The organism is Prochlorococcus marinus subsp. marinus str. CCMP1375, assembly GCF_000007925.1.
GTDB classification, from domain to species: Bacteria; Cyanobacteriota; Cyanobacteriia; order PCC-6307; family Cyanobiaceae; genus Prochlorococcus_E; species Prochlorococcus_E marinus.
Window position 1 is genome coordinate 1,306,616 of sequence record NC_005042.1, and the last position, 55,994, is coordinate 1,362,609.

Sequence of the window (55,994 nt, forward strand, 5' to 3'; positions counted from 1 at the left end):
TGGATAGGAATTACAATAAGTAGTTTTGGGCTATTTTTATTAATTCAATCTTTTACTCTTAGACTGAAATTTACTTCAGAAGACCTAATTGTAATGCAATTAGGGAAAGAGATAAGATGCTTCCCTTTTAAGAACTGGCTTGCATGGAGAATTTTCCTTCCTCAATTACCTGGTATTCTTTACTTCAGAGAAACTGCAAGTCCTCACCTCTTGCCAATCCTTTTTGATAGAACAATGCTAGAAACCCAATTAAAATTACGTGTTGGCTCTAAAGAGATAACACAAAAATAAAAATATCAAAACTATTCATCGCTTTCTAACAATAAATTAATGACTGAAGTAGATCCCAAATCTAAAAATGAATCCAAAGCAGATGAAGATTGTAATGAAATCCAAGTCATAAAGGAATCAGATATAGAAGGCGAGAAAAACAACTCTAAAAAGAGAATATATCCTTCAGAAAACTTATCTAAAGTTAAAAATTCAGAAAAGTTAAATAGCACAGAATTCTTCCAACTAGCTTTAAAAGATCTTGAAGAAAAACGTACAGAATTAGAATCAGATATAAAAGATCTTGAAAAAAGAAAAATTAAACTTGAAAAGGAAGTCTCTCAATCTTTCTCAGGCCAATCTGATTCAATTGCTAGACGAGTTAAAGGCTTTCAAGATTACTTGACAGGAGCTCTACAAGATTTAAGTCAATCGGTTGAGCAACTTGAACTTATTGCTCAACCAGTTGTAGTAACTCCTTCCCCTCTTGATAAAACCAATATCGAAACATCAACAGTGTCTGAAAAGGCAGAAGAAATTGCTGCAATTGCAGATACATTTAAACCAGACAAAGATCTCATACTTCAACTTTTAGGGCAATACATTGAAGGTCCAGACTATTACGCAAATCCTTGGAAATTCAGAAGAAGCTTGGATGCACAAGATGCAGAAATATTAGAAGATTGGTTCTTTAATATGGGTGGGAGAGGTGCCCAACCAAGTCTTGGGAATAGATCTAAAAACGTTCAATTGTCAGCAGCTTTGATTGCAATACTGGGAGAATTGTATGGTGATCGATTTCAAGCTCTAGTTTTAGCGAGCCAACCCGAAAGACTTGGTGAATGGCGCCGCGGACTTCAAGATGCCTTAGGCCTTAACAGAGAAGACTTTGGCCCAAATAGTGGCGTTGTACTTTTTGAGCGTGCTGAACCCCTTATTGAAAGAGCAGATCGCTTAGAAGCAGAAAACGAAGTGCCTTTAATTCTTATCGATGCTGCTGAAAGAAATATTGAGATACCTATACTTCAATTTCCTATATGGCTAGCTTTTGCAGCTACCAATGAAGAACTTTACCTTGAAGAAGAGCTGATTTAATGGACTTTTCAATTTCTACTATTGCATTATTTACGTTATTGGTTAGTTATTTACTTGGATCTCTACCAAGTGGTTATCTTGCAGGCAAATGGATATTAGGAATAGATCTTAGAGAAATAGGGTCAGGGTCTACTGGGGCAACTAATGTTTTAAGGCATGTAGGGAAGACACCTGCTTTATTTGTGTTCTTTATAGATGTTACTAAAGGTATAGGTGCTATTTTAATTGCAAAATCATTTCTTTTAGATGAAAGCTTGCAAATTGCGGCAGGGCTTGCATCACTATCAGGTCACATATGGCCAGTTTGGTTAAAAGGTAAAGGTGGAAAAGCAGTTGCCACAGGCTTAGGAGTGTTTCTTGGAATCTCTTGGCAAGTAGGTCTTGGATCTCTGGGAATATTCCTTCTAATATTAAGCATTTGGAGGATAGTTTCCTTAGCAAGCATATCTGCTGCAATAAGCCTACCTGTACTAATGCTTATTAATTCAAAAGAGACCTTTTCCATCCCATATATTGTGATCAGTTTTATTGCAATGATTTTAGTTTTGTGGAGACACAGATCTAACTTAATAAGATTGATAAAAGGGCAAGAGCCTAGAATTGGAAAATCAAATTAATTGAGAACAAATTCTATTAAAAGCATCTGAAGGGTTTTCTGAACTAGTAACTTCTCTACCTATAACTAACTTAGAGGAGCCTGCATCAATTGCCTCTAAAGGAGTCATAATCCTATTCTGATCATTAATATTCTCTCCGCAAGAACGAATGCCCGGAGTAATTAATTGAAAAGGTTCGGGAAAATCTTTTCGCAGTTTCATTACTTCTAAAGGGGAACATATGCAACCTTGAATACCTGCTGAAGAAGCTAAATTCGCTAACAAAGAGACTCTTTGATCCAAAGATTGTTGGATCCCAAGCTCTTGAACAAAATCTTTTGATCCCCAACTTGTTAAAACAGTAACCGCCAAAAGACTAGGGGGAGGCAAACCTACTTCTTTAGCTCCTTTAACTGCGGATTTATTAGCCTCTTCAATACCTTTTTTCCCTGCACATGCATGAACTGTGATCAATTCCGCACCAGTCTTTGCAGCTTGATAACAAGCACGTCCCATAGTAGTAGGAATATCATGAAATTTAAGATCTAAAAAAACCTTCTTTCCTCGATCTCTAAGCTGATTAATGATTTGAGGGCCTAGCAAAGTAAACAATTCCAAACCTACTTTGACCCAAATCAAATTAGGTAATTTTTCTATCAACATAAACACTTCAGCTCCACTCATGCCATCAAGAGCAAGAATTAATTTATCTTCAGGCTTAAAAGAAAGAGTCATTGAAAAAATGAAGTGAGTTATTAATTAGAAATCCGTCTAAAAGTCTTTTTTCCTAATTGCAATATCTTTCCGACAATATCTTTCTGATCAACGAATTCAAAGTTTGGATCGAGGATTTTCTTACCATCAATTCGAAGAGCTCCTCCTTGAATTTGCCTTCTAGCATTACTGCTACTTGAACACAAACCAATTGAGCTAAGCAAATGAAACGCCTTAGTTGGGAAATTGACATTCGATACAGATAAGACAGGTACATCTTCGACTGTTTCTTTTAACCCTGAAACAATCTTAGAAGCATCTTTCTGTGCAATTTTTGCTACAGATAAACCATGAAATTGAGCAGTTACATTCAAAGCCATAAATTTTTGAAGTTCTCTAGCGTTAAGTGTTAAGTCTCTGATCTCACAATCAGTTAGCAAGGTCAAATAGTTGTTCACTTGACTATCAGGAACCTTTTCTAACTTGGAATACATTGAAAGAGCATCCTCAGCAAGCCCTACAGTATTGCCAAGACTTTTACTCATCTTCTGAACTCCATCTAAGCCAACAAGAATTGGCAATAACAACCCAAATTGTGGCTTCTGGGAAAAGTGACGCTGCATATCTCTCCCCATCGCTACATTAAATTTTTGATCGACTCCTCCAAGCTCTACATCTGCTTGAACAGCAACAGAATCATATCCTTGAAATAAAGGATATAAAAATTCATGCAAAGCAATTGAGGTGCCCGATGTATAACGATTAGCAAATTCTTCCTTTGCAAGCATTTGGCCAACAGTTGATTTGCTAAGGAGATCAATAATTTGAACCATGTCAAAACCTTCTAACCATTCACTATTTCTTCTTACTTCTAAACGTCCCTCAGTTTCAAAATCCAACAGAGATGTCTCTTTTGATTGTCCTTTACCCAATTGATTAAGATAATTTTCTGAATTTTTCTCTACTTCTTCAGGAGATAATTGAACACGCGTTTTACTTTTACCAGTTGGATCACCTATTCGTGCAGTGAAATCACCTATTATTAAAATAGCCGTATGACCAGCATCCTGAAAAGCTCTAAGTTTTCTAAAAATAATACTGTGCCCCAAGTGAATTTCTGAACCAGTAGGATCTATACCTAGCTTTACTCTCAACGGAACATTACTCCTTGAAGCCTGTGAAAGTCTTAGAAGAAGGCTCTGGTCTTTTTCAGAGTTATTAGTCGCTAATGGGAATAAATCAGCTACCCCCCTTGCAAGCCAGTCTGGCAGAGAAGTGAGCTGCTCAAGCATAACGATTTTCTTTATGCAAGAAATGGTTTATGGACAGAATCACTATGTAAGACTATGAGTCATCAAGTTGAGATTTCATCCTATCCAAAGTTAAATTCATTTGCTCAAACATTTGATCAGGAGTCATACCAAATTGGCCCAATTGTGTTTTTAATTGTTCGACAGTCATTTTTGCCTGGAAATCCTCAGAAAGTTCAAATCGCTTCATAAAAACCTTATAGCGTTCCATTAAAGACTCCATTTTGCCAATAAACATTTTTTTTCCTTCACGGTCAAACTTTCCATAATCACCTCCCAATTTCATAAGGTTCTGATAATCAGAGAAAAGACTTCTTGCCTCTTCCTGTACTATCTCAGATTCAAAAAATGCCATATACCTGCCCTCCTATAATTAGAAGCTTTCTTGAGCCCTGAGAAAATTGGTGTGTAAACACGAAATTCTCTAATTTTGGAAGAATTTAGCTCAATTATAATTATTTTGATATGAATCAGTATTTTTTGAAAGTAGGGAACACCAAACCATCGCAATAAAATGAACTTATCAAAAAGACAAGGCGAATTATTTACAGATAAAGACTATCTAAGTCAGCGAAGCTTCCATCGTGTTGAATTGCCATTCAAGAGGGATGTAATAGAAGCATGGCAAAAAAGAATCTCCTCCTACCAAGAATCTATTTTCCAAAACATCTCTCAAACACCTTGCCAAGGATCAATGTTTGAATCAATACCAAATGACGAAGTGAGCATTCATCTAAACCCACTAAAACTAACGCCATTACCACTTAATTTCTGGCAATGGCCAAAGTCATCTCATCATGGACCTGCTATATATCTAGTAATGGATAAAATAAAAGCTCTAAATTCTCATATATTGCTTTATATAGGAGAAACTGTTGCAGCGGAAAAAAGATGGAAAGGTGAACATGATTGCAAAAATTACCTACAAGCCTATTGTGAAGCTTGTCAGAAAGCTGGATTGACAACTCAATTGAGCATTAGATTCTGGGCAGATGTTCCAAAAAAGACAAAACCCCGAAGAGATTTGGAGCAGAAACTTATTCAAAAATGGTTACCAGCTTTTAATAAAGAGACAAAAGGTTTTTGGAGCACACCTTTTACTAATGAAATTAAATAGACAAAGCAGTTAGCATTAATCAATTCCTTAACAATCAAATGCAAATCTCTTTATATCAAAAAAATCTAGCTGATTGGACAGGTTCAATAATCGCAGTTGGTCTCCTAGAAGGTCAAATTCAAGAGCAACTATCTCTTTTAGAAGAAATTTGCGACTACGATTCACTTCTCACACATGTAGAAGAAAAAGATTTTTCTGCCAAGGCTGGTGAACTCATAAAATTAGAAATTTTAGGCAAATCTCTTGAAAAGATTATTTTGATTGGCCTAGGAAAACCTGAGGCACTTTCAATTGATGATCTGCGTGAAGGTGCTGCTCTTGCCTCAAGAGCAAGCATTGGCTCCAAAGGGAAAATTGGAATCCTTTTCCCTTGGGAGCCATTTAATCCTATTAGTGCTTCTAAAGCAGTGGCTGAGGCAATGAGATTATCCATATTCAAAGATCTTCGTTTTCAAAGTGAACCAAAACCACAAAACAACCCACAATCAATTGACTTAATCGGGCTTCCTGAAAGTAATCACAACATCATCAAAGAAGTTGATCCAATTTGTTCTGGAGTAGAGCTTGCAAGAGAACTTGTAGCAGCCCCGCCAAACGAATTAACACCTGCTGCATTAGCAGAAAAAGCAGTTGAAATTGCAAAGAAGTTTAAATGGAATTACAAAATCCTGAATAGAAAAGAATGTGAAAAAGAAGGGATGGGAGCTTATCTAGCAGTCTCTCAAGGTTCTGATCTTGAGCCACAATTTATTCATCTCACCTACAAGCCAAATGGGCAGATAAAACGTCGAATAGCAATGGTAGGGAAAGGCTTAACTTTTGATTCAGGAGGATACAACCTCAAAGTTGGTGCCTCTCAAATAGAAATGATGAAATACGATATGGGAGGGAGTGCTGCGGTAATTGGCGCTGCTCGAGCAATAGGGGAATTGGCTCCAGTTGATACAGAAGTTCATTTCATTGTTGCGGCTTGTGAAAATATGGTTAATGGTTCAGCTGTGCATCCTGGAGATATCATCAAAGCCTCTAACGGAACCACTATAGAAATCAATAATACTGATGCAGAAGGAAGACTAACTCTTGCTGATGCACTGATTTACGCATGTAAGCTTGAGCCTGATGCAATAGTAGATTTAGCAACATTAACTGGTGCTTGCGTAATTGCACTTGGCGAAGAAATTGCGGGGTTATGGGTGGAAAGCGATGAACTTGCGAACGAATTAAAAGACGCCTCGAGTGCATGCGGCGAAAAGCTTTGGCGAATGCCTCTCCAAGCGTCCTATAAAGAAGGTCTTAAATCCATGCTTGCTGATATCAAAAACACTGGGCCTAGATCTGGGGGATCAATAACAGCAGCTCTCTTTTTAAAAGAATTTATTAGCAATGGGATCAAATGGGCTCATATTGATATTGCAGGGACATGTTGGACTGATAAAGATAGAGGCATTGATCCTGCAGGAGCAACTGGCTTTGGTGTACGTACGTTAGTCAATTGGGCCTGTAAATCGAACCCAGATATAGAAAAATAAGAAGTGACGATAATTTCAAGGCATCTTTTTAAGCCATTTAATACCTTCGCGTGCATTAACTCCCCAAACCTCATCTAAACGCTGATCTCTTCCACAGCTATAACGATAAAACTTATATTTAACAGAATTTCTTTGGGCAAAGTCCTGATGATAATCTTCTGCCTCCCAAAATTCATCCAATCTCTCAATTTTAACCGCTAAATTATTTGATGAAGCCGATAATTCCTCTGCTGCATTTATAAGACTATTATTTGCTAAGTCATACTGAGAATTATCTTTATAAAAAATAACTGGTCTATAAGAGTCGCCTCTATCACAGAATTGCCCCCCACCATCATAAGGGTCGATATTCCTCCAGTAAGTTTTCAATAATTCCTCAAAACTTACTTCTAAAGGGTCAAATGTAATCTTAATAGCCTCTTGATGGCCTTTATGATTCTTATAAGTAGGTTTAATTGTCTTTCCTCCAGTATAACCACTTTCAACAGACAAAACTCCTTTCAATGATTCAAAATCATGCTCTAAGCACCAAAAGCATCCTCCAGCAAACACTGCGCTATCATTTAAAGCATTTGCTTGAGGAACAAACAGCAATAAACAAATACAAATTATAGTAAGGTATAAAATTCTTAAAATAGGCTTGAAAATAAACATTATATAAATGAATCTAAAATTTCATTGGCCGCTCTATCTGTGACTCCATTTTCACCTAAATTTTCTCTTAGTTTATGATAACCTTTAAGCATTCTAGAGCGTTCAATACTATTCTTTAACAAAGGGATCGCAGCCTTGACAATTGAATTAGCTGTGAATTCTTTTTGAACAAGCTCAGGAACTAATCTTTCATTTAGCAAAAGATTCACTGGAGATATATGATCAACAGAAAAGTTTAAAAATCTTTTCGCTATAAATGCTGTCACTCTACTTACTTTATAACCTACAATTTGTGGTACTAAGTGTAAAGCTAATTCCATATTAATAGTGCCTGACTTAGCCAAAGCAAGATCTGAAACCTGAAAAATATATGACTTTAATCTATCAGTATCTTTTGCAGGAAAAACCTTGCCAATTACTCCAAAATCACTTAAAGCTTGTTCAAGATATGGCTCAAAGCTCTCTTGTCCAGCAGGTAAAAGAACAACAAGGGAAGGATCATTTGCTTGTATTAAAGCAGCCGCTTTAAGAAGTGTTGGCAGTAAATATCTAAGTTCCTGAGATCTAGAAGCAGGTAAAACTAATAAGAACTTACAGCTAGGGTCCAATCCTAATTTTTGGCATGCCTCATCTCGTTGAGGTAATTCTTTTAAATTGTCTAGCATTGGGTGCCCTACCCAACTAACCTTCCCCCCTCTAGAAGAATAAAAATCGGCTTCTTTCTTAAAAATTGCCAGTATTTTAGTGCTAAAGCCAATCAAATCGGTTGATCCACTATCACCCAATCTCCATGCCCATTCTTGAGGAGCAATATAATAAATAATTGGGAGAGAAGGAAGAAGTTTGCGCGCTTTATTCCCTAGTCTGATATTTGGACCCATGTAATCAATCAAAACAAGAGCATCTGGTGGTTGTTCGACTAATAGGCGATCAACTCTAAATTGTGCTTTTAGAGTAGGAATTAAATAAGGCAAAACTTCCCAAAACCCAATTGCTCCTATGGAAGAGGTATTTGTAATAAGCTCTGCCCCCGCATCTTGCATTCGGGAACCCCCAAGCGCAATAATCTTCAATGGTATTGATCGTCTCTTTGATTCCTTTATTAAAGCCTTGACCAAGAAACTTCCCTGCAGATCACCAGAGACTTCTCCAGTACTTATTAACAAGCGCATAATTACAATTTTTCTGCACTTAAAAAAGGCATAGGTCCTCTACGACCTTTTTCAATGGAAGCTTCAAGAAAAGAGCAGAGATCATTCGCAGCATGAAGGAGATCTCTCTCCCTAGCGATCTCTAAACCATTCTTATATACGTGTCCCGATCTGAAAATTAAATTCCAAACCTCTTGCAACTGACTAAATTCATTTGGATTATCACTATGGAGTCCTCTTCGTCTAATCCCTACACGGTTTAATCCACGAATTCTCCCTGGGTGCCCCTCAACTAGACAATAAGGTGGTACATCTCTATCAACCCTTGTCATTCCACCAACCATCGCCAAAGAACCAATATGAACAAATTGATGAATACCTAAAGAGCCTCCTATTACTGCCATATCTTCAATAACCACTTCACCGGCAACCTGAACACTGTTCGAAATAATTACCTGATTACCGACATCACATCCATGTGCAATATGTGTATAAGCCATCAATAAACTTTCATTTCCTATTTTAGTTTGTTCTCCTTCGTTAGTAGCTCGATTTACAGTTACACATTCCCTAAAAGTATTGTTATTACCTATTACGACCTCAGTTGGAGCACCTTTATATTTTAAATCTTGAGGTTCAAGACCTATGCAAGCTCCAGGGAAGATCTTATTAGATGTCCCTATTGTCACTCTTCCATCTAGAACAACATTGGGACCAATTGCAGTATTAGATCCTATTTTTACTTCTGGACCAATAACTGCCCCAGCCCCTACAACAACTCCTTTATCAAGCTCTGCCTTTGGATCGACAAATGCTGAAGGATGAACCTCTACTGAGTTAGGCCGCTGGTCTTTTAGAGAATTAATACTATCAATCATTGAATTAATCCACTAAAGAAAACATCAATTCACCTGAACAAACTAAATTGCCATCAACTTTGGCCTCTCCCTTAACTTTTCCAAAGCGTTGTCTTTTGATACTTATTAATTCACAATTTATTAGCAATTGATCGCCAGGCACTACTGGACGACGAAATCGAACACTATCTATTCCTGCAAAAACAAAAAGCCCTTTAGGTAAATCAGGTATCTGCTTGACAATTAATCCACCAACTTGAGCCATGGCCTCAACGATTAAAACACCAGGCATCAATGGTCTTCCTGGGAAATGCCCTTGAAAATGAGGCTCATTAATCGTGACATTCTTTATACCAGTAGCACTTTTACCCGGTTCATATTCCACAACACGGTCGACTAATGCAAAAGGATATCTATGAGGCAAAAGTCCCATTATCTCCTCATTTGTTAAAACAACAGGGCTAGAAGGGGAATTAGTCAAAACAAGATTTTGTTAAAGAACACTCTCTGGAAATAGATTTAGCAAGTTCAACATGAAGTGCATGAGAACCTTTGTAAACCAAAACCTGAGCTTTAGGCAACCCAACAAGAGCCAAGTCACCTATCAAGTCAAGTAGCTTATGTCGAACTGGCTCATCTTTGAATCTCAAGGGAGGATTAATCCAAGATTTGCCATCACAAACCAAGGAATTATCTAATCCACCACCTTTAATCATGCCCTTTTCCCTTAAATGATCGATTTGATCCTTAAACCCAAAAGTTCTTGCAGGAGCAATATCTTGAAGAAAAGATTGCGGAGTTAAATCCAAAGAAAACATCTGTTTACCAATAGCAGGATAGGGGAAATCAATTATTCCTATGAGCGTAACCCGATCAGAAGGTGTGGCAGTTATAACACTAGTGCCTTTATGAATTACCAACGCATTCTTAAGAACAGGCCAGAGGCTAGATGAATCCTTCAATGGAATCATTCCTACTTCCGATATAGCTTCGACCCAGCCCATAGCAGATCCATCCAAAAGCGGGACTTCATTTCCTGAAACAACTATATGCACATGAGTAAGTCCACATCCCACTAAAGCTGCTAGAAGATGCTCAACGGTTGCAAGCCTTTCAAAAGCTAAATCCAGAGTGGTACATAATTCGCTATGAACAACTTGATTGGAATTCAGTCTTACAGGTTTTTCTGATCTATTGACCCATGAAAGATGAAATCCAATATCGTCATAAGGAAGAAGAGTGACTTCTGATTCTTGACCACTATGTAAGCAAACGCCTCTACGCCTAACAGCTCCTCCTAAGGTCCATGCACCTTCGTAGTTTTTAGGCAACCATTCCAAACTAGAACTTCCATCCAAATCCAACATTATATCTCCAATCTCCTTCCAAGTCCTTACTTGCAGCCTCTATTCGCAATGGACCTACGGGAGTGTTAAAGGACAATCCACTACCAATCGAGAATCCTGAGCCTTGCTTGCCCAGAAGCTTCCCTGGATTACCAGGAACATTTTTTTGAGTATTTAAATCTGTTCCCCCATCAATAAATACATTCCCTGAAATCATTCTCCATATAGGCACTCTATATTCAGCAGAAGCTTCTCCAAAAGCTCTCGAAACAGCCAAATCGCATGAACTCCAACCTCTAATCGATCTAGATCCACCTAGACAAAAAGCCTCATAAGGCGGTAAATCCCCAACAACTGTTCCTGCTTTAAGCTGAAAAGCAAGAGTTTGAGGGCAGGAGGCTTTTTCTCCAGACTTTGGTCTACAGCCTTTATGTAATTTAAGCCATTTAATTGGTATAAAATATGAATAACTAGCTTTTGCTCGATTAAATGTTGGAGAGTTTTCTCCAATAGAAACGTATTGTTCAGATCCTAAGCTTAAGTAATTTCCAGATGTAGGATTTCTCGGATTATCTAATTTATTGTATGTCATTGCCCCTCTAACACCAAATAAAGTATTTTCCTTAGCACAATTAAATGCTATGCAAATTACATCTTTATTGGATGCAGAATTATTTGTATAATTAGCACTTACAGCACCATAAGGCCTATCTTTAGAGGAATAATCAATTGGCCTAATTTTTTGGAAATCCATTCCCCATAAAACAGCCCAAGGTGATTTCTTAAAGGGGTCACCACCATTTAAAGGTCTTGAAAAAGAAAACTTTGCACCACTTCTTTTTAGAAGAACCGAATCCCCTTCATAATCAAACCAACTTGTATTTGAATCAGAAGATTTTGCAGCTGGAACTGAACTAAATGCAGCTGCATTTATACCACTATGAGCATAATCAATATCATAAACCTTTGATGTTTCACTAGATCCAGGGACTTGATAATAATCACTTACACCAGCAATATTCCCGCCTTCTGAACTCCTAAATTCCTGAGGCACATCCCTGCTAAGAAATAATGAGGTCCGAAAAGATTTCTTATATTTATTTCCTTTAATCCAAGGATCAGCTAAAGAGAAAGTAACTAGTGCGCCATATTCTCCATAAGTAAAGTTTAAATCACTTGACCAAGATCTACCTAGCAAATTCTTCTCTTGGAGGCCAGCTGAGCCAAAAAATCCTTGCGCACCACTATAGCCAAGGCCTCCTGTAAGAGAACCTGTTCTTTGTTCAGTAATACCCAATAGTATTGTTATTTTACCAGGCTCACCAACTATTGGTTTTAGAGTAACTTTTATATCGCTAAATAATGAAAGTCCATATAATCTTTTAATATCACTTTCTAAATCATTTCTATTAAATGTTAACCCTGGCCGACTCAATAATTCTCTATCAATTACCCAACGTTTAGTTTTACCCCTAACTGGCTTACCATTTTCCCTAATTGAATTACCTTCCTCATCAAGAAAAACTACTTCTACATCTGAGATAGTACCTTCTTGAACTTTTAATTGTACTTTACCTTTAGGAGTAATTCGGTTTGGTCCTGAAATTCTTGCCAAAGAAAATCCTCTTTTTGAGTACCAATCCTTCAATTTATTCATTCGCAACTTTAGTACATTCAAATTCAAAGTCTTTCCAAAATCAGTTTTAAAAATATCCCTAATAATTGATTGAGTTAAAAGAGAGTTGCTAGGTATAATTTCTACTTCTGTAAATATAGGATTAGGCTGGACATTAACTGAAAGCTGTACTCCTAATGGTGTATCAATTGGCTGTATCTCTAAACCCGAGAACCAACCTGTAGCATAAATAGAATTTAAATCTCTTTTTAATTGCAATCTACTAACCCTGCTCCCTGGCCTAATGTTCATAGCGTCATAAGCTGCATATCTTAAACGGTCTTCATCGGGATGGTTTTCAAGTCCTTTAATAACAACTTCTGAAATTAAAACTAAAGTAGCTTCATTATCATTTTCTATTGAATCTTTCTTGGTATTTGATTCTGTAATTTCGACTGGATTATCATTTTTTCTTATAGCTTCAGCTTCCTTCTCTACAGAATCGTCTTTATCACTTGACTCAGTAATCTCGACTATATCTTCCTCTGTTTTTTTGTCTTGAGATATCTTCTCTACAGAATCTTCTTTGATATTTGACTCTACAATCTCATCGAGATTTTCCTGTGTTCTTTTGTCTTGAGATATCTTCTCTACAGAATCTTCTTTGATATTTGATTTTGCGATTTCTCTCTGAGTCTTTCCGTTATCCACATTCGACCATACAACCTCACCTAAATTGATTTTAGAATTAGGGACCTTTTCCCAATTAACTTCTGCCTTTGCTGCTCCTCCACCTAAAGGAAAGGCTAAAGCCAAGACATATGCCCCTCTGCGAAATAATCTCATTGAGCTGATGGTAGAAAATCCGTCCATTTATTTCATTAGGATAAACCCAACCAGAAATAATTTAACTGTTATTGATTTCATTCTCCTTATGAATTGAATGCTTTTATCCTGCGAAGGATCTCACTGTAACCCTCCAAGACTCCTCCCAGATCTTTTCTGAAACGATCTTTATCGAGAATTCGATCATCTTGATCGTTGGTCTTAAGGTCCCAAATTCTACATGAATCTGGACTGATTTCATCCGCAATTAATAACTGACCACTCCCGTTAAACCCCATTTCTAATTTAAAGTCAACCAACAATAGATCTAATCCTTTCATAAATTCCTTTAGGCAATCATTGACTCTTAAAGAAAGTCTCTGTATCTCTTTCCTTTGACTAGAAGACAATAAATTCAATAAATCTATTCTTTCTTCTGTTAAAAGAGGGTCCTCTAAAACATCATCTTTAAGATATAAATCCATTAAAGGACGAGAAAGTTCTGTTCCAGGAGCAATAGGTGTCTGCTTACAAAGCGAGCCACTCGCAATATTCCTAATCACAATTTCTATTGGGATTACATCAACTCTCTGCACTAACATCCAGCAATCATCTTCTAAATTTAAGAAATGGGTAGCGATACCATTTCTTTCTAACAACTTAAAAATCTCTGTAGAAATCTCGCAATTCAAGCTGCCCTTACCTTCTAATTGAGCATGCTTTTTAGCATTAAAAGCAGTCGCATCATTCTTAAAATGCACTAAAAACTCATCTGAATTATCAGTGTAATAAACTCTTTTTGCTTTGCCTTCATAAAGAAGAGCGCCATGATTAGGGGCCATTTAATCCCTGCTTGCCTTAACTGAAAGCTACTCATTTAGATGGGCAAAAAACAAGGAAACTCAGGAAACCAAGCAAAACTGTTTTTTAGAAGAGGGAATATCTTTAAATGAGGAAGCAATCGCAAGCTAAAACTCAAAAATACGGCACTCGTCCTTATGAACAACGAAGCCTCACATCCTTCAAATAGTCTGCCCTCACTTCAAAAGGTTCTTATTGTTGGAGGAGGAGGACGTGAAAATGCTCTTGCTTGGGCAATTGCAAAACACAAAAAAGTTGAAGCCGTTTATGTTGCTCCTGGGAATGGAGGTACAAAGAAACAGTCTTCCTGTCATCAATTAGCGATAGAGGAATCAAATGATGAGGAATTATTAAAGACTTGTATATCTTTAAAAATTGATTTAGTTGTAATAGGAGGAGAAAAACCTCTTGCTTCAGGCTTAGCTGACAAGTTCAGAGACGCAGGCTTGGTAGTTTTTGGACCAGGCAAAAATGGTGCTCAATTAGAAGCAAGTAAGAAATGGGCAAAAGATTTAATGGCCGAAGCAGGAATACCTACAGCAAGATATTGGGCAGCAAATAACAAACCAGAAGCTTTAGATGTGTTAGCAAAAATAAATCAACCATTGGTTGTTAAAGCTGATGGACTCGCTTCTGGTAAAGGAGTGCGAGTCTGTCAATCTATACAGGAAACTCGCGAAGCTATAGAAGAAGCCTTTGCAGGAAAATTTGGAGAAGCCGGGACCACACTTGTTCTTGAGGAATGTCTTGAAGGACCAGAAGTATCGGTTTTTGCAATCAGCGATGGAGAAAATCTTACGATCTTGCCTACAGCACAAGATCACAAAAGATTATTAGAAGGTGACAAGGGGCCAAATACCGGGGGAATGGGTGCTTATGCACCTGCCAAGGTTCTTAATTCAGAAGGAATGGATCATATCAAGGAAACAATTCTTAAGCCCACATTAGAAGCATTAAACAAAAGAAATATCAATTACCGAGGAGTTATATATGCAGGATTAATGCTTACCAACGACGGTCCAAAAGTCATTGAATATAACTGTCGTTTTGGTGATCCTGAATGCCAAGCTTTAATGCCTTTATTGGGACCTGAGTTAGCCCAATTACTTCAAGCTGCTGCTCTGGGATCTTTAAAAAAAGCCCCTTTCTTAAAAATTAGCCCTCTAATGAGCGCATGTGTCGTTGCTACAACTTCTGGCTATCCTCATAATCCAAAAAAAGGTGATTTAGTTTCAATTCAACTGGATGAAAAAAAAGATTTTCCAATTCAACTCTTTCATTCTGGTACTAAATTAAGTAAAGAAGGTAATCTTATTACTTCAGGAGGGAGAGTTCTTTCAATAGTTGCTCAAGGTGCAAACTACAATGATGCATTCAATCTTGTTTATGAGGCTATAAAAGAAGTAAACTTTGATGGAATCAATTATAGAAAAGATATTGGCCACCAAATCAGAAATATTGACTCAATATATTAATTATTAATGACTACTAACAATATCAACCAAATAGAGCCTACTCAAGAGGAGGAAAGATCTGACGATAAAACAAGTCATCCAGGTCTAAAACCCTTAATTAATAAATGGTGGGACGAATTTAGCCTTAGAGCAAAACTATTAGCTATTGCAACTTTGATTGTAAGTCTTTTAATGTCTGGCATTACATTTTTCGCCTTAAGCAGCATTCAAAGGGATGCTGGAATGAATGACACTAGATATGCAAGAGATCTAGGCTTATTGCTTTCTGGCAATGTCACTGAACTAGTGGCAAAAGGTCAAGAGAGAGAACTTTTTAATGTGGCAGAGAAATTTTGGCGGTCAAGTAGGAATATTCGATATATATTCTTCACGGATACTGAAGGAATTGTTCAATTAGGTATCCCTATAAGCGCTACTCCTAGTGATTCAAAAAGTGAGTTTCAGTTAAGGAAAAAACTTCAATTACCACAAGAGTTAAAAAAACGTCCGCAATTTCCTCTCGTAAGACAGCATTTAACTCCTCAAGGCCAGGTTACAGATGTATTTGTTGCTTTACTTTTTAAGGGTAAATATGTAGGGAATCTTGCATTAGGGGTAACTCCCAATAAAAGTGCTCTTGCTAGTGCTGCATTGACAAGAGAAATAACTATTGCCGTATTTATATCTATATGGATACTTGTAATTATTGGTGCTGTATTTAATGCTCAAACTATTACCAAGCCCATACGAGAACTTGTTTCTGGGGTAAGGGAAATTGCCAAAGGTAATTTTAAATCAAGAATTATTTTGCCAATGAGTGGAGAACTAGGAGAACTACTAGATGGTTTTAATAACATGGCTTCTCAACTTGAAGATTATGATGCTGCTAATATTGAAGAGCTAAGAGCTGCACAAGTTAAGCAACAGTCCCTAATTGCAACTATGGCAGATGGTGCCATTTTACTTAATGAAAAAGGTAAAATTGTATTAGTAAATCCAACTGCAAGAAGATTATTTAGGTGGGAAGGACGTAATTTAGAGTCTCAAGATTTACTAGATGAATTACCAGAGTTAATCGCTAATGAATTACACCCTAATATCACTTCAATATTAAATAACTTGTGTGAAAGTGACGAGTTAAGGTGTAGCACAGGCGAACCTGCAAGAACACTAAGAATTGTCTTACAATCAGTAAGAGATTCCAGTGGCTCGACCTTAAAAGGAGTCGCAATAACAATTCAAGATTTAACTAGAGAAGTTGAACTAAATGCTATTCAAAGGAGATTTATCAGTAATGTTTCACATGAACTAAGAACACCCTTATTTAACATAAAAAGTTATGTTGAAACACTTCATGATCTTGATGATAAACTTGATCATAAAGAGAAAATGGAATTCCTAGAAGTAGCGAATTCTGAAACTGATAGACTTACAAGATTAGTAAATGATGTTTTAGATTTATCAAAAATAGAAACCGCAGGCAATGTAAATTTTGAAGCAATTAATCTAGCTCCTGCCATAGATCAAACAGTCAGGACATATAGACTAAATGCTGAAGATAAGAAAGTGGAAATCTCTCAAGAAATAGAAGAAAATATGGAGCTAATACTCGGCAACTGGGATTTACTCTTACAAGTTTTAGATAATTTAATTGGCAACGCTTTAAAATTCAGTTCTGCTGGCGGCAAAATTGTTTTAAGAGCATATACTTGGCCTGATACATGTATTACTTCTTCCCCAAAGATCGACAAAAAAGATGCCCCTTCTTGCGAAATTATATATCCACTCCCAAGATTAAGAATTGAAATTGGAGACACAGGTTGCGGAATATCAGAAGATAGTCAATTAAGAATTTTCGAAAGGTTCTATAGAGTTGAAAATGATGTCCATACTGAAGTTGGGACTGGGCTTGGGCTATCCATCGTAAGAGAAATCATCGAAAAGCTTGGAAGCAATATAAGGATGGTAAGTATTCCTGGAATAGGAACAACTTTCTGGTTTGACTTACCACTAGCCATTAATGATGCGGATGAAATTCTAGTTGAATCTGAAAGAATGCGTTTAAAATGGGACCGCAAATTAGAAGAAGAGCTTACCTAATTAAGCTTATTTCTTCTCTCTTTTATCTAGAGATTTAAATACACCTGATATAGAATCCTCACCACTAATACGATGGGGAGCACCGCTAAAAATTTGCTCAAAATTAGTAAATGAATCCTTGATTTCAGGTCCTTCATTAGTAATTATAAACTCTCTAATTCTCTTGTCATGCCAAGATCCACGCATCTTAAACACATTAATAGCTCGAGCCATTTCTCCTCTTATCTCTACATACTGAAGCAATAAAATAGTATCTGTAATTGTTGATATATGAGAATCAGTAATAGAATGACTACCCATAAACTCTTCAGCTGTATTAGTAAAGAATCCCGCTATTTCTTCCTGCTTTGCATAGCCAGTAACACCTATAACAAATTGCCTGAATGCATTTAGACTTACCCCACGAGCTAGCGCAGAAAGAGAGTCAATAGCCATTCGAGATGGTTTAAATTCTGTTATTTCTGTCTTAATAATTTGAAGATGATCTTCAAGACCTGTTGATTCTGGATATGCGCAAATGATCTTTAATAACCCATCAGCTTCCATCTGTTCAAAATCAATCCCCCAACTGGTCGCGTTCCTAAGAAGCTGAGCCCTTGACTCTTCGTAAGCAAAAATAATGGCTCTTTCTTGATTGCGATATGCATCTTCTATAAATTTAGATACCAACATTGTCTTACCAGTACCTGTAGCCCCAGTAGCAAGGATAATTGAATCCTGAAAATACCCTCCACCACACATATCATCTAAATCAGGCACACCTGAACTGATTCGAATATTTGAAGAACGTTGAGTTAATCGCATTGCTCCCAATGCAAAAACAGTTATCCCCTCAGCTCCCATTGTGAAAGGAAATTCCCCTTTCATATGAGTAGTGCCTCTCAATTTCAAAACCTCTACTGTCCTTCTCCTTTTTTCAGACTCGAGTACATTCCTCAAGATCACAACATTATCTGAGACAAATTCTTCTACTCCATACCTAGCAATAGGTCCATATTCATCAATTCTCTCAGAAGTCATAACTGTAGTTACCCCTATTTCCTTAAGTCTTGCAATTAAGCGGAAAATCTCTCTTCTAACTACGTAAACAGCATCATATTGTTGAAAAACAGCAGTCATTGAATCGATCGCTACTCTCTTTGCTTTGTATTTTTTGATTGCGTAACTAATTCTTTCGATTAATCCAGACAGATCAAAATTACCTGCTACATCCTGCCCATCAGGATCAGGAGATGCATCTAAAACAAACAACTTATCTTGATTAATTAATTCCTGAAGATCCCAACCAAAGCTTCCTGCATTTCTGATTATGTCTAAGGGTGATTCTTCAAAGGTTACAAAGACTCCTGGTTCATCAAAATGGCAAATCCCATGATGCAGATACTGAAGAGAAAAAACTGTCTTTCCCGTACCAGAAGTGCCACTCACCAATGTACTGCGAGCTGTAGGCAGCCCTCCCTGACAAACATCATCAAATCCTTCGATTCCAGTTGGCAGCTTCTGAACTTGCATCTTTGGGATTGGGAAATTGCTAGAGGAAGGAATAAGAGCTGAGCTCAGAATTAAAAGCTAGTAACAAATGACATATCGGGCTTGACTTTTAAAGTGATATTTAAGATTTGCCCTCATCGGAGCTGAATTCGGAGTCAGGAGATCCAGAAAAGAAATCACTTTCAGACAATTCTTCAAAAAGCAAATCCAAACCAATCAATACTCGCTCACGATCAGAAAGGTCTCCAATTATTCTTCTGACGGGAGGGGGCAGGATTTTTGCCAAAGTTGGGGTTGCAAGTATCTTATCTTCCTCTGCTAGCTGTGGGTTTTTAAGCACATCAATTACTTTCAAAGCATATACACCTTTAAAGTCTGTTTGCAAAATTTCTCTCAATGTAGTCAAAGCTCTCATGGAATTAGGAGTATTCCCAGCAACATAAAGTTTGAGTATGTACGTTTTACGAGGACTCATTACTTAATGCTCCTAGAGAAAGACTTTAATTGATATATCTAAATCTTGACGGATTTAACCTCTAAGAGTGAGGATGTTATCTTGTCTTTCGATTGTGTTACAGGCTTAATCGGACATTTTTGAGAAATGCCTTTTTCATTTTTCAAGAATACCGAGCCTGTTCATGTCATTTGATTTCATGACCCCAAATAAAACAAAAAATTCTACTGTTGGTAACTACGCAATAGTTGAAACTTCAGGCACACAATTCTGGCTAGAAGCAGATCGCTACTATGACATTGATAGAATCAATGCAAATGTAGATGAAACGGTTACTTTAGACAAAGTTCTTTTAATCAATGACCAGAAAGGCTTTGCTATTGGCAAGCCTTACATAAAGGGAGCAAGTGTTCAATTAAAAGTTATGGCCCACAAAAGAGGGCCAAAAATAATTGTTTATAAAATGCGTCCTAAGAAAAAAACACGCACAAAGAATGGGCACAGGCAAGAGCTAACAAGAGTAATGGTTACATCCATCTCTAATGGTGAAAAGCCCAAAAAAGCCACTACTTCTGCTAAACCAAATACAAAAAAACCATCTACTGCCGTCAAATCTAGTAAAGTAGAAAAAACACCTGAATAAAACTTCTTAACTTCCTAATTTCAATGGCACATAAGAAAGGCACTGGTTCTACTAGAAATGGTAGAGATTCAAATTCAAAACGTCTTGGAGTCAAAGCCTATGGTGGCGAGAAGGTTACTGCAGGCTCAATCCTTATAAGGCAAAGAGGGACCTCTGTTTTGCCTGGAGCAAATGTAGGGCAAGGTAAAGACGACACCTTGTTTGCTCTAGTTGATGGAATAGTAAACTTTGAAACTATAAAACGAAGTCTTAAAAAACGTAAGCGTATAAGTGTTTCTCTCGCCTAAAGAAAATTTGTTTCTTTTAACTTATAAGAGCGTGCTGTAATTAAAAAAGGATGAAAAATTTCAACAAAATTACTTTGCAGAGTTAAAAAGAAATTTTCAATCATATTCTGATCATCAAAGTGAAATGGATATTCACCATTATTTCCTTTATAAAAGTACCAATTCATTAAAACAACTGATTCCTTCGATAGACATTTAGCAAAGGTTAAAAGCTGTTCTGAAGGATTAGGCAAATGTTCTAAAACATCAAAGCAAATAATAGTGTCAAAACTTACTTCACTGATGCTCGCCATATCTCTATGAACTGAAATAAATTTGCTTATTCCTAATCTTTTAGCTCGCTCGAAAACAAATTCTCTATTTTGTGGATTTAGATCAACAAAAAATACATGTTCAACTTCCTTCAAGTTTGCTGCTGCCAATGAATGCGTCCCTATACCACCGCCAAAATCTAAAACTTTTCCATGAGCAAACTTTTTCTCAAGGCGTAATGTATCAGCTATGTACTCAGAGCTGCCTAAATGCCAAGCGGCAAGATCAAAAAGATGCGCAATCCCTACATCATCTTCATAGAAACTAGTTACATCCTTTTCACTCATTGAGCCAGGGTGTAAAGAAGACATTTTATCTAACCCGCATGAAATATGATTATCAACTGCATCCAGATTCAAATTAAGGTATTCAGCTAAATGCTCTTTGAGATGAAACCCTGATTTAAGGAACTCTTCAATGTTTAAGTTATGCATAGCCCACAACGGTTGATTATCTTTAAAAGATAAACTTATATCTTTTCATCTCAATAAAAATAGCAATAACTACAAACCCTTATTAAAAAATTTCCGTGAATAGTATTGCCTTGGGCTTTTTAGTAATAAACAAACCCGCTGGCCTAACATCTCATGATTGCGTTAATCGACTAAGAAGAATATATGGAATAAAGCGCATTGGCCATGGAGGGACTCTTGACCCAGCTGTAACAGGGGTGCTTCCTATTGCTATTGGGAAGGCAACGCGATTACTTTCATTCCTTCCATCACCAAAAACATATGAAGGCACTATCAAGCTCGGTATTAGCACTAATACTGATGATCTAACAGGAGAAACTATTTCAGAGCATTCTTGGGATCAAGTAAAGGAAAACTCTATACTCAATTGTCTAAATAAATTTCAAGGTGAAATTAAACAATGTCCGCCTATTTTTTCAAGTGTTCATATCAATGGTGAACGAGCATATAAGAAAGCAAGAAGAGGAGAGTTTTTTGAACTTCCTCCCAAGCTAATAAAAATATATAGAATCAAGCTTATAAACTGGAACAAAAAAGATGGCACAATTGATCTAGAAGTTCATTGTTCTCCAGGCACTTATATTAGGTCTCTTGCTCGCGATATAGGAAAAAAGCTTGGCTGCGGAGGGGCCCTGGCAAAGCTAAACCGAACAATGGCATTAGGATTTAATATTGATCAAGCAATAGAACTGCCTGATCTTGATAAAAATAACGACCTAAATAAGCCCATGATTATTGATCCATTGAAAGCACTAAGTCATTTGCCAAGCATAAAGTTAATGACAATTGATGAGCTCTCATCTTGGAGAAAAGGTAAGCACCTAATACTTTCAAAAAGTAGGCTTAAAAATCCATTATATTTAATAGAAGATGATAAAGATATTCCCAAAACGTTCCTTACAGTTATTAATAATGAAAACCATCTTATAGGTTTAGCACGATGGCATCATGAGCCATTTAAAATAGAACCAAAGATTGTCTTTAATGCAGATGGGTAAGAATAAGTTCTTAGAAAGATTATCTAAGTGAAAAACTAATAATCTTAGTACCTTTATAAAAGTGTCGCAGAATTTCTCTATATTTTGCTCCTCTTTCAGCCAAATATTTAGCTCCCCATTGACTCATTCCTACTGCATGTCCAGATCCATTACCGTTAACTAATAGAGAATCACCATAAGTTACGTTTGGCAATTGCAACAAGTTGTTGATTATAGAAGTAGAATTTTTCCTATATATCGCATCATTCTTTATATCATTAAAAAACTCTTTATCATTCTGATTAGGAATAAATGAAGAGGGAATCATTTTAAATTTAACTAGAGTACTTTTCAAATTCAAAAGGCTTCTGATTTCCTTGCCTGAAAGATAAGTTATTCCTTTAGGACCATAAATCTTAACTCTTTTAACTCTTTGAGTACTTGATTGTTCAACAATACGGATTGCATTAAGCCCTCCTAAGTCAAAGAATAAATTCTGAAGCTCTTTTTGAGAAAAATGTTTTTGCCACTTATAATTAGGACTATCTTGATCATAATCACGAACGCTTATTAGATAAGGCCTATGTTTGCCCCAAACTGAATAACTGGATTCCGTCTCCCCTCCAGAACCACTGTGGAAAACAGCCTCTATCAATCTACCCTTATCAACTAATACCAAAGACCTAGTCCTATTAACAGCTTCTTGCGTTCTATTTGTTTCAGCCTCTACACCTAAATAAACTTGATTAGAAATATTTGAATTTAGATCATACTCACCTGTTTTCTTTAACTGACGTAATGCATAAGTTCTTGCTGCTATAGCTTGAGACTTCAGAGCTTCTATAGGCCAATCTTTTGGCATTTCACTCCCTACAACACTTTTGAGGTATTTCTCTATGCCCAAATAATTAACTACTTTTATAGTTGAATCACTATTCAAAATTCTTAGTCTTCCACCATATCTACGTTTACCTAACCAAATTCCCCTTGGGTCCCTTGTCCCAACGGACAACTCTTGACCTTTTTTAAGGCTTATCCATTGAGGAGAATCTCTGTTAAATGAATACCTCAACTTCCCATTATTCACATTTAAATGTAGCGATTTAATAGATTTCCGATTCAATCCAAGTCCTTTAACAATAAGAGGTCGCGATTGATCAGCTCTAAGGTGAATCTTCTTAGCATCCAAAACTAAAACACGAATTATTGGTTCTGACTTAGCAAACCCCCTTTCTTGCAAAACAATTGCAAGAAAAGAAATAGCCAATAAAATTTTTCTTGGCAACTTCCTCAAAACCAAGGCAATCGCGATTTTTCTAATATAAGAATCTAATTTGCCTCCTCGACAGTTTTATGTAAAGTCAAAACAAGTTAAAACATGAAAGTTTTTCTTTATTTAAAACCCTTTTGCTTTGCAGATTACATTTCTAGGAACAAGCTCAGGAGTGCCAACTAGAAGCCGCAATGTTTCTGCATTGGCTTTAAGGCTTCCTCAGCGTTCAGAGTTATGGCTATTTGACTGTGGAGAAGGTACCCAACACCAATTCCTTAGAAGCGATCTAAGAACCTCTCAGCTTAAGAAAATTTTCATCACGCATATGCATGGTGATCACATATATGGCCTCCCTGGCCTCATGGCAAGCTTGGGATTAGCAGGAAATTCCTTAGGCTTAGATCTTTATGGACCTTCAGCCTTAAAGGGTTTTCTTGATGGGATTTTAAAAAGCAGCTCGAGTAGAATTTCATATCCGATGAAAATTCATGGCTTAGAGCTCGAATCAGCAGAAAATAAAATTATTTTTGAAGATAATGATTTTCTTGTTACATGTACTCCTTTAATACATAGAGTGCCGGCATTTGCTTACAGAGTTGATGAGAAAGCAAAGCCTGGTCGTTTTGATGTAGAGAAAGCAAAAGCCTTGAGAATTCCTCCTGGGCCTATTTACTCTCAATTACAAAAAGGTCAAATTGTCAAACTGAAAGATGGTCGCATTTTTAATGGGAATGATTTTTGTGGACCACAAAGAAAAGGTGCAAGTTTTGTTTACTGCACAGACACAATGTTCGCTCAAACAGCCCTAAAACTAGCCAATGGTGCAGATTTACTAATTCATGAAGCAACTTTTTCTCATGAAGATTCAGATTTGGCTTATCAAAGACAACATTCCACTTCCACTATGGCTGCTCAAATTGCTTCTGAAGCCAATGTAGGGCAGCTGGTTCTAACACATCTAAGCCCAAGATATGCCCCAGGTAATCGCATTTCTCCCAATGATCTGTTATCCGAAGCAAAGTCGATTTTTCCTAATACCCTGCTAGCAAAGGATTTTCTTCAAATTGAAATACAAAAGCATGCAACAGTTCGTGATACCTGAGCACACTAAACCCACATCATGAAAGAATATGTTTCATCGGTTGTTTCCGTAAGTCTTTGGTGTCCTCAATGGCCTCTCTTATTTCTTCTCTGAAAAGATCATTCTCAAAATTACTGATTCTATTACCAGTAATTATCGGCCTCACTGTAAGTCCTCTTGCAGTAAATGCTTTATATCCAAGCGACCCATCTTCAGTAGATGCGCTTGATACAAGTCTTCACGGCCAAAACCTACAGAATACTGAATATGTCAAATACGACCTTTCAGGTAGAGATCTAGGTGACGCAGATTTAAGTGGTTCATATTTCAGCGTCTCCAATCTTCAAAAAGCAGATCTTCGTGGAGCAAATATGCAAAATGTAATTGCATATGCAACGCGCTTCGACAATGCTGATCTTTCAAATGCAAACTTTAGTGGTGCAGAACTATTAAAAAGTCGTTTTGATGGAGCAGTAATTGATGGTACAAATTTCACTAATGCAGTTCTAGACTTACCTCAAGTCAAATCACTGTGTGAAAGAGCTACTGGTCAAACTGCTGAGAGTCTCGAATGTGGAGGCCTAAATCAAAGTTACGTTCCTGCCTCTGAAGAACAAAATAAGTTCAATCCTGGTATTAGCTAATACATCTAAGCTAATCACAAAAAAACGGGGTCTTAAATTTAAGACCCCGTTTTTTTGTGATGTATAAATCAAAGAACCTATTGTAAAAAGCTATGGAGCTGTAATGTAATAAAAGGCAGCTGCAGCAGCTCCAACAGCAAACATTGGTACACCTACTAGCAAATGAGCAGTAGCAAAGCCTTGTCCTTTAGATCGCAAAATGTAATATCCAACACCCGCGGCCCCTGCAGCTAAAGGAATAGCAGTATGTAGAAGTGCTGCAACTGCGTGATAGTCGAAGTTCATTCTTAAATTTGAGCTTATTTGATGAGTATCTCAGCAATCGATGATGAGAACTACTCCAAACCTCAATGATGCTTTATTTCTTCATCTTCATTTATTTTCTAGAACCAAGCCTAAAAGTCAAAAAAGCTTACCCAGACTAGTTTCTTTAGAAAAGCATTCAATTTTAGCTGAAAGAAATAAAATTCTAAGCAGAGCTCACAAATCAGGGTATAGGTTTGAAGGTTCTTTAGAACGCGGATGCTTGCTATACCACCACTCCTGCATTGGCGGTTTAAATTTTGCTGAAAAAAAGGTCAATATTGTTGATATTGGTTTCGATCCTGGCTGAAGGATATCAACTGAATACGATGGGCACCGTCTTGCCGCAATGTCAGGTACAAAGCGTCTACCAATCCTCCTCCAGCTTGGCTCTTTACTCCTCCAAGCCAAGCGAGAACAAGGCCAAGGAAGTTCTTCTCTATCAAAAAGCCTGCAACAGGGACCAACAATACGATAGCTGAAATGTCCTCCCTCACTAGGATGCACGCTACCGTGTTCCATAATATTTTCTTGCTTTTTTTGGGGAAATGATTCAGGACTCACAAATAAATAACAGTAAATTTGATCAAAAAAAATCAGCCACCCATTGAGAGTGACTGATTTAAGCTTGATTAGCAAGTATTAAAAAAACTTTCTGAAAGAAACAGACAGTTAGTAAAGCTCTTCTTCGGCGTGAGTTGTAATGGTCACGTCAGAAGTTGGATAAGCGACACAAGTCAAAACAAATCCAGCTTCAAGCTGGTCATCATCCAAAAAGCTTTGATCAGATTGATCTACACTCCCAGAGGTTATTTTTCCTGCGCAAGTAGAACAAGCACCTGCTCTACATGAATAAGGGAGATCAATCCCTTGCTCCTCTGCAGCATCGAGAATGTACTGATCATCAGGGACCTCAATGGTTTGATTCAAACCCTCACTTTCGCTTACGAGGGTGACTTTATAAGAAGCCATGGGGTATACAAGAGGGGGACTTTGTGAATTGGAGGTAAAAAATATTACCTCGAGATGAACCCTTTTTACACTGTATTGGGTCAAATGTGGCTCTCAATTGTCAAAAATAACAATCAAGCCAATCAAAAAGCATTCACCTATAAGATTGACTTATCAATGGTTGCTTTTAAGGGTGATTTCTGCATAGGCGTATTAAAGCCCAGTTATCGCTGGAATAAGAGTCAATTAGCTCCCAACCCAATATAGAGAGAAAATTCGTTATATCCTCAACTTGAGCAACCAATAATCCACTTAAACAAAGCCGACTATATGAATGAGTAAGTTTAAAGAAGTAAGGTGCCAACTCCTTAATGACTGGAGAAAGTGTATTACAAATCAGTAAATCAGCACTTAAAGGATTCAACTGATTCGCCAAATTCTCAATAGATCCAAGAGAAACACTTAATTGCTTTTGACTGAGATTATTCAACACTATATTTTCAGAAGTCGCTCTTACAGCTAGAGAATCTATGTCAATAGCCCTAACTTCTTTAGCACCTAATTTAATTGCAGCTATTCCCAAAACTCCACTTCCACATCCAATATCAACAACTTTCTTGCCTAAAGGCGGGTTACGTTCAAGATCTTCTAAACAGAGACGAGTAGTTGGATGGCTGCCTGTTCCAAATGCACTACCTGGGTCCAGTTTAATAACAATTCTATTGGAATATATGTCAGGCAACTCTAACCAAGAAGGCAAAATTAAAATCTTCGACCCAACTGGATCTGCCTTCCAAAACTTCTTCCAGCTCGAGCTCCAATCTTCATCAATAATTTTTTCCCATTTAGTATTCAAGACATCTTCCCGAAAAGCCTTATTCAAAGCCAACAAAGAATTCTCAAACTCTTCTCTATCTTTTTTCAACCACTCGTGGGAAGGCAACCAAACCATAAGAGTTTGATCTTGCAAATTATCTGGGGATCTTTCAATTGCATAGCTTTTTATTCCAGCCATATTTAAAAACCACAAAAAACTTTCCTCAACATCAGGGGGGAAAACTAATTCGAATTTCCACCAAAAAAACTCAGTTGATTGAATCACTTCCTTAAAAACTGAAGACTAATAATTAAAAGGTAACTGCATGGGCTTGATTAATTCCCTCGACCGCGAGAATAGAGGTCAAAAGTTCTGATGGGATTGGATCATCAATACTCAAAACCATTACAGCCTCTCCTCTAACTATTCTTCTTCCAACCTGCATAGCTGCAATGTTGACATTATGAGTCCCAAGTAATGAACCTAATTTCCCAATAATGCCTGGCATATCTCGATGTCTTGTAAAAAGCATGTACCTGCTAGGAGAAACATTGATTGGAAATTCATCAATGCTAGAAATTCGCAATTCCCCATCAGCTAAAACTGTTCCAGTCACACTATTAGTACCTTTGTCCGCAAAGGTTCTTAGCTGTAGTGAACCTCCTGGGAAATCAGGGCTGGCTTCATCTTTCACTTCCTCAACACTTATTCCTCTACCTTGGGCTTCTAAAGAAGCATTGACGTAATTAATCCTGTTGCCAAGGGCACTAGAAAGCAATCCTTTCAAGGTTGCTATTACCAATGGCTGGGAAGGATGTTGGGAAAATTCACCTTGAAGCTTGACTTCAATTTTCTGAATCTGACCTCCTGAAACTTGACTGGCTAATAAACCAAGTGATTCAGCAAGTTGCAAATGAGGTTTAAGACTATCCATTATTTCTGCTGAAAGGCCTGGTATATTCACAGCACTTCTTGCAGGAAGGCCTAAAAGAACATCTCTAATTTGTTCTGCAACATCTATAGCAACATTCTGTTGGGCTTCTGCAGTAGATGCCCCTAAATGAGGTGTAAGGATCAGATTATTTTTAACATTCAATAATGGAGAGTCATTCTTCAAAGGCTCTTGAGAATATACATCTAAAGCAGCACCACCAATAACATTAGAATTCAATGCCTCTGCAAGTGCAGTTTCATCAATTATTCCGCCTCTAGCACAATTAACCAATCTCGCATTTTGCTTCATAGAGGAAAGCAATTTAGCGTCAACTAGATTTTCTGTTTCTGAAGTCCTAGGCAAATGAAGAGTTATGAAGTCAGCCTCTTTAAAAAGATCATCTATAGAACTAAGTCTTACCTGCATCTGTAAAGCTCGTTCTGCAGAAACAAAAGGATCAAAAGCCATAACATCCATTCCCATGGCATTTGCAACCTTTGCAACATGAGAGCCGATTTTCCCAAGGCCCACCACTCCTAAAATTTTCTTATAAAGTTCGTTACCAACAAATTTCTTTCTATCCCACTTTCCCGAGATAGTACTTAAATGTGCTTGAGGAATATTCCTTGATAGAGACAAGAGTAAAGCAAGAGCATGCTCAGCAGCAGCAATAGTATTGCCTCCAGGAGAATTTACAACGATCACTCCACGCTTCGTAGCGGCAGGAACGTCAACATTATCTACACCAACACCAGCCCTACCTATAATCTTTAAATTGACTCCAGCCTCAATAATTTCAGAATTGACTTGAGTACCTGAACGAATCATTAAAGCTTCATAGTCTCCTATAATTTCTTTTAGCTGATTGGATGAAAGACCTAAACGTTGATCAACCTGAGAGACTTGACTCAGGATGTCTATGCCCGCATGGTCTATTGGGTCTGAAACTAGAACTTTTGTCATTTAAGGCGAAACTATGCCTGAGTAAACTTTAATAAGCAAAAGGTTACTGATCCGTTTTCTATCAAATAGGTCAGAATTTAAACAATTGAGGACAGTTTTTGTGGCCACTTGCATCCTTGTACTAAAAGACCAAGAAACAGCATATGAACTTTTGGAGAAATTAAAATCCAACTCAACCCTAATAACAAATTTTCAAGTCATAGAGCCATCTGCGAAAGACAAAGTCAATCCTAAAGACCCTCCAAAACAATTAAAGGATGGACTACCAAAGACGTTCAAGTTCAAAGATGTGAAATTATTTAATCCAAAGCTTTCTCAAAAAGAACGGCAAAAAAAAATGTCCCTATGGTTAATGCCTTTTGGATTTATAGCTGGTTTAACCTTCGCGGGGATGACAAATCTGAACACCTTCTCTAAGTTTGGCATAAATCCTTTGGGAGAAACATTTACAGGAGGTCTTCTTGGCATGACTTCTGGATGGATAGGAAGTTTTTTTGCCGCTAGGAGTGTAAATACTTCTGAGGATGAACTTAAAAGTCTTCGGAAACGCAATGAGCAAGGACTCTGGCTAGTTGTTCTAGAAACCCCTTTTGAAATTGAAGTGCCATGGCAATTAATTAAAGAAATCGAACCAATAGAAATAGTCAATCTAAATGTAACTTGAAACTTTCTAGAAAAAAGCTTCTAAAAGGTTGTATCTATCCTAAAAAAATAGAACAACTTCTTATCGAAACCGAACATGTTCTAAAGACTTGGACTCCCATTTGGACATCATTTCTTAGTGCTCCAGTTCAGGAAGAAATAAAAAACGTTTTTAAAGAGATTGCAGATATCTCTTATTCCTCAAATGGCGGTTATCCCAATGCTGAACGGAAAAGAATTCTCTTACAAAGACAGCAAAATGAAACCTTCTTGAATGATGAGAATGTACCAATCAAAGCTATTAAAATTGAAGGTAATTTCTTATTTGATAGAACTGAGCCTGAAGATTTCCGCCAGTCTATAGCTGAAACTGGTGTCAAAGCAGAGGAAATTGGTGACCTTTGGATTACAGGGGATAGAGGCGCCCAAGCAATGTGCACTCCAGAAGCATTAAAGCTTCTCCAAAACAATCAAGGCTTTATAAGAGATGTAGAAATCAAATACAAATCAATCGACCTAACAGACCTTAGAATTCCTTTTCAACGTAACCCTAAAAAAATTACATCAGTTGAAGCTTCAAAAAGATTGGATGCTATTGCTTCTGCAGGTTTTGGGATTTCAAGGGCTAAAATCATTTCTCAAATTAGAGAAGGAAGAGTAAGGCTAAACTGGCACACAATAAATAATGCTAGTCGTGCACTGACAATAGGAGATCGGGTTGACCTTGAAGGGAAAGGAAGTATAGAAGTACTTAATCTTGAGATCACTAAAAAAGATAGATGGAGAGTGGAATTAATAAGAAAATAAAAACTCTTAAAGCCTTTACTGCTAGCTTATTTGTATAAGAGCCTTAAATTTGAGCCATAAATTTAATGGCTTTAATTTCGGGCGATTAGCTCAGAGGTAGAGCACTACCTTGACACGGTAGGAGTCACTGGTTCGATTCCAGTATCGCCCATTCCCTGTGAAAGAATTTGAGAATCCACCTCCAATAACCGTAGCCATTGGCTTGGGGCGTTCAGGCGTGGCCGCCGCCAGGTATCTAAACGATCAAGGTGAAAAAGTCCAAATATTTGAATCGTCTAAGAAAGCATCCTTTGGGAAATTATCTGGAAATTTGGAAAAGGAAGGGATAAAAGTAAACCTTGGTGTCCCTCTAAATTTTTCAAGCTTTCAACCAATTCTAGAAAAACTTGCTTTAGTAATCGTTAGTCCTGGAATTCCTTGGGATCATCCAACCCTTAATCAACTAAGAAAAAGAGGAATAATTGTTGAATCTGAAATCAACCTTGCTTGGAGAGCGCTAAAAAATACTCCTTGGGTAGGCATTACAGGAACTAATGGTAAAACTACAGTCACTCACATGCTCAACCATGTTCTTAACAACAGTTTTATTGAATCAACAATTGGTGGAAATGTAGGTAAGGCAGCTACCGAAATTGCTTTAGCTCTAAGAAAATCGACTAAACACAAGCCAAAATGGCTGATCATGGAACTCAGTAGTTATCAAATAGAAACTGCTCCTGAGATATCTCCAGAAATAGGAATATGGACTACTTTGACTCCCGATCACCTAGAAAGACATGGGTCTCTAGAGAATTACTTTGCCATCAAAAGAACACTCATCGCAAACTCATCAATCCGAATATATAATGCTGATGATAAATATTTATCAAAAAACCGATTAAATCTTCCCAAGGGATTATGGGTTAGCGCTCAAAAATATAATTCAAATATAAATCAATTGGATTTTTGGATATCATCAAATGGAATGGTAATAGAACAAGGAAATGAATTATTTCACTCTTCAGCACTTCAATTACCAGGAGATCATAATTTACAAAACCTTCTTTTAGTCTCAGCTGCTGCAAGAAAAATTGGTCTGTCCGGAATGGCAATAGAAAATGCCTTAATTAGTTTCGCAGGGATAACTCATAGACTTGAAAAGGTTGATAAAATAATAGACATAGACATCTTTAATGACAGCAAAGCTACCAATTTCGACTCTGCAGAAATAGGCCTCAAGGCAACTTCAGCTCCTGTAATACTTATAGCGGGTGGACTATCGAAGCAAGGCATTTATCTTGATTGGATTAATCAAATTAAAGAGAAAGTATGTGCTGTTATACTTATTGGGGAAAGCAGAGTTAAATTACAACATTTAATTAAAAGCCATGGTTTTAGAGGGGAAATTGTGTGCTACGAAAAGCTAGACAAAGCTGTAGATAAAGCAATAAAACTTGGTGTAAAATTTAGGGCAAAAAGCATACTATTCTCACCGGGTTGCGCAAGCTTCGATCAATATAGTAATTTCGAGGAAAGAGGTGATCATTTTAAAAAACTAATAAAGGAATCTTCAATCAATTACAAATTATAAAAGATACTTCCTTGGCTAACTTCTACAAGAAATATAATAAAATCTTCAAGCACAATTCATATTGGACGGTGATCACTCCAAATCTGAAGTAGCAAAATCTATTATTTAAAGATATATTTAAACCAGACTAGTTGATGATTGTGAATGAAACCCCTCCAATCCCAGAATCTATAGGCTATAAAAAGCTCAACAAACTTCTATGTAATGCCAAGAAAGATTTACAAGGGTTAAAAGACACTGAAAATGAAAATCAATCATTAGAGCTAGAAAGCAAGCTTGAGAAATCGCTAGAGCATTGGTTGTCAGTGAGTAATGAACTAATTAAAAATATTCGTAGCGATAAAGAATATTTATCAACTTTGAAAGAACCAAATGCATTGCTTGCTCTAGGAGCTATGGAAGCACATATAAACATGGCAATACAAGCATTAAAAGCATCACAATCTGAAGATTAAATTTTTATACCTAATCAAAAAAGAATCTTTCTATATAGACTGATTCAATTTGGAGAACAATTCATTTACTCTTTTTTGGTTAACTCCAAGATCACCCAAACCTATTCTAGAAGCTGATCTGACTTGTATTATGTTTTTTGAAGGAATTCGAAGAATCTCAAGATCATCTGGGAATCTAAAAACAAAGCTCCTCACAATTCCATGCCAATAATCTTTATCACTCTCAATAACCGTGACTCTAGGTAAATCTGAGGAAATCTGTATTAGCTTTTCATAGGCTTGATTAATATTTCGAAAAGACCATTCCACTCTTACACAATTAGTTGAAATCAAACATTCAGAAAGATTATCCGGTTTAGATAAGGCCATTGAATCACTAGTTCCTGTGACTAATAATATAATTAAATAAAGAGGAATAATAATTTGCTTCATTAAAGTCAAGGTCTAAAGAAAGCGATGCTTCTAATAGGAAGAGTTGACAAATTATACTTAATTAAGTATAAGAAAATATGGAAATCTCTAAAAGAAGGCCTTCTAAAAGGTTTATAAGCCAAATCAACTTTGAGGAAATAGATCACAGACTTTCCTGTGGATGGCATGTAGAAGTTGAAGGAAGTGGCCAAAGAAAGAGATATCTAAGAGACATAACTGAATGCCCTCAATTGGAATCAGAAGATAGAATTGCAATCTAGAGTTTTCTCTTTCGAATTTCTCTAATACCCTTTACGAAGACTTGCATAGCCAATACTCTGCATAATTTTCCAAAAATCTATCTTAAAGCGTAATAAAACAAACTTATTGCAAAACCCTTGAGGATTACCTCTAGACTTACAAAACACCCAAGTTCTCTGAACAATTTCTCATGAGGCATTAAAAGTCTTCTAAGACCTTGGCTAATTACTTACTGACATGGACCCCTTCGACCCTGCCATCCACTATGGACCTAATGATGCTGGAGTTTCTGCCATTTCAATAGCTCTTGTTGTTTTAGGGTTATTAGTTGGCTCCTGGGCATTTGGAGCTTTATATGGAATTATTTCTAATTACTTTCAAGGCAAAGGAAAGAAAGATAACTAATCAAATCAACAGGAGGGAAACCATAAAAACGATTATGAGCTTTAAAGATATTTTGCCAAGATGCGTTAATGATTAATATTTAAAACTCAACTAACTGAATCTTGCTAAGGAGTTAATCAATGGTTGACTTCAGATGTACCTCTAAGCATTGGGTTACACACTCCGTACCTTCATCTCCAAGACTACATGCCGTTATGCATTCAAAATAAGAGTCAATTGCGTCTGTTTCATCAACAAAATTAGAGTGATCCTTAGAACTAGACATGTGTTCGCACAAACTTAGGCTATATCTTTAGCATAACTTAGTGATGATGTGACGAATTAGTTACCATAGATAAAGTACCTAAGCATTAATTACTACCATCATATTGACGCTTTAAGTATTCACTGTGACAATCATCCAATACTAAGAAAAAAGATTGAATGCATGAATCAAATGATTTCAAAGTATATTAGTTCATTGAATTTTAATAAGGGATCGAAATGATCGGATCAAAGCTGAAAGAAGCTATTCGAAGTTATTCAGACTTCCCTAAAAAGGGAATACTTTTCCATGACATCTCCCCTATATTTTGTAAGCCTGATCTATATCAAGAGTTAATAGAAGAAATGGCAAAATCTGAAATATTAAACTCCTCAGATGCAATTATATCAATAGATGCTAGAGGATTTTTATTTGGGTCTTGTATATCACTTAAACTTTCGAAACCCCTAATACTAGCAAGAAAGGCTGGGAAACTACCTGGTCCAATCTTATCAAGTACTTACAACTTAGAGTATGGAGAAAATAGTTTATCGATTCAAAAAGAATCGTTAAATGAATTCAAGAATTTTGCCATTATAGACGACGTACTAGCAACTGGTGGAACCATAAACTGTGTTAAAAGTCTATTAACTTCTCACAATAAAAATATTTCCGGAGCTTGTGTAGTAATTGAGCTACTTGCTTTAAAAGCTAGAGAAAAATTAGATTTCCCTATATATTCAACATTAACACTTTAGATTCAAGCTAACTACAAAGTTGAATTCAAGGGATGATAAATAGTCTAAGGTTATTATTCTAAAATAGAGTTCTTAATCTAACGCCTTAAAAAAATTAAGCAAATACTCTATTGGAACTTATTAGAAATAGCACAATATCACGAATAAGACATACATTAACAACCATTAACTCGGAAGAAAATCTCTTGAATGAATTGGAATTTCAAGAAGGTAATTTTTTTTACAGCACAAACCATTGATTATTAATACATTATTTCCCAATTGGTTAAGAGGAAGCTACTAAAAACGTATTGTTATAGAAAAGGAGCAGTCTATGGAAGCTATTAACTCTATGGATTTATTAGGATTAGTAGCAGGCACTTTAACAACAATTGCTTTCGTTCCACAGCTATTAAAAGTATGGAATTCCAAGTCTGCAAAAGATATATCCTATGTAATGTTTATTATGTTTATATTAGGAATAGTCTTATGGGAAATCTATGGTTGGGGAATTCATTCATTACCAGTAATTTTATTTAATGTGATTACTTTTTTTCTTGGTCTTGCAATATTAATCCTAAAATTTATATTTGACAGCCGAGAAAATAGCATTGTTAATAAGGACTAAGATTTTATATTATAATAAGTATACGTGATTTAGTTTTGACTATTAAATTCATCCTTCTCAGATTCTTGGCCGACAAAAAGCCACCTTATCTCTTGAGACTCAACTATTTTCAAGTCATCTAAGGACATAGCCGCCCCACCTAACAGAGAATCATCAAATAATTCTATTGCAGTACTCATATTTAAAAAGAATCAATTAAACCAAAGCAAATAAAACCTACACAAGCAAGCCTCTATTATTAATTCGTTAAGTAATTGAAAGCCATATAAACATTCTATTAGATCTAATGCTTACATCAATCTCATTATCTTTGACAAGGAAAAGGGTTAATAGTAATACTAAATGTTGGATGCTATTACTGAAAAGAAAGGATCTCCTCCTGCTCCTAAAAATCCTAGGAAACCCTCCTTTTTAGGAACCTTTACAATTACCTCTGGCTCAGCCCAACCTTGTTTAACTAAAACATTTTTAATGTAATTAATATGATCTAAATCTGACCCTTGAGTCCATACAAGAGGTGCTTTTGACCAAAACGCCCTATTTGAAAAAGACACTATAAGTTTGCCCTTAGGTTTAATAATACGTTTTAAATCAAATGCAAGTTCTTCAGGATATTGTAAGTACTGCCAAGCCGCTACCATTAGACAAACATCTATAGAGGAATCTTCTAAAGGTAATTTTTGCTTAATATTTAGATTCTGAACCCAATAAGAATCCAATCGATCATTTCGCTCCAGTTCAATTTGATTAAGACCATGGCCAATAACTCTTTTATATTTAACCTCTTTGGGTAAATGACTAATCCAACTAGACATTAAATCCAGTATGATTGAATCCTTAGAGATTCTTTTCCTATATAGATCTGTTAGTTCTTTAAGGAATAAATCATCTAAATGAGTGACAAATCTAGGTTGAGCATAAAAGATAGAGTCATCTGTACTATCTTCCTTGACCCTTTCTATATCAGTTAAAACATTGACACTCATTTATAAAAGATGCCTAAAATAACTACGGACAGTCTAAACTTACGCTATATGGTAACTTGCAAAAGTGCAATTCATTTAAAAATATAAAAGCCATGTAGAGACTAAAATGTATTCCTCATTAAATTATTTATAAAAGAACCAGTTTTCTCATAAATATGTTTTTTTTCTCTCTTAATCACTATCCCATAGGGATTTGTGAAAATGGCAAACAATATTCTCAAAAATCTAAGTAAATCTTTCTTCTTTGAAACCGCTGTCAATTCTAATGAATCTAATTCGTCTAAAATAGATTTATCAAAACAATTTTCATCCTTGAAGGACTGTAGTATCTTTTTTCTTTCACTAAAAGAGATTGTACTAAGCAATATTTTCATTCCACGGACAGAGTCAGAATCACCATTAATGATCTCACGAGAAATACTTTGAAAAAGATTCTCCCACTTATATGGCTCTTTTATAAATAAATCAGAGGCTTTACTTTTAGGATTAGCCTTTAATAGCCTTTCTTTTTCATCTTCATCATTCTGACTTGATCTCCAGTAATCATGTAAAGGAGAAATCTTTTTAATGAAAGAAGAATCCATTCAAAATTTATTCTACAAAATCATACAAACATACAGATTCTTTATCTTATTTTTTTACCAAAATCATCGAAGCCTCTTTAAATAATTCACGAAGTCCTTGCATTACAAACCAACCTAGGGTTAGACCAATTAAAAGAGGTGCAAAATGAGTTGAATAGTTCATAATCTCATACCTTGTAATTGATTGAGGGGGCCCAGATGCGGTTCAAAAGATAGCCCCCGAGCCGGTGGTAGGCACTTTTTCACTTTAATAAGTGAAATAAATAATCCATATAGGCTCTTTTTACTTCTAAGCCAATATGAGTTTTCTGTCTATAAGAGTAATAACTCAGGCATTTATACACAGTTGAGATAAAAAGGGGAAAAGTCAGACAAGCCAAGTTCTTTTACTTTGAAGCTAATAAAAAAGCCTCGTCAAAATGACGAGGCTTAAAAGATTAAATCTTTTAAATACAGCTAAAAAAGTTTTAGAGTTGAAAACGTTTTTCAGGATCTCCCTGATAATTTTTGACGTTCCGTTCCTTCAAACTTTTCTGGATCGTTACAGTCTCTTGCATACCAATGGAATTGAGAGACTTGAATTATGGCAAGAATTCCAAATACTACTGGTAGCAATTGGAACCCACCTGATGGCTTTACTAAGCCTAAATCTGATGGATGAGGCAGCTGAGTTGCGAAATCCAGCAAATGCGAGAAATCAATCATATCGAGGGTAAGTAGTTTTAGTCAGACAAGGTGATCCGTGAATTATCCAAGTTGGCTACTGCGCTTGTAACTTTCCTGAAATCAAAGCCCATTGCACGAATTGCATGCCATAGGTGACCTTGAATAAAGAAGAATCCCAAATAGTAATGTACATTACTTAACCAAGCACGTGAGGTGTGCCCAGTAACCACTCCATCCATGTTCCCTGTATCTATCCAATAAGGAGAGATGCCAAACTTAAGCTGTAAAGTCTCGCCATACCAAGCTTCTGGATAAACAGTTGTATTAGTTGCACACCAGAAGGCTGCAATAATCGCCATCCAACCGATACCAGCTAAAGACCAAGAGAGAACTGCTTCTGCTGAAAGCAATCCAGCACCTTTGAAGTTGGTATAAGTACCAATTTGCTTAGTTGCAATATGGAATGCACCACCTCCAATCTGGAAAAAAGCTAAGAAAGCATGGCCACCCATTACATCCTCAAGGCTGTCTATCTGAATGAAATCAAATTGATGATTCCAAATCTGAGTAAGGTCAAGGTTGTAATTAACCTGACGAATCGCCTCTATAGCAGGGTCGTAGATTCCATGAACTCTGGCCCATTCAACAAACCATATATTGGCAACACCAAAAAAGACAAGGTGATGGCCAAGGATAAATGTTTGGTTGTCTGGATTGTCCCATTCAAGCTTAAACCTAGCTGCTTGACGGTGCTCAGGACGACCATCAGCAAATAAACCTGAAGAATTCTGAGTATCTTCACTAAAGATAACTGAGTGTAAAAGTCCAGCAAGTGCATAAACGAATGAGCAAATCAGATGAAAAATACCAACGAAGGCAACATCTTGACCTGTCCAAGCTCCTGCTTGGTCAAAACCAATACCCAAGGAAGCTAAATGAGGGATACTCACCATCCCTTGATGTCCCATTGGGATATCTGGGTTGAAGCGTGCAAGTTCCCATAGGGTGTTTGCACCAGCTGTAAAAGCAATTAATCCTGTATGCGCAACATGTGAGCCTATAAATCGACTTGACTTGTTGGTTACTACAGAGTTACCAACCCACCACCCGTAAGTGGGGTCTGGATTTCCATAGGTTTGCATAGGTTTTAGAAAAGTATTTTAAAAACTTCCCAGAGATTACAGTCATTTTGCGAATGAAGGGTAAGTAGTTCAACATCCGTAAAAAAGATGAATAACATAAAAATGATTCGACTTAAAGGCTATGACTCTTTTTCTTGGGATAATTGAAGAAAACCTAGCCAAAGAAATCTTGGATTACTTAAATCAAATTGCTCAGCTATGGGCAAGACCTATATCTAAAGTTCTAAAACCTCATACAATTTATCTATGAAATTAATACGATGATTTAAAGTCTGCGCACCAAACTTCTTTTGTTGCTGCTTTAAAATAGTAGAGGCCTTATCGCCAAATGCCTTTTGAATAAACTCTTTATCTTCTGAGATCCATTGAGAAAAAATATGTTCTTCAATCTCAACATGAAACTGAATGCCATACGAGCAAGGCGGAATACAAAAAAACTGTTCTGCACAAATATCGCTACTAGCAATTAATTGGGCCCCCTCAGGCAAAATAATTCTGTCTCCATGCCAATGCAAAACCTTTGGTCTTAAATCACCTGAAAAGTTAAATGGATTATTTGCATTAATGAAATAAATTGAACCCCACCCAACTTCTAACCCTTCTTTTTTGTTCTTTCCTAGAGTTAATCGCTCCACTTTACCTCCTGCAGCATATGCCAAAAGCTGAGCCCCCAAGCAAACGCCGATTACCGGTATTTTTTTCTGCAAAGCAACCTGCAATAAACTGATCTCCTTAAGAAGCCATGGGTAATTATCATTATTCATATCTCGAAGGCCCATAGGACCTCCCAGTATTAATAAAACATCCTCTTCTAATAAGTCAGGGACTGCGTCTCCTAAATCTAATCGGCAAATAATCACATTCATCCCACGTTGAAGAGCCACTTTGGCAAACAATCCAGGTCCTTCTCTTCCCAAATGTTGAAGAACTACTAATCTGAACATCTAAAACAAATAAAACCAACTTAAAAGCTTCATTAGTAATCAATCATTTGTTGAAATTAAAAAAGAAAAAATTATCAAATCAAATGCTTTTTGAATGTTTCATGAACATTAACTAGACCAATTCTGGAAAAGGTCTACTACACTAACAATCAAGCCAAAAGCAATTACGGGAGGAGATACCCAACGAAGCATGAATTTGAGATATCTGCGTACCCTATGATTTGAATTACAACCTGCAAGATCTTCATCAAATCTATTCGGTACAACCCAACCTAAGAAAATAGACAACAAGAAGCCACCTAGAATTAGCAATACTCCTCCGAAAATGCTATCCATCTTTCCTAAAACATCCAAATTCAAAGCAGAAGGTATGCCAAGTACAAATAACAACCCTGTTGAAACAAAAACCGCCTTAGATCGCCCCCATCCTAATCGATCCATTATTGAAGAAACTGGCACTTCCAACAAAGAAATAGAAGAAGTAATAGCAGCAATATAGGCAAGAGCAAAAAACAAAATTGCTACTACTCTGCCAGTCAAACCAAGCGTTCCCAATCCAGTAGGCAATGAAATAAATAATGTTCCAACAGTCGAACCACTAATTACTTCCTTAAGTCCAAAACTCATTACGATTGGGAAAGTAATCATTCCTGCTAATAATCCAACCGCTGTATCAATAGAAGCAACTGAAACAGCTTCTTTTGGCAATTGATTCTTTTTATCCAAATAGGAGGAATAAGCCACCATGATTCCAATACCTAGACTTAAAGAAAAGAATGCTTGTGTAAATGCATTGCGAATAGTTGACGGGTTAAAGAATTGAGAGGCATCTAGCTTTAAAAGAAAAGTTCTATACCCTTCCCAAGTTCCTGACAAAGTAGCTGCCCAAAGAGCAAGTATCAAAAGCAACCCAAAAAGTATTGGCACACCCAATCTACTTAGCCGCTCAATTCCTCCTCGAACCCCAGCTGAGACGACAATAGCTGTAAGCAACAAACTTATAAGTTGACCTAAAAGGACACTACTTCCAGAGCTAATTGAACCAAAGAATGTTTCTGCTTCAGAAAGGTTCGAGGGCAATCCAAAGAAAATTGAATGTATGAGGGTATCTAAAGTCCATCCCATTAAGACTGCGTAATAAGAGCCTATTCCCAAAGGAGCAATAACAAACAGCCAGCCCATTGGACTCCATCGAGGTCCCGCAGCATTTACTGGTGCAAGCAAGGGACTACTTCCTGTGCTTCTTCCAAGAACCATTTCAGAAACAAGTACAGGAAGACAAACAACCAAAACAATCAAAATATAAAGGAGTAAGAATGCCGCACCACCTCCTTCAGAGGCTCTATAAGCAAAGCCCCAAAGATTACCTAATCCAACTGCACTGCCAGCAGCGGCAAGCACAAACCCCCATCTAGACCGCCATTGTTCTCGTAATGCCATGAAACCTTAAAAGGAGTAAATTTCAACTAAATCAATTATGAAAACTTCAAGCAATATCAACCATACATAGTTAGCTCTTGTAGGAATTAGCCTTAAATTCTTTCACTAATAAAAACTTTTGCAGACAATTTAAATATCAGAGTTTAAATGTATGAATTAATCCAGAGCAAAAAGCTTTAACCGAAAATAGAAAGACTCAAATCAGAATTTAATCCATGCAAATCAATATATTCCTGAAAAACATTGGAATCAAAAGCTTTTTGAGCAGCAGATCTTGATTCAAATTCCACAACAACCCCTAATTGACCTCCGTCCCATTCATTTAAATCAGATTTTTGACTAATGTCCTTTGCTATTACGATTCCTCCAACTGAAAGCAACCAAGGAATAACCGTTTGGATGTATTCAATAAATAAATCCGTGCTTTCAATACTTACCTGTTTAATCCAATAACCTTTTGACACGGAATGATTAAGAAAATTGGAAGAAGTATCGCATATCAAGTGCCCAAAGGACGAAATAAAGGATTTCTCAAGTCAAGAAATAAATTAACCCATAATGAATTAACCAATTTCATCTCCTTTATCAAAAGCCCCTAAACCATTGGCAGGAATAGGGAGATCACTAAAGATCGAATAATGGAGTGAAATCAAAAAACCATAACTTCAAATTCCTGATATCATTTCAATAGTTTCAAAAGGGAGGTGATCCATTGTCGTATCAACCATACGGTCAGGAGTCAATAGCGATTAAAAAGTTCCAAGCTAATTTGGCTCCTGCTTTTTTAATGCAATCTGAAAAATAAAAATTAAAGTTTCCGCCTTGCACTCATAAGGTTTTTGAGTTTTACTTTATACAGTTGAGACGTTGCCTTCGGAATAGTTAGCCGAAGGTATTTTTTTGGATAATTATAATGATTCGGATTTTTATTAAATTATAAAAGCGACTTTTATTCTTCAAAGAAGGATAAAAAGTTAATCAGGGCAATTGATTGCAACTATATTTAGTAATATTTTATACAGTTAATCAAAATACAAATAGCCATGAAGACTTAAATTGGTCTTGTTGGAAAAGAACAAGTCCTCTTAAGGCATATTTCCTAAGAGCCCTAATTAGTCACACCTCAAAGGCTTCCCTTCTTCTAAGAGCTTGAGCAACCTTCCCTGCAACAAATGGAATATGAACAGAATATTTCTTTAGTTGAATGCGTTCTTCTAGGCTTACCGTTTGGCCAGTCGCTAAACGATCAATAATCTCCTCAAGTCGAAGACGCGTTTCAGTTGAAAGCATGCGAATTGACATTGGTTGATACAAATTTAGTTAATGATAATTAATTTATGAAGTTTGGGAAGGAGCAAAAGCCAAAAAATCATCCTGAATAGATCACTGGAAAACCTTGCAAAAATCAGGAGCCAAGAACAACTATGCAAAGATTCAAAAAGTTTGCAGAAAATAGCTTTAACATCTAAATAAGTCTTATTAAATCAATGGCCGACAAAAAAGGGAAAGAATTAGCAACCGTTTCCGTTTACCTCAACACAGGTATAGCTGCTGGTCTTTTTGGAATAGGCTTTATTGTAGCTGCTCTTGTATTTGGGGTTACTATACTCATTATCAATTAAGGTCATTATTGAAAATTAATATCTTGAGAATACCCTCAAGGCCAAAATTGTCCTAGAGGCTTTTCTTGCTATCAGACATACTCATTTCTTTTATGCAACGAAGAATTGAGTATTTCTTTCAGGTGGTTTTATTGAAATAAATAGCGAAGCTAAAATATGAACTACTATTTACTAATCCTCGCTATTTCTCAAGCATGGAAACCTTCTGAAGGTTTAATCAAATTTGTTTTTGTTATTGGTGCTTTCCTCATAGCAGGTGTTGCACTTTCAATATTTACCTTCTATGAGGACTGCTATTGGGGAGATGCTCCATACAGAGAATATTTAAAGCACGGAAAAAAGTCATCTTCATAGATTTAAAGATGCTCACTTGATATCTAGCAAAAAGTTTTATAAATTAATTTCAAGTAAAATCTACTTAATCTTATAAGTAAGCATAATTTTCTAATGAAAACAGAAGAAATTTCATGGGAAGCTGAACTGGATTTAGATGCTGTTAATTTCTCAGTAAACCAAGCGCTGAACACTAAAAAGCTTTTTAGATATCAATTTAAAGAATCAAATAGTTTGGTCAACATCCTTGAAAATGAAGTATGTAAATATGTGCAAAGTGATTTTGCACTTGGTGTTTCATCAGCAACTAATGCTATTTTCTTGGCCCTAAAAGCAGTCGGTGTCAAGTCCAATTCAAAAGTTCTAATCCCAGCTTTTACTTTTACTGCAGTTCCCAGTGCTGTTTTGCAGTGTGGCGCAGAGCCTATTCTCGTAGACATTAACGATAATTATGTAATTGATCTAAAGGACTTAGAGTTAAAGATTATCTCTACGGAGGCTAAATACCTCTTGCTATCGCACATGAGGGGACACTTGTGTGATATGGACAAAGTAGTAAGTATCTGCAGAAAGTATTCAATTATTCTTATTGAAGATGCTGCTCATGCTTTAGGAGTTAAATGGAAGGGGAAGCATGCAGGGACATTTGGTGTAGCAGGAGTTTATTCTCTACAATCTTATAAATTGATCAATGCTGGAGAAGGTGGAGTACTAGTTACTAATGATCCTGAGGTTTTCTGGAAATCAGTATTTATGTCTGGATCTTATGAAAAGAATTATCTATTGCATTCCTCAAATCAAACTGATATTGCTGAAAAATATATCAACCAGTTACCAATATTTAATGTAAGAATGAATAACTTGACTGCTGCCATAGCCATTCCACAAATCCATAATATTGAATCCACTATTGATAAAATAAATGAAAACTATATAAGGTTTTCTGAAATACTAGATAGCAATAAAATCATTTGCTTTCCACAAGAGTCAAGCCTAATAAGAGCAGTGAGAGACTCAGCACAAATACGTATAAAATTAAATGAGAGTCTTCGACTGAAATTAAAATCAGAGCTAAATAATTCAAATATCCCAATCAGTTATTTTGGCGGTAAAAATAATACCAATGCACGTTTATATGAAAACTGGAAGTTTCTAGATATAAGTAATGCTGTACTCCCTAATACTAAAAGAAATTTAGAAGAAGTATTCGATCTTCGATTACCTACTCATTTCACAATCACTACAATTGAGAACATCGCAAGAGTCTTCTTAAAAGTATTAAAAAAGGTAGAATCCAATAGCTGAATCTTGGGATCTTAATTCAATAAAATCCCAGGATGGCAAATAATTATATTTATAATGAGAAATATAAAAGAAACAAATGTAATTTAATCAAAGAAAAGAATTTGAAGTAAATTGAATATTAATTAGGTTCACAAGTCTTTTTTTGATCCAGACTTTGTGATCAGGCAGCTCAATCTTGAAATGCTCTTAAGCCAGCACAAAACGCTAAGGAATTTCATTCAAGCTATCTTCACACAGCATTATTTCATTGAGGAACTTTAATTTGAACACATCAAGCCGCTGGTCAAACTTGTTTCACTTCTTCAAAGCTAAGACAAAAAGCATATATCTCAAAGCTTTTGGAGAAGCTAAGCCTAAAAACCCAATAAAGGATTGGGAACAAAAGGTTTTAGAGAGAAGATTGAAAACTAAGGAAGCTAAAGAAGCTTGGGAAGAAAAAAGAAGAGCTGCTTCTCTCCTTATAGACGAAGCTCCTGTGCCTATACAAAATCAAGAAACCCTTGGAATTAAAGACCTAGAATAAGGATAGGGTACGACTCAGTACATTTAGTTATCTATATGCATTAATAAGAGAAGAAAGCTCAACTACAGACCCAATAGCGAAGAGGGTTTAAGTGAAGAATCCAAATATCCAAATAGCTGCAGCAACTAATACACTTATCATATATAGATAAGCAATTAAATTTCCCCAACTTTCTTTGTTCATAATTCCTGCTGATTTTAAGAACAATAATTCAGGATATAGCTCAAGACAATAAAAGCATCTAATAATGCTGTAACACTACAGATAAAAACTATTGGTGAAAAGCTTATAGCAATATTCATCAAGAAGTAAAATCCAACGTAAGATAAAGAAAGTTCTATAAATTATAACTATGTATTGGTTTGCTACTAAGGGTCTTTTTGGCATATCCCCTACAACTGATCAACTCATAGTTGTCAACTTGGCCGCCATACTGATAGCCACAACTTTCAATGCCCCTCAGAAAGTGATCAAGTGGGGAGGTCTAATCGTTGCAGCAACTACTACTACATGTGCAATATGGTGTGGTCACTAATTTAATAACCTTCGCGCTATGAGAATGAAAGCGAATATTAAAAAACTTCCTTCATTCAAGATATTTGCAATCTTATTGAACAGATGACCTGTCTATGGCTGTTTTGAATGTAAATTTCTTATATAAGTGACAAAGATTAAGTTAAATATTCTCTTCCTCTACATCAATCTCTGAAAAGACTGAAAAAGGGAGCAGCTGAATATCCGCGTAAATTCAATAAGACCGAAGTATCTTCGTAATTTCCTTGTCTTTGATCATAGAGGTAGCAGCTTTTGATCTTCTTTTTGCATCAATTAGAGCAAAGAGTTATTGAATTTCTGTATTTTTCTTTATTCCTTGTGCCTTCCGGTTTTGATCAATTCCACTAAAACCGATGGCAAAAAAAATAAAATAAATCCCCAAAGTCAACAAAACTACCGCTAATAAAATTGAAAAGGGATTCATTAATCTTTGCTAACAAAGAAATCTTAATCGATTTTGCTAAGGATCGATGAAAATAAAAAGCCAGCGAACTAAAAAGCTCACTGGCAATAAATTGATTAGAAAAACTCTAAAGCTTTTAACCGTCGCCTTCAGGAACTAAACGAAATCCTTTGCGACCCATTTTGATTTCAAAGTTATCGCCAGGCTTAAGATCTAAAAGAGCTGTGTAGGCTTTGCCGATCAATAGATTTCCATTACCTTGAACAGTTGCTACATAACTAAGCTTCCTTCCACCTTTACCAATACCTCCTGCGCTTTCAGATGCAAGATTTACACCTTTAGCTTCAAGAAGAGCTTCGTAAAATGCTGTGAAGTTAAGACGTTCGCCACCGCCTTTCTTTGTGGATACATATCCACATGCCTTGACTAGATCAGATTTTGATACATCACCTAAGTCCTTGACTTTGGCTAACAAATCCTTACCCGTGAGCATAATAAATAATTAGAGTGTCTTTTCATAATAACTTATATATAAGAAAGAGACAATATTTATATTAGTTTTGCCACTAAAGGAATGTATAAACTGTCATATACCGGTCGCTGCTTTTATCGCAATCTCAGGAAGAAGTTAACTTCAGACAAACGAAAAGAGACCTATCATTCAAGGACTGAGTGATCAGGAAACCAATGATTTCAATCCAAACTTTTTCCTCATTTGCCTATTATTATTAACAGCTTCAATTCTCCACCTCCCTGCTTGCTAAGTCAGTCAACTTAAGAAGAGACTTGCAACAAGTAATTCGAAATTTGATCGCCTATTTGTTTCGAGCAATGCGCTTGTGCGGTCTCAGTATTAGTCAAGTCAGTATCTTCTTACAATTTAGTAATTCTCAAATAAAATTCCAATTTGTTCAAAAGCAATTCGATTTTTAAAGTTCCAATAGCATAAAGCCTATTTGCAAATTAATTGCCACCTGCTCATAGAGCTTACCCAAGAAGGGCAAAAATCAGTTACTGACTGAGCTTTCAATCAATTAGTTAATGAAACTAACTAAGTTCTTTTAGAATTATTCAAGCCAATGATAGTTAAAGGTCTATGAGAATGAAATAAAAAATCTAATTCATTTGACCTTTTATTAAGATTGCTGAATAAAGAAGAGACTCAAGCGTTGGCAAATAAATTGAGATTTAAGGATTCCCTTAATTGATGATTTCCAAGTTTTCCGGTTTTCTGCATAAGATCAAATTATTGGAAGAATGTTCATAAAGTTCTCTTAATCAAAAGCTTTCTCTGCCACCTGAAAACTCAATTGAGACAAAAGAGCAACTTAAGCATTGTAGCGATAGATACAATTTATAAAGAGAATGCGGCCGCCTGGTTATGCACCTAAAAATAAGTATGTCTCAGAGAAGAGTCAATTCACTGTATCGAATAACAGAATCTTGCTCAAAATCTCAAGAGTCTTTTAGTTTTGATAGTAATGAATTAACTTCGACTGCTTGGAAATATATAAAGGATGGCAAGGATGACCTTCTTTAGTAAGACCAATTACGTAAGGTGTTTTTGAATCATAATCTCTTATCTTCTTTAAAACTTGATTATTTCTATTCATGAGTTTCCCATTCACTCCCCAGCCAATCCATAAATCGCATAAATGATTGTTTGACCAATGTCTTAGGTTTTTATTTATTTCAAAATCATTCCTTGGCCCAATAGGATCATGGCAATATTTAAGTATTTTTGGCTTTTTGGATATCTTTGCAAATAAATTAATAACCGTAAGAGATCCATATCCCCATAAATCTGCAAATCCTACAATTCTCCTAATTGTAGGATCATTCTCAGAAGAATTTGCCATTGAGGGATTTAAACCAACGAAAATTAGTTCTTTTTTTGAATTATTTAGAAATCTAGTCAGTCTCCACCTATAAATTCCACAAGAACTAAATGAAGCATCTGATCTCATTCTTAAAATACCCTAATTAATAATCAAGCTTCTCTCTCTGATAAAGAAGAGCTTGCACTCATGTACCTGAAAGACTTAAGCTGCTCCAACTGTACTATTAATGAGAGAGAGACTTCTTATCATCAATTTTAAGCTTATAATAAAAAGGTAAATCAATAAGTAAAAACTACTCTTAGCCAATCATTCGCTAAGTTCGATAGAAAAGACTATTAACATCAAACAATCAAGTGCCCAAAATTAAAGGTGATAACGCTAAGAAAAAGTAATTTGTATTAATTGTTTTTTAGAAAACTTGAGGTTATCTTTTATATATATATTAATCTTGTGTTGAAAGATCCTTGAAAATGCAACAAAATCAAGATCAGAGTTTGACTAAGCAGAAAAGTTCATTTAAACAAAACTTACTCAACTTCTTCAAAAGTAAAAAGGCAGATTTAAATAGCAAAGCAACTTTAGAGCCTATAACTGAAGAAAAAAAAGAAATCCCTGATTGGGATAAGAAAGTACTTGAAAGGACTCTAAAGACTAAACAAGCAAAGAAAGCTTGGGAAGAAAAGAAAATAGTTTCAGCTCTAGAGGCTTCCCAAGAATTACAAGCTGCCCAAGAACTTAAAGCTTCCCAAGAATTACAAGCTGCCCAAGAACTTAAAGCTTCCAAAGAATTACAAGCTGCCCAAGAACTTCAAGCTGCCCAAGAATTACAAGCTGCCCAAGAACTTCAAGCTGCCCAAGAACTTCAAGCTGCCCAAGAACTTAAAGCTGCCCAAGAATTACAAGCTGCCCAAGAACTTAAAGCTGCCCAAGAATTACAAGCTGCCCAAGAATTACAAGCTGCCCAAGAACTTCAAGCTGCCCAAGAATTACAAGCTGCCCAAGAACTTAAAGCTGCCCAAGAACTTAAAGCTGCCCAAGAACTTAAAGCTGCCCAAGAACTTAAAGCTGCCCAAGAACTTAAAGCTGCCCAAGAACTTCAAGCTGCCCAAGAACTTAAAGCTGCCCAAGAACTTCAAGCTGCCCAAGAACTTAAAGCTGCCCAAGAACTTAAAGCACTTTCTAAGCATGCAATGAGTTCATCGCTAGAAACATTGATAACTTCCGGGAGCCAAATAATCAATAAAGTATTTAAAAAGAACAAGTAATCGCCTACTATAAATAAATTATAAATTTCATTCTTTGTTTGAACAGTCAACGTCAATAAGGTATTAGAAGAAAATCAATATTTAACCTCAACAAAAAGGCTTTCCAATTAAAATCAAAAATATTTTCATAATAACGCCAAATTTTAATGACCCTATAAAATTGAATATTATTCTAAGCAAGCAAATTATCGGGCCAACTCCAGGTAAATATATAGAGAATAACTCTGGGACAAAGCATGTATATTTTCTAGAATTAAAAAGCAGGGCCTCCAATTAGTCTTTTATTGACTAGAAAAGGCCTTTTTTAGGCTTGTCTTTATATGGTTGTTCGCCTGATTCAGGAGGCAAGTTTGTGCTTTTTTCCGAAACCATAGCTTCTCCCATTGCTCCCATTGCCTTTTTAATCCATGATTTGATTCGGACAGTTAAAGATTCAGGCATGCTTTAAGACTCCAATACTTACTAAGAATAGTATTTATTTTATTGAGTCATAATAACTAATTTATAATTCATAATAAAAGCAGATTTGCAAAGACTATTGAAAGGTGTTGATAAATATGGTAAAAATTTTCTTCATTTAAATTTTATGATTTGACCTTAATGAATCCTTTAATTTAAGTTAATTATCGCTCTAGAAGGTGATTAAAATATTAATAGCTAAAACTCCTTTACAAATGAGTGGCGGGTGTAAAATCAAATTCATCTTGCTCCCTTTCAGCTCTTCTAAAGTAAGAATTAAAGTGCTATGGCTCGCAAGAAAGATCGCCTAAAAATAAATAAAGCTGGGCCTTTTTTTGTGGATTCTAGCTGTATAGATTGTGGAAGCTGCGTGCATATAGACCCCGAGCACTTTGGACAAACTGGCAATAGTTCTTATGTTCATACACAGCCAAGTAGTCAAAAAGAAATTAATCAAGCGCTTTTAGCTTTAGTCGATTGTCCTGTAGCAGCAATAGGAGCACCCAAAAGATTAACCTCCCAAATTTCTAATGATATTTTCCCAATTATGGTTACCAAACATTCCTCAGGAGAGGTGTATTACTGCGGATGGAGTTCCAAGCTTAGTTTTGGAGCTAGTAGCTGGCTAATTCGCAGCTCTGAAGGTAATGTTCTGATTGACTCGCCACGCTGGAGTGCTCTACTTGCAAGAAAAATCGAAGAGATGGGAGGCATAAGCAAAATGGTTCTAACTCATCGAGATGATGTGGCAGATCATTCGAAATGGGCTAAAGCCTTTAATTGTGAAAGATTCATTCATAAAGAAGATGCAGATGCAGCCCCTGAGGCAGAACATCTATTGACTGGCATGAATGTTATCCCCATATCAAAAAACCTCAAATTAATACCCACTCCAGGTCATACAGCAGGGTCGCTAGTAGCATTACTTGGTAATAAACAACAAATACTTTTTAGTGGAGATCACCTTTGGTGGAATCCTTCCAAAAAAGTAATGATTGCATCAAAAGATTATTGCTGGTGGAATTGGTCAGAGCAATTGAAATCAGTTAAAAAGCTTTTAGATCTTGATATCGAATGGTTGCTACCTGGGCATGGGCATGCTCATCGATTTAAGAAAGGAGAGTGGGAGATAGCTCTTTCTCAAACTCTGATGCATGCAGAAAGCTCAGAGGACTCATTATCTTATTAACCAAATGGACGAAAGACTTTTCTTTCCAGCGACGTCTCGAAATAGAGATTGCATAGCGGAAGCTCTTTCGAAGTTTCTACCCGACAAAGGATCAGTCCTTGAAATAGCGAGCGGAAGTGGAGAGCATGGTGTTGCTTTTCAAAAACTTTTCCCTTTTATAAAATGGCAAACAAGTGATCCTAATCACTCTTATAGAAAAAGTATTCGAGCTTGGATTATTCATCAAGGGTTAGAAGCAAAGATGCCACAACCTATAGATCTTGATGTGGAAAGCAAACCTTGGCCATTAGCGCAAGAATTTCGAAGAACACTTAAAACCATTGTTTGCATAAACATGCTCCACATATCTTCATGGGGATGCACACAATCCCTCTTTGAAGAATCAGCAAATCACCTGAAAAAGAATAATTTATTAATTCTGTATGGACCATTCCAAATAGATGGAAAACATACCAGCAAAAGCAATGAGCTTTTTGATCACTCTTTAAAGACTCAAAACCCCAATTGGGGTGTTAGAGATTTAGCAGAAGTTAATGCAGTGGCTACATCCAATGGACTAAAAAACCATGCTGTTATTGAAATGCAAGCTCATAATCTTCTAGTTGCTTTTAAAAAGAGTTGAAGTAACTATCCGCCGAATAAAAGTTAAAAGCAGTAAATGCGCACAAATTCTCTATGAAGAAGTGCATTACATGCGCTAAAGCAGTTATATGTCCATTTGACTATTTCTTATGCCTGTTGCTACTAAAGCAGTTCTGACTAGAACTAAATTCTCTAGTCAGTCAAAATTTGCAACCAGCAAACTTATTCAGAATTTAGGTTCTAATCCAGAACAGTACAGGTTTGATGGAAGTTTAAGAACAGTTCATGGAAGAGATTAGAGCTTTCCTAACTAAAAGCTTTCTATAAGGGACAACTGCCTTACATAAGCTAATCTCATGAATACTCAATTAAATCAAAGGATATTTTTATTTTTTTAATCCCTAAATATAAAAGAAGCAGAATATTTGTATTTGGTAAAGATTTATCAAGTCATCAATCTATTATTTATTAATAGTAAGCTCCCTATCTTTGCAAAGTTGATCTAAAGATGGGCGTCCAGTAACATTAAAACGCCAATGCGACCAAATCTCGTAAAACTTATCAAACAAAGGTCTTAATAATGGCCATGAGGTTGGCGCATAAAACCAGCCAAGTCCCACCAGACTATATGCCTCACGAAAGGCTTGTACATCTTTAACAATATCTCCCTTATCTGTAATTCCATGTATTCTGCCCATCGCCTCTCTATAGCTAATTCCGCAATAAAGACCTGAGTCATAATCAGGAGCATCAATATCTACAAATGAGATATTGTTTAGTTTATCTCTAGAACTAATAAAACTGATCTCTCTTTGGCAAAGAGGGCATCCTCCATCAAATAACAACGTCAATTTTTTTTTGTCCACTTAGGAGTTAAGATAACAATGTAGTTCTAATAGCATAAGTGACTTTTCAAAAAAGACTAGTTAATGTTAGTAATAAAAAGGCGGAGAGATATAAACCCTTAAGGCTTTATTCAAATAACTTAGATTGGCTTCATTAATTTTATCTATAAAAAGATTTACTCAAAAACTCCTCTAATAAGCTATTAGAATTATTGCCCTTGGTTATTAGTTATCCTTTAAAGCTATGTAATCTCTTAATCATTAAATTATAAATAAAGGCCTCATCCTCATCATTAATATTAGAAGTCAAATCAATATTTTTTCTGATTTGTATAAATCCTCAGATCCTTGTAACAACTTTCCAAGTAGAGAAAATATTACTCTAAAATAGATTTAATAAGTGTAAGCCTAAGCAATTGAAACTTGCTTGATGTTTATAACTATCACAGTCCTACTTTCGCATTGCAATATAATAAAAATATACTTACATATTAAATTTCAATTGCTTCAACCAATACCTTTGAAAGAGAGTGCAAAGGGTCACCACTCCACTCCTGTAGAATCTTTTGCATTGGAAATTTACCAGTTTCCTTAATAGCCATGGCAATTTCATCAGAGGAGAGGACATGTTTCCCCATCAAAATTTGAGTTATCAAATCAAAATCACCTTTATACTTAGAAGTAATGTCTGACAGCTGTGCTAAAGCATGCTGAAAATTAAGCCCTTTTAACGAAGAATGCTTTTGAAATTCATATCTAGCTGCGGCACTATAAGCTCTTGCTCCTTCATCAGTAAAAGACTTGCCTTTTAATCCTGAAATTGGTTCAGACCCAAGAAAAGACAATTCATCTTCGAGGATGGTTCCATCTAGAGATATTGACAAGGCACTCGAAAGAATCTTATTAGCAAGCTCGTTTACATCTATGCCAGAATGCTTTGCACGTTCTTTTAACGCGTTAAGTATGTAAGGGTGTATTTTGATCTTTAGCGGTAATTTCGCCACAACTCAGTACATGTGACATTTGATACAAATTAACGCCTAAAGGGCCATAGAAGTAATTTCTAAATAGTTAAGTGTTCAATTCCAATAAATTCTCAAAGAAATATTGAAAATCCAAATAAGAAAAATCCATCATCAAAGGAGATCTAAATTCCGTGACAAGATTAATCGGCTAGAAGGTTGCTTTCACAGCTCTAAGTGAAAAGGCCTCACAGCAGTTCTGAAAAATCTACTTTTAACATTCCAAGAGGCGATGGTAATTTCTTTGTTTTCCACAGAAATCAATATCATGCAATGAGTGATCTAGGCATATAGCGTTAATTGCAAATCACTTAATCTATCTTGATCAAGATAGTGCGCCTAATCAGTTGAGGAAGCATCTCTCATATAGTTTTGAATGCACATTCTCTACAGAAAAAGGGAAAGAACAATGGAATAATTTATTTCGAGGTTGAAGTTGCTTCAATAGTTTTAGCTTATTAGAGTCGTTAGAGCAGAACCTAGATGATGTCTAGTTGGTTGGCTATAAAATAGTTTCTAAACCAAAGGCAATATGCTTTGACAAGCTTCCAAATATTCAAAATGAGACCAAAAGAGATTCTTATGACCGTGATTAATGATGCTTATCAATCAATTTAACTAGATTTTTCCATATTAAATAATCTCATTTTCCACATTTTTTCCACAAGCAAGGCATTGTTTTTCTTTTAAACAAAGGGCGGTGTGGAGAAACCTTCATCCAAAGTTTTTTTGCTCAATTTATAGGTGCTATTTATACAACATAATATTGCCTCTATTGACATCCCTGCCAACAGGCGAGTCTCGCTAAAAGTTCTGATGAGACAAGCTTGTTGTATTAACTTGACTGCAAGCCAAAAATGTGAGGAAGTAGTAGTCCCTATTAAAAAGGTATGAATGCAAAGCTTGGATAGGACTAAGAGCAAAATTAAAAAATTATCCGCTTCTTCAGTTATTAAAGATGATGATTCTTTAGTTAGTTTTCTAACAGAAGTTCCTGAGCCACTAAAGGAAGCTATGACAACTTTCATTGAAACCCATCCAAACTGGGATCAATACCGATTGATTCAGGCAGCTTTATCTGGTTTCCTTGTACAAAATGGTATTGAATCTAGATCAATCAACCGCCTTTACTTTCAAAACATGTTTTCTAAGAATGCATTCCAAAAGACACTTTGAGATTGACCTTTGAGATTGACCTTTGAAATTCAATCAAACTTAAGAAGGCTGGAATCAAACTTATGACATTCACAAATTAAAATTTACCAGGGACGATTTCTTTTAACTCTCCTGACTCTATTTCCTTAAGCAAGCCTTTGACGACTCCCCACATTGGTATTCCAGTTGTGAAAGATAATGCTAAAGATGCAACTATCGAATTAACTGGCGAGAAGGTATATGTTTCCAATACTCCTGTAAACATGATTGTTAACCCTGCAAGTGATGAAATATAGCTTGTTATTGATAAAAAACCTTCTAACGGTAGTGGGGAAATTTTATCATTATTCCACCTTTGAATTTTTGTTTGAATCACATAAACGAAAACAAACAAGAAAAAAATAACCATTGAACCACCAATCCAGGCTATCGTCTTAGTTTCAATCATATTTTGCAAAGGGATAAGGTTAAGGCAATCAAACTATTAAATAATTGAAAAGCATAGCATTAATGAATACGAGAAAACAAACTATTTTTATCCATTTATAATCATAGTAGTATTTATGCTCTGGTGCTTATAATCAAAAAAGTTAAAATTAAATGAGTTTAACTAACAGAGAAGGAATGGTTGACCCATCAATTCAAATCTATCAAATAGGTATTATTTTATTATCTTTTCTTTCTGGCATTATAATCTATGGCTTAATTAGAAAAGTGAAATTTAGAAATTTCTTCGAAATTTTATCAAAATGAGTTCAAAATATTATAAGAATATTAAATAAAGCCAGATATAGGTATATAAGCTCTTGAGCAAGCATAGTAAAAGTTTAATAATAGGTCCAACTGATAAGGAGAATTATGAGGTTAGTTAAGCCTTTTAGCATCCTTGGAGGCATTTTTAGTGATGCTTGGATGATGCATGATTTTGACTACAAGTTACCTAAAGAGAGTAAAGAAAGTTATTTCGAAAAAGAGTGCTTAGATCATCCAACAATGTCACATTGCAAAGTATATGACGACTAAATATTATAGCTTTAACAATTAAAGTATTACCTTAATAGATTTTATTGTTTTAATTATATTGATATATTAGTAAGTTTCTGATTAATGCTGATTGCTCTCTATTTAGATTACTTAAGTCATTATTTATGATCAATCTAAGGTTTATTTGTCTACTATGTAATCATAATTAATTTAGATAAAGCTACTATCAACTTGCTTATTTCACGTTTTTAGTAGAATAAAGTCAAGCTAGCTGGTATCAACACGTACATCCTAAGCAAACTTTTACCCCTTTTCGTGCTGCCACTTGGCATTACACTTTGCACTCTTTTTTTACACCTTAACAAAAAATACAGTAGTTCAACTCTAAGTATTTTTATATTTTTATGGACTTTTAGTATTGGTTTGGTTTCTCAAATGCTATGGAAATTTGTAGAGCATCCCTGGCAAAGAATAGATGAAAGTCATGCCCCCACAGCAGATGCAATAGTTGTATTAAGCAGCGGAGGGAGAAGTTTAGCTCCTGGAATATCAAATATCATTGAATGGAATGATCCAGATAGATTCCTTGCTGGAGTAAAACTTTTCAAAGAAAAAAAAGCTCCAAAGTTGTTCTTTACTGGCGGAGCCAGCCCTTATAGGAAAGCTCTTAAGACAGAGGGTGATCTATATAAAGAAGAAGCCATAAGCCTTGGTATCCCCAAAAAAGCCATTTCAACTACTGGTCGGGTATTTAATACTGCAGAAGAAGCTTTTCAAATCAGAAGAAACATCAAAGACAAAGGGTCTCCATCAAAAATTCTTCTTGTGACAAGTGCTTTTCATATGCAACGTGCAAAAAGACAATTTGAGCGCCAAGGTTTTATCGTGCAGC

68 protein-coding genes and 1 tRNA gene (2 of these 69 running past the window's edge) are annotated in these 55,994 nt (G+C 36.0%); 33 read left to right on the forward strand and 36 right to left on the reverse strand.

Features of this window, described 5'->3' with window-relative positions:
• The 3 genes in view from PRO_RS06925 to plsY are tightly spaced (at most 39 nt apart) and all read left to right on the forward strand, a layout consistent with a single transcriptional unit that may run on beyond the window.
• A protein-coding gene (locus PRO_RS06925) for a DUF3119 family protein (protein WP_011125557.1) crosses the window boundary here: on the forward strand, nt 1–291 show its 3' portion. It extends 117 nt beyond the left edge of the window; the window shows 291 of its 408 coding nt (coding positions 118–408); its start codon lies off the left edge, out of view; its stop codon occupies nt 289–291.
• Between the two features lie 39 nt (nt 292–330).
• Nucleotides 331–1,365: a DUF3086 domain-containing protein gene (locus PRO_RS06930; RefSeq protein WP_011125558.1), complete on the forward strand. Its 1,035-nt coding sequence runs from the start codon at nt 331–333 to the stop codon at nt 1,363–1,365.
• A 20-nt stretch (nt 1,366–1,385) separates the two neighbouring features.
• On the forward strand, nt 1,386–1,982 hold the full coding sequence (gene plsY / locus PRO_RS06935) for a glycerol-3-phosphate 1-O-acyltransferase PlsY (protein ID WP_036891998.1): 597 nt from the start codon (nt 1,386–1,388) through the stop codon (nt 1,980–1,982).
• Here plsY and pyrF read toward each other — a convergent pair.
• The 3 genes from pyrF to PRO_RS06950 are packed head-to-tail and all read right to left on the reverse strand — an operon-like array spanning nt 1,974 to nt 4,340.
• Complete coding sequence (gene pyrF, locus PRO_RS06940; RefSeq protein ID WP_011125560.1) at nt 1,974–2,696, reverse strand: orotidine-5'-phosphate decarboxylase; 723 nt, start codon at nt 2,694–2,696, stop codon at nt 1,974–1,976. The two genes, plsY and pyrF, sit on opposite strands and share 9 nt — an antisense overlap.
• Before the next feature lie 20 nt (nt 2,697–2,716).
• Entirely contained in the window at nt 2,717–3,967 is a 1,251-nt protein-coding gene (gene tyrS / locus PRO_RS06945) for a tyrosine--tRNA ligase (RefSeq protein WP_011125561.1), read from the reverse strand.
• Between the two features lie 52 nt (nt 3,968–4,019).
• Nucleotides 4,020–4,340: a DUF1825 family protein gene (locus PRO_RS06950; RefSeq protein ID WP_011125562.1), complete on the reverse strand. Its 321-nt coding sequence runs from the start codon at nt 4,338–4,340 to the stop codon at nt 4,020–4,022.
• 159 nt (nt 4,341–4,499) lie between these two features.
• Here PRO_RS06950 and PRO_RS06955 point away from each other — a divergent pair, with 159 nt between their 5' ends.
• Together PRO_RS06955 and PRO_RS06960 are read left to right on the forward strand one after the other, a co-directional pair.
• On the forward strand, nt 4,500–5,102 hold the full coding sequence (locus PRO_RS06955) for a hypothetical protein (RefSeq protein WP_011125563.1): 603 nt from the start codon (nt 4,500–4,502) through the stop codon (nt 5,100–5,102).
• Nucleotides 5,103–5,140: 38 nt separating this feature from the next.
• Nucleotides 5,141–6,631 carry a leucyl aminopeptidase gene (locus PRO_RS06960; RefSeq protein ID WP_011125564.1) on the forward strand — a complete coding sequence of 497 codons (1,491 nt, stop codon included), beginning with the start codon at nt 5,141–5,143 and terminating at the stop codon, nt 6,629–6,631.
• A gap of 15 nt (nt 6,632–6,646) precedes the next feature.
• On the opposite strand, the gene msrA is transcribed toward PRO_RS06960, so the two are convergent.
• The 7 genes from msrA to purC are packed head-to-tail and all read right to left on the reverse strand — an operon-like array spanning nt 6,647 to nt 13,921.
• Nucleotides 6,647–7,285 (reverse strand): peptide-methionine (S)-S-oxide reductase MsrA, encoded by a 639-nt coding sequence (gene msrA / locus PRO_RS06965; RefSeq protein ID WP_011125565.1) that lies wholly within the window; start codon nt 7,283–7,285, stop codon nt 6,647–6,649.
• The gene (gene lpxB, locus PRO_RS06970) at nt 7,285–8,457 is read right to left on the reverse strand and encodes a lipid-A-disaccharide synthase (protein WP_011125566.1); all 1,173 of its coding nucleotides are present in this window, start codon (nt 8,455–8,457) and stop codon (nt 7,285–7,287) included. The genes msrA and lpxB overlap by 1 nt, the downstream gene beginning before the upstream one ends.
• 2 nt (nt 8,458–8,459) lie before the next feature.
• Complete coding sequence (gene lpxA / locus PRO_RS06975; protein WP_011125567.1) at nt 8,460–9,314, reverse strand: acyl-ACP--UDP-N-acetylglucosamine O-acyltransferase; 855 nt, start codon at nt 9,312–9,314, stop codon at nt 8,460–8,462.
• A 4-nt stretch (nt 9,315–9,318) separates the two neighbouring features.
• The gene (gene fabZ, locus PRO_RS06980) at nt 9,319–9,774 is read right to left on the reverse strand and encodes a 3-hydroxyacyl-ACP dehydratase FabZ (protein WP_011125568.1); all 456 of its coding nucleotides are present in this window, start codon (nt 9,772–9,774) and stop codon (nt 9,319–9,321) included.
• Nucleotides 9,767–10,660: a UDP-3-O-acyl-N-acetylglucosamine deacetylase gene (gene lpxC / locus PRO_RS06985; RefSeq protein ID WP_225866382.1), complete on the reverse strand. Its 894-nt coding sequence runs from the start codon at nt 10,658–10,660 to the stop codon at nt 9,767–9,769. Before lpxC ends, fabZ begins: the two co-directional genes overlap by 8 nt.
• On the reverse strand, nt 10,635–13,127 hold the full coding sequence (locus tag PRO_RS06990; RefSeq protein WP_011125570.1) for a BamA/TamA family outer membrane protein: 2,493 nt from the start codon (nt 13,125–13,127) through the stop codon (nt 10,635–10,637). Before PRO_RS06990 ends, lpxC begins: the two co-directional genes overlap by 26 nt.
• A 59-nt stretch (nt 13,128–13,186) precedes the next feature.
• A complete protein-coding gene (gene purC, locus PRO_RS06995; protein WP_011125571.1) occupies nt 13,187–13,921 on the reverse strand; it encodes a phosphoribosylaminoimidazolesuccinocarboxamide synthase in 735 nt (244 codons plus the stop codon).
• A 156-nt stretch (nt 13,922–14,077) separates the two neighbouring features.
• Between purC and purD the strand changes: the two genes are divergently transcribed.
• Together purD and PRO_RS07005 are read left to right on the forward strand one after the other, a co-directional pair.
• Nucleotides 14,078–15,415 carry a phosphoribosylamine--glycine ligase gene (purD, locus tag PRO_RS07000; RefSeq protein ID WP_011125572.1) on the forward strand — a complete coding sequence of 446 codons (1,338 nt, stop codon included), beginning with the start codon at nt 14,078–14,080 and terminating at the stop codon, nt 15,413–15,415.
• A gap of 6 nt (nt 15,416–15,421) precedes the next feature.
• Nucleotides 15,422–17,494, forward strand: coding sequence for a HAMP domain-containing sensor histidine kinase (locus PRO_RS07005; protein WP_011125573.1), 2,073 nt, complete (start codon nt 15,422–15,424; stop codon nt 17,492–17,494).
• 6 nt (nt 17,495–17,500) lie between these two features.
• On the opposite strand, the gene kaiC is transcribed toward PRO_RS07005, so the two are convergent.
• Nucleotides 17,501–19,006 (reverse strand): circadian clock protein KaiC, encoded by a 1,506-nt coding sequence (gene kaiC / locus PRO_RS07010; protein ID WP_011125574.1) that lies wholly within the window; start codon nt 19,004–19,006, stop codon nt 17,501–17,503.
• A gap of 100 nt (nt 19,007–19,106) precedes the next feature.
• Nucleotides 19,107–19,460 carry a circadian clock protein KaiB gene (gene kaiB / locus PRO_RS07015; RefSeq protein WP_011125575.1) on the reverse strand — a complete coding sequence of 118 codons (354 nt, stop codon included), beginning with the start codon at nt 19,458–19,460 and terminating at the stop codon, nt 19,107–19,109.
• Between the two features lie 163 nt (nt 19,461–19,623).
• On the opposite strand from kaiB, the gene rplU reads away from it, so the two are divergent.
• Nucleotides 19,624–20,082 (forward strand): 50S ribosomal protein L21, encoded by a 459-nt coding sequence (rplU, locus tag PRO_RS07020; RefSeq protein WP_011125576.1) that lies wholly within the window; start codon nt 19,624–19,626, stop codon nt 20,080–20,082.
• A gap of 23 nt (nt 20,083–20,105) precedes the next feature.
• Nucleotides 20,106–20,369 (forward strand): 50S ribosomal protein L27, encoded by a 264-nt coding sequence (gene rpmA / locus PRO_RS07025; RefSeq protein WP_011125577.1) that lies wholly within the window; start codon nt 20,106–20,108, stop codon nt 20,367–20,369.
• Here rpmA and PRO_RS07030 read toward each other — a convergent pair.
• Nucleotides 20,366–21,115, reverse strand: coding sequence for a class I SAM-dependent methyltransferase (locus PRO_RS07030; protein WP_036891922.1), 750 nt, complete (start codon nt 21,113–21,115; stop codon nt 20,366–20,368). The genes rpmA and PRO_RS07030 overlap by 4 nt on opposite strands.
• A gap of 95 nt (nt 21,116–21,210) precedes the next feature.
• Between PRO_RS07030 and truB the strand changes: the two genes are divergently transcribed.
• Nucleotides 21,211–22,152, forward strand: coding sequence for a tRNA pseudouridine(55) synthase TruB (gene truB, locus PRO_RS07035; RefSeq protein ID WP_011125579.1), 942 nt, complete (start codon nt 21,211–21,213; stop codon nt 22,150–22,152).
• Nucleotides 22,153–22,171: 19 nt separating this feature from the next.
• Here the strand turns inward: truB and PRO_RS07040 are convergent, their stop codons facing one another.
• Complete coding sequence (locus PRO_RS07040) at nt 22,172–23,416, reverse strand: SpoIID/LytB domain-containing protein (RefSeq protein ID WP_052039699.1); 1,245 nt, start codon at nt 23,414–23,416, stop codon at nt 22,172–22,174.
• A gap of 127 nt (nt 23,417–23,543) precedes the next feature.
• On the opposite strand from PRO_RS07040, the gene rnz reads away from it, so the two are divergent.
• Nucleotides 23,544–24,506 carry a ribonuclease Z gene (gene rnz / locus PRO_RS07045; RefSeq protein WP_011125581.1) on the forward strand — a complete coding sequence of 321 codons (963 nt, stop codon included), beginning with the start codon at nt 23,544–23,546 and terminating at the stop codon, nt 24,504–24,506.
• Between the two features lie 68 nt (nt 24,507–24,574).
• The gene (locus PRO_RS07050; protein WP_011125582.1) at nt 24,575–25,129 is read left to right on the forward strand and encodes a pentapeptide repeat-containing protein; all 555 of its coding nucleotides are present in this window, start codon (nt 24,575–24,577) and stop codon (nt 25,127–25,129) included.
• A 90-nt stretch (nt 25,130–25,219) separates the two neighbouring features.
• Here PRO_RS07050 and PRO_RS07055 read toward each other — a convergent pair whose 3' ends face one another.
• From PRO_RS07055 to serA, 5 genes are all read right to left on the reverse strand, one after another.
• Nucleotides 25,220–25,414, reverse strand: coding sequence for a hypothetical protein (locus PRO_RS07055; RefSeq protein ID WP_011125583.1), 195 nt, complete (start codon nt 25,412–25,414; stop codon nt 25,220–25,222).
• A gap of 195 nt (nt 25,415–25,609) precedes the next feature.
• On the reverse strand, nt 25,610–25,954 hold the full coding sequence (locus tag PRO_RS07060) for a hypothetical protein (RefSeq protein WP_036892005.1): 345 nt from the start codon (nt 25,952–25,954) through the stop codon (nt 25,610–25,612).
• A 150-nt stretch (nt 25,955–26,104) separates the two neighbouring features.
• Nucleotides 26,105–26,404 (reverse strand): ferredoxin, encoded by a 300-nt coding sequence (locus PRO_RS07065; RefSeq protein ID WP_011125585.1) that lies wholly within the window; start codon nt 26,402–26,404, stop codon nt 26,105–26,107.
• A gap of 166 nt (nt 26,405–26,570) precedes the next feature.
• Entirely contained in the window at nt 26,571–27,485 is a 915-nt protein-coding gene (gene prmA / locus PRO_RS07070) for a 50S ribosomal protein L11 methyltransferase (RefSeq protein ID WP_011125586.1), read from the reverse strand.
• A 25-nt stretch (nt 27,486–27,510) separates the two neighbouring features.
• A complete protein-coding gene (gene serA, locus PRO_RS07075; RefSeq protein WP_011125587.1) occupies nt 27,511–29,097 on the reverse strand; it encodes a phosphoglycerate dehydrogenase in 1,587 nt (528 codons plus the stop codon).
• A 100-nt stretch (nt 29,098–29,197) separates the two neighbouring features.
• On the opposite strand from serA, the gene PRO_RS07080 reads away from it, so the two are divergent.
• From PRO_RS07080 to PRO_RS07100, 5 genes are all read left to right on the forward strand, one after another.
• Nucleotides 29,198–29,761: a hypothetical protein gene (locus tag PRO_RS07080; RefSeq protein ID WP_011125588.1), complete on the forward strand. Its 564-nt coding sequence runs from the start codon at nt 29,198–29,200 to the stop codon at nt 29,759–29,761.
• Nucleotides 29,758–30,546, forward strand: coding sequence for a photosystem II S4 domain protein (locus PRO_RS07085; RefSeq protein WP_011125589.1), 789 nt, complete (start codon nt 29,758–29,760; stop codon nt 30,544–30,546). Before PRO_RS07080 ends, PRO_RS07085 begins: the two co-directional genes overlap by 4 nt.
• Nucleotides 30,547–30,625: 79 nt before the next feature.
• A tRNA-Val gene (locus PRO_RS07090) sits at nt 30,626–30,697 on the forward strand.
• Nucleotides 30,698–30,703: 6 nt separating this feature from the next.
• Entirely contained in the window at nt 30,704–32,116 is a 1,413-nt protein-coding gene (gene murD / locus PRO_RS07095) for a UDP-N-acetylmuramoyl-L-alanine--D-glutamate ligase (protein WP_011125590.1), read from the forward strand.
• A gap of 140 nt (nt 32,117–32,256) precedes the next feature.
• Nucleotides 32,257–32,571 (forward strand): hypothetical protein, encoded by a 315-nt coding sequence (locus tag PRO_RS07100; protein WP_011125591.1) that lies wholly within the window; start codon nt 32,257–32,259, stop codon nt 32,569–32,571.
• A gap of 30 nt (nt 32,572–32,601) precedes the next feature.
• Here the strand turns inward: PRO_RS07100 and PRO_RS07105 are convergent, their stop codons facing one another.
• Nucleotides 32,602–33,003, reverse strand: coding sequence for a DUF1499 domain-containing protein (locus PRO_RS07105; RefSeq protein WP_225866383.1), 402 nt, complete (start codon nt 33,001–33,003; stop codon nt 32,602–32,604).
• A gap of 77 nt (nt 33,004–33,080) precedes the next feature.
• Here PRO_RS07105 and PRO_RS07110 point away from each other — a divergent pair, with 77 nt between their 5' ends.
• The gene (locus PRO_RS07110) at nt 33,081–33,263 is read left to right on the forward strand and encodes a hypothetical protein (RefSeq protein WP_011125593.1); all 183 of its coding nucleotides are present in this window, start codon (nt 33,081–33,083) and stop codon (nt 33,261–33,263) included.
• Between the two features lie 217 nt (nt 33,264–33,480).
• Entirely contained in the window at nt 33,481–33,648 is a 168-nt protein-coding gene (locus PRO_RS09410; protein ID WP_011125594.1) for a hypothetical protein, read from the forward strand.
• A 112-nt stretch (nt 33,649–33,760) separates the two neighbouring features.
• Here PRO_RS09410 and PRO_RS09415 read toward each other — a convergent pair whose 3' ends face one another.
• Nucleotides 33,761–33,913, reverse strand: a complete 153-nt coding sequence (locus PRO_RS09415; RefSeq protein ID WP_036891931.1) for a hypothetical protein — start codon at nt 33,911–33,913, stop codon at nt 33,761–33,763.
• A gap of 218 nt (nt 33,914–34,131) precedes the next feature.
• Between PRO_RS09415 and PRO_RS07115 the strand changes: the two genes are divergently transcribed.
• Both PRO_RS07115 and PRO_RS07120 read left to right on the forward strand, forming a co-directional pair.
• Nucleotides 34,132–34,650, forward strand: a complete 519-nt coding sequence (locus PRO_RS07115) for an adenine phosphoribosyltransferase (protein WP_011125596.1) — start codon at nt 34,132–34,134, stop codon at nt 34,648–34,650.
• 313 nt (nt 34,651–34,963) lie between these two features.
• The gene (locus PRO_RS07120; protein WP_011125597.1) at nt 34,964–35,257 is read left to right on the forward strand and encodes a SemiSWEET transporter; all 294 of its coding nucleotides are present in this window, start codon (nt 34,964–34,966) and stop codon (nt 35,255–35,257) included.
• A 29-nt stretch (nt 35,258–35,286) separates the two neighbouring features.
• On the opposite strand, the gene PRO_RS07125 is transcribed toward PRO_RS07120, so the two are convergent.
• The 9 genes from PRO_RS07125 to PRO_RS07165 form a co-directional block, all read right to left on the reverse strand.
• Entirely contained in the window at nt 35,287–35,436 is a 150-nt protein-coding gene (locus PRO_RS07125; protein ID WP_164923239.1) for a hypothetical protein, read from the reverse strand.
• Nucleotides 35,437–35,595: 159 nt separating this feature from the next.
• Nucleotides 35,596–36,243: a methyltransferase domain-containing protein gene (locus tag PRO_RS07130; RefSeq protein WP_011125598.1), complete on the reverse strand. Its 648-nt coding sequence runs from the start codon at nt 36,241–36,243 to the stop codon at nt 35,596–35,598.
• Between the two features lie 101 nt (nt 36,244–36,344).
• On the reverse strand, nt 36,345–36,827 hold the full coding sequence (locus tag PRO_RS07135) for a hypothetical protein (protein WP_011125599.1): 483 nt from the start codon (nt 36,825–36,827) through the stop codon (nt 36,345–36,347).
• Nucleotides 36,828–37,313: 486 nt separating this feature from the next.
• Nucleotides 37,314–37,532: a hypothetical protein gene (locus tag PRO_RS07140; protein WP_011125600.1), complete on the reverse strand. Its 219-nt coding sequence runs from the start codon at nt 37,530–37,532 to the stop codon at nt 37,314–37,316.
• Between the two features lie 17 nt (nt 37,533–37,549).
• Nucleotides 37,550–38,635 (reverse strand): chlorophyll a/b binding light-harvesting protein, encoded by a 1,086-nt coding sequence (locus PRO_RS07145; protein WP_011125601.1) that lies wholly within the window; start codon nt 38,633–38,635, stop codon nt 37,550–37,552.
• 215 nt (nt 38,636–38,850) lie between these two features.
• A complete protein-coding gene (locus tag PRO_RS07150; protein ID WP_011125602.1) occupies nt 38,851–39,579 on the reverse strand; it encodes a type 1 glutamine amidotransferase in 729 nt (242 codons plus the stop codon).
• Nucleotides 39,580–39,687: 108 nt separating this feature from the next.
• Complete coding sequence (locus tag PRO_RS07155) at nt 39,688–41,019, reverse strand: sodium-dependent transporter (RefSeq protein WP_011125603.1); 1,332 nt, start codon at nt 41,017–41,019, stop codon at nt 39,688–39,690.
• A 176-nt stretch (nt 41,020–41,195) separates the two neighbouring features.
• The gene (locus PRO_RS07160; RefSeq protein ID WP_011125604.1) at nt 41,196–41,483 is read right to left on the reverse strand and encodes a DUF1330 domain-containing protein; all 288 of its coding nucleotides are present in this window, start codon (nt 41,481–41,483) and stop codon (nt 41,196–41,198) included.
• Between the two features lie 652 nt (nt 41,484–42,135).
• Nucleotides 42,136–42,321, reverse strand: coding sequence for a hypothetical protein (locus tag PRO_RS07165; protein ID WP_164923240.1), 186 nt, complete (start codon nt 42,319–42,321; stop codon nt 42,136–42,138).
• Between the two features lie 185 nt (nt 42,322–42,506).
• Between PRO_RS07165 and PRO_RS09620 the strand changes: the two genes are divergently transcribed.
• The 5 genes from PRO_RS09620 to PRO_RS07185 all read left to right on the forward strand — a co-directional run bounded on the left by PRO_RS09620 (nt 42,507) and on the right by PRO_RS07185 (nt 45,337).
• The gene (locus PRO_RS09620; RefSeq protein ID WP_268741275.1) at nt 42,507–42,641 is read left to right on the forward strand and encodes a hypothetical protein; all 135 of its coding nucleotides are present in this window, start codon (nt 42,507–42,509) and stop codon (nt 42,639–42,641) included.
• Nucleotides 42,642–42,797: 156 nt separating this feature from the next.
• A complete protein-coding gene (locus tag PRO_RS07170) occupies nt 42,798–42,995 on the forward strand; it encodes a hypothetical protein (protein ID WP_011125606.1) in 198 nt (65 codons plus the stop codon).
• Nucleotides 42,996–43,088: 93 nt separating this feature from the next.
• Nucleotides 43,089–44,279, forward strand: a complete 1,191-nt coding sequence (locus PRO_RS07175; protein WP_011125607.1) for a DegT/DnrJ/EryC1/StrS family aminotransferase — start codon at nt 43,089–43,091, stop codon at nt 44,277–44,279.
• Between the two features lie 262 nt (nt 44,280–44,541).
• A complete protein-coding gene (locus tag PRO_RS07180; RefSeq protein WP_164923241.1) occupies nt 44,542–44,802 on the forward strand; it encodes a hypothetical protein in 261 nt (86 codons plus the stop codon).
• A gap of 352 nt (nt 44,803–45,154) precedes the next feature.
• Entirely contained in the window at nt 45,155–45,337 is a 183-nt protein-coding gene (locus PRO_RS07185) for a hypothetical protein (protein WP_011125609.1), read from the forward strand.
• A 559-nt stretch (nt 45,338–45,896) separates the two neighbouring features.
• Here the strand turns inward: PRO_RS07185 and PRO_RS07190 are convergent.
• Both PRO_RS07190 and PRO_RS07195 read right to left on the reverse strand, forming a co-directional pair.
• Nucleotides 45,897–46,253 (reverse strand): AbrB family transcriptional regulator, encoded by a 357-nt coding sequence (locus PRO_RS07190; protein ID WP_011125610.1) that lies wholly within the window; start codon nt 46,251–46,253, stop codon nt 45,897–45,899.
• A 973-nt stretch (nt 46,254–47,226) separates the two neighbouring features.
• Complete coding sequence (locus PRO_RS07195; protein WP_011125611.1) at nt 47,227–47,727, reverse strand: DUF1643 domain-containing protein; 501 nt, start codon at nt 47,725–47,727, stop codon at nt 47,227–47,229.
• Nucleotides 47,728–48,071: 344 nt separating this feature from the next.
• On the opposite strand from PRO_RS07195, the gene PRO_RS07200 reads away from it, so the two are divergent.
• On the forward strand, nt 48,072–48,866 hold the full coding sequence (locus PRO_RS07200; protein WP_164923242.1) for a hypothetical protein: 795 nt from the start codon (nt 48,072–48,074) through the stop codon (nt 48,864–48,866).
• A 288-nt stretch (nt 48,867–49,154) separates the two neighbouring features.
• Here the strand turns inward: PRO_RS07200 and PRO_RS09420 are convergent, their stop codons facing one another.
• Nucleotides 49,155–49,307, reverse strand: a complete 153-nt coding sequence (locus tag PRO_RS09420) for a hypothetical protein (protein ID WP_011125612.1) — start codon at nt 49,305–49,307, stop codon at nt 49,155–49,157.
• A gap of 304 nt (nt 49,308–49,611) precedes the next feature.
• On the opposite strand from PRO_RS09420, the gene PRO_RS07205 reads away from it, so the two are divergent.
• The 3 genes from PRO_RS07205 (at nt 49,612) to PRO_RS09425 (ending at nt 51,395) form a co-directional block, all read left to right on the forward strand.
• Nucleotides 49,612–50,514, forward strand: coding sequence for an MBL fold metallo-hydrolase (locus PRO_RS07205; RefSeq protein ID WP_011125613.1), 903 nt, complete (start codon nt 49,612–49,614; stop codon nt 50,512–50,514).
• A gap of 4 nt (nt 50,515–50,518) precedes the next feature.
• Nucleotides 50,519–51,136 carry a DUF938 domain-containing protein gene (locus PRO_RS07210; RefSeq protein ID WP_011125614.1) on the forward strand — a complete coding sequence of 206 codons (618 nt, stop codon included), beginning with the start codon at nt 50,519–50,521 and terminating at the stop codon, nt 51,134–51,136.
• 109 nt (nt 51,137–51,245) lie between these two features.
• A complete protein-coding gene (locus tag PRO_RS09425) occupies nt 51,246–51,395 on the forward strand; it encodes a hypothetical protein (protein ID WP_011125615.1) in 150 nt (49 codons plus the stop codon).
• Nucleotides 51,396–51,557: 162 nt separating this feature from the next.
• On the opposite strand, the gene PRO_RS07215 is transcribed toward PRO_RS09425, so the two are convergent.
• Both PRO_RS07215 and PRO_RS07220 read right to left on the reverse strand, forming a co-directional pair.
• Complete coding sequence (locus PRO_RS07215; protein ID WP_011125616.1) at nt 51,558–51,962, reverse strand: thiol-disulfide oxidoreductase DCC family protein; 405 nt, start codon at nt 51,960–51,962, stop codon at nt 51,558–51,560.
• A gap of 470 nt (nt 51,963–52,432) precedes the next feature.
• Nucleotides 52,433–52,945, reverse strand: a complete 513-nt coding sequence (locus PRO_RS07220) for a hypothetical protein (protein WP_011125617.1) — start codon at nt 52,943–52,945, stop codon at nt 52,433–52,435.
• A gap of 912 nt (nt 52,946–53,857) precedes the next feature.
• Between PRO_RS07220 and PRO_RS07225 the strand changes: the two genes are divergently transcribed.
• Complete coding sequence (locus tag PRO_RS07225) at nt 53,858–54,139, forward strand: DUF2811 domain-containing protein (RefSeq protein WP_011125618.1); 282 nt, start codon at nt 53,858–53,860, stop codon at nt 54,137–54,139.
• Between the two features lie 76 nt (nt 54,140–54,215).
• Here PRO_RS07225 and PRO_RS07230 read toward each other — a convergent pair whose 3' ends face one another.
• The gene (locus tag PRO_RS07230; RefSeq protein WP_036892020.1) at nt 54,216–54,566 is read right to left on the reverse strand and encodes a hypothetical protein; all 351 of its coding nucleotides are present in this window, start codon (nt 54,564–54,566) and stop codon (nt 54,216–54,218) included.
• Nucleotides 54,567–54,976: 410 nt separating this feature from the next.
• On the opposite strand from PRO_RS07230, the gene PRO_RS09430 reads away from it, so the two are divergent.
• Together PRO_RS09430 and PRO_RS07235 are read left to right on the forward strand one after the other, a co-directional pair.
• On the forward strand, nt 54,977–55,141 hold the full coding sequence (locus PRO_RS09430; RefSeq protein WP_011125621.1) for a hypothetical protein: 165 nt from the start codon (nt 54,977–54,979) through the stop codon (nt 55,139–55,141).
• A gap of 396 nt (nt 55,142–55,537) precedes the next feature.
• Nucleotides 55,538–55,994: the 5' portion of a YdcF family protein gene (locus PRO_RS07235; protein ID WP_225866384.1), read on the forward strand. It continues 149 nt past the right edge of the window; 457 of the gene's 606 nt are visible here — the first part of the coding sequence; the start codon lies at nt 55,538–55,540; its stop codon lies beyond the right edge, outside the window.

Bases quoted from the DNA above. Each gene is read 5' to 3' on its own strand.
- PRO_RS07155 (WP_011125603.1), bottom strand. From the start codon at position 41,019: ATGGCATTACGAGAACAATGGCGGTCTAGATGGGGGTTTGTGCTTGCC.
- PRO_RS06960 (WP_011125564.1), top strand. From the start codon at position 5,141: ATGCAAATCTCTTTATATCAAAAAAATCTAGCTGATTGGACAGGTTCA.
- PRO_RS07195 (WP_011125611.1), bottom strand. From the start codon at position 47,727: ATGAGATCAGATGCTTCATTTAGTTCTTGTGGAATTTATAGGTGGAGA.
- PRO_RS07110 (WP_011125593.1), top strand. From the start codon at position 33,081: ATGGAAATCTCTAAAAGAAGGCCTTCTAAAAGGTTTATAAGCCAAATC.
- lpxB (WP_011125566.1), bottom strand. From the start codon at position 8,457: ATGCGCTTGTTAATAAGTACTGGAGAAGTCTCTGGTGATCTGCAGGGA.
- PRO_RS07065 (WP_011125585.1), bottom strand. From the start codon at position 26,404: ATGGCTTCTTATAAAGTCACCCTCGTAAGCGAAAGTGAGGGTTTGAAT.
- PRO_RS07135 (WP_011125599.1), bottom strand. From the start codon at position 36,827: ATGGATTCTTCTTTCATTAAAAAGATTTCTCCTTTACATGATTACTGG.
- lpxA (WP_011125567.1), bottom strand. From the start codon at position 9,314: ATGATTGATAGTATTAATTCTCTAAAAGACCAGCGGCCTAACTCAGTA.
- PRO_RS07125 (WP_164923239.1), bottom strand. From the start codon at position 35,436: ATGAGTACTGCAATAGAATTATTTGATGATTCTCTGTTAGGTGGGGCG.
- PRO_RS07165 (WP_164923240.1), bottom strand. From the start codon at position 42,321: ATGTCAATTCGCATGCTTTCAACTGAAACGCGTCTTCGACTTGAGGAG.
- rplU (WP_011125576.1), top strand. From the start codon at position 19,624: ATGTCATTTGATTTCATGACCCCAAATAAAACAAAAAATTCTACTGTT.
- PRO_RS07205 (WP_011125613.1), top strand. From the start codon at position 49,612: ATGGCTCGCAAGAAAGATCGCCTAAAAATAAATAAAGCTGGGCCTTTT.
- PRO_RS07170 (WP_011125606.1), top strand. From the start codon at position 42,798: ATGAACTACTATTTACTAATCCTCGCTATTTCTCAAGCATGGAAACCT.
- PRO_RS07050 (WP_011125582.1), top strand. From the start codon at position 24,575: ATGGCCTCTCTTATTTCTTCTCTGAAAAGATCATTCTCAAAATTACTG.
- PRO_RS07150 (WP_011125602.1), bottom strand. From the start codon at position 39,579: ATGTTCAGATTAGTAGTTCTTCAACATTTGGGAAGAGAAGGACCTGGA.
- PRO_RS07055 (WP_011125583.1), bottom strand. From the start codon at position 25,414: ATGAACTTCGACTATCACGCAGTTGCAGCACTTCTACATACTGCTATT.
- purD (WP_011125572.1), top strand. From the start codon at position 14,078: ATGAACAACGAAGCCTCACATCCTTCAAATAGTCTGCCCTCACTTCAA.
- PRO_RS07030 (WP_036891922.1), bottom strand. From the start codon at position 21,115: ATGCATAACTTAAACATTGAAGAGTTCCTTAAATCAGGGTTTCATCTC.
- PRO_RS07225 (WP_011125618.1), top strand. From the start codon at position 53,858: ATGCAAAGCTTGGATAGGACTAAGAGCAAAATTAAAAAATTATCCGCT.
- PRO_RS07120 (WP_011125597.1), top strand. From the start codon at position 34,964: ATGGAAGCTATTAACTCTATGGATTTATTAGGATTAGTAGCAGGCACT.
- PRO_RS07115 (WP_011125596.1), top strand. From the start codon at position 34,132: ATGATCGGATCAAAGCTGAAAGAAGCTATTCGAAGTTATTCAGACTTC.
- rpmA (WP_011125577.1), top strand. From the start codon at position 20,106: ATGGCACATAAGAAAGGCACTGGTTCTACTAGAAATGGTAGAGATTCA.
- PRO_RS07210 (WP_011125614.1), top strand. From the start codon at position 50,519: ATGGACGAAAGACTTTTCTTTCCAGCGACGTCTCGAAATAGAGATTGC.
- tyrS (WP_011125561.1), bottom strand. From the start codon at position 3,967: ATGCTTGAGCAGCTCACTTCTCTGCCAGACTGGCTTGCAAGGGGGGTA.
- PRO_RS07230 (WP_036892020.1), bottom strand. From the start codon at position 54,566: ATGATTGAAACTAAGACGATAGCCTGGATTGGTGGTTCAATGGTTATT.
- PRO_RS07060 (WP_036892005.1), bottom strand. From the start codon at position 25,954: ATGGAACACGGTAGCGTGCATCCTAGTGAGGGAGGACATTTCAGCTAT.
- PRO_RS09620 (WP_268741275.1), top strand. From the start codon at position 42,507: ATGGCCGACAAAAAAGGGAAAGAATTAGCAACCGTTTCCGTTTACCTC.
- PRO_RS06955 (WP_011125563.1), top strand. From the start codon at position 4,500: ATGAACTTATCAAAAAGACAAGGCGAATTATTTACAGATAAAGACTAT.
- PRO_RS07140 (WP_011125600.1), bottom strand. From the start codon at position 37,532: ATGATTGATTTCTCGCATTTGCTGGATTTCGCAACTCAGCTGCCTCAT.
- PRO_RS07175 (WP_011125607.1), top strand. From the start codon at position 43,089: ATGAAAACAGAAGAAATTTCATGGGAAGCTGAACTGGATTTAGATGCT.
- purC (WP_011125571.1), bottom strand. From the start codon at position 13,921: ATGGCCCCTAATCATGGCGCTCTTCTTTATGAAGGCAAAGCAAAAAGA.
- PRO_RS06930 (WP_011125558.1), top strand. From the start codon at position 331: ATGACTGAAGTAGATCCCAAATCTAAAAATGAATCCAAAGCAGATGAA.
- PRO_RS07185 (WP_011125609.1), top strand. From the start codon at position 45,155: ATGTATTGGTTTGCTACTAAGGGTCTTTTTGGCATATCCCCTACAACT.
- PRO_RS06950 (WP_011125562.1), bottom strand. From the start codon at position 4,340: ATGGCATTTTTTGAATCTGAGATAGTACAGGAAGAGGCAAGAAGTCTT.
- PRO_RS07105 (WP_225866383.1), bottom strand. From the start codon at position 33,003: ATGAAGCAAATTATTATTCCTCTTTATTTAATTATATTATTAGTCACA.
- PRO_RS06990 (WP_011125570.1), bottom strand. From the start codon at position 13,127: ATGGACGGATTTTCTACCATCAGCTCAATGAGATTATTTCGCAGAGGG.
- pyrF (WP_011125560.1), bottom strand. From the start codon at position 2,696: ATGACTCTTTCTTTTAAGCCTGAAGATAAATTAATTCTTGCTCTTGAT.
- kaiB (WP_011125575.1), bottom strand. From the start codon at position 19,460: ATGAGTCCTCGTAAAACGTACATACTCAAACTTTATGTTGCTGGGAAT.
- PRO_RS07130 (WP_011125598.1), bottom strand. From the start codon at position 36,243: ATGAGTGTCAATGTTTTAACTGATATAGAAAGGGTCAAGGAAGATAGT.
- PRO_RS07200 (WP_164923242.1), top strand. From the start codon at position 48,072: ATGCAACAAAATCAAGATCAGAGTTTGACTAAGCAGAAAAGTTCATTT.
- PRO_RS09425 (WP_011125615.1), top strand. From the start codon at position 51,246: ATGCCTGTTGCTACTAAAGCAGTTCTGACTAGAACTAAATTCTCTAGT.
- lpxC (WP_225866382.1), bottom strand. From the start codon at position 10,660: ATGTTGGATTTGGATGGAAGTTCTAGTTTGGAATGGTTGCCTAAAAAC.
- PRO_RS07145 (WP_011125601.1), bottom strand. From the start codon at position 38,635: ATGCAAACCTATGGAAATCCAGACCCCACTTACGGGTGGTGGGTTGGT.
- msrA (WP_011125565.1), bottom strand. From the start codon at position 7,285: ATGTTTATTTTCAAGCCTATTTTAAGAATTTTATACCTTACTATAATT.
- kaiC (WP_011125574.1), bottom strand. From the start codon at position 19,006: ATGCAAGTTCAGAAGCTGCCAACTGGAATCGAAGGATTTGATGATGTT.
- PRO_RS07005 (WP_011125573.1), top strand. From the start codon at position 15,422: ATGACTACTAACAATATCAACCAAATAGAGCCTACTCAAGAGGAGGAA.
- PRO_RS09410 (WP_011125594.1), top strand. From the start codon at position 33,481: ATGGACCCCTTCGACCCTGCCATCCACTATGGACCTAATGATGCTGGA.
- PRO_RS09430 (WP_011125621.1), top strand. From the start codon at position 54,977: ATGAGGTTAGTTAAGCCTTTTAGCATCCTTGGAGGCATTTTTAGTGAT.
- PRO_RS09420 (WP_011125612.1), bottom strand. From the start codon at position 49,307: ATGCCTGAATCTTTAACTGTCCGAATCAAATCATGGATTAAAAAGGCA.
- PRO_RS07190 (WP_011125610.1), bottom strand. From the start codon at position 46,253: ATGCTCACGGGTAAGGATTTGTTAGCCAAAGTCAAGGACTTAGGTGAT.
- serA (WP_011125587.1), bottom strand. From the start codon at position 29,097: ATGACAAAAGTTCTAGTTTCAGACCCAATAGACCATGCGGGCATAGAC.
- PRO_RS09415 (WP_036891931.1), bottom strand. From the start codon at position 33,913: ATGTCTAGTTCTAAGGATCACTCTAATTTTGTTGATGAAACAGACGCA.